The 57,510-nt window shown below is 59.4% G+C and carries 50 protein-coding genes and 1 pseudogene (1 of these 51 only partly in view); 28 read left to right on the plus strand and 23 right to left on the minus strand.

The features are described from left to right. Positions 1-233: 233 nt before the first annotated feature. A complete protein-coding gene (locus RAE09_RS06825; protein ID WP_316981284.1) occupies positions 234-1,628 on the plus strand; it encodes a GntP family permease in 1,395 nt (464 codons plus the stop codon). Here RAE09_RS06825 and RAE09_RS06830 read toward each other — a convergent pair. Then, positions 1,625-2,134 carry a gluconokinase gene (locus tag RAE09_RS06830; protein ID WP_316981285.1) on the minus strand — a complete coding sequence of 170 codons (510 nt, stop codon included), beginning with the start codon at positions 2,132-2,134 and terminating at the stop codon, positions 1,625-1,627. The two genes, RAE09_RS06825 and RAE09_RS06830, sit on opposite strands and share 4 nt — an antisense overlap. A gap of 204 nt (positions 2,135-2,338) precedes the next feature. On the opposite strand from RAE09_RS06830, the gene RAE09_RS06835 reads away from it, so the two are divergent. Continuing rightward, positions 2,339-3,622, plus strand: coding sequence for a hypothetical protein (locus tag RAE09_RS06835; protein WP_316981286.1), 1,284 nt, complete (start codon positions 2,339-2,341; stop codon positions 3,620-3,622). A 279-nt stretch (positions 3,623-3,901) separates the two neighbouring features. Here the strand turns inward: RAE09_RS06835 and uriH are convergent, their stop codons facing one another. Further along, complete coding sequence (gene uriH / locus RAE09_RS06840) at positions 3,902-4,843, minus strand: uridine-preferring nucleoside hydrolase UriH (RefSeq protein ID WP_316981287.1); 942 nt, start codon at positions 4,841-4,843, stop codon at positions 3,902-3,904. A 9-nt stretch (positions 4,844-4,852) separates the two neighbouring features. Next, on the minus strand, positions 4,853-6,277 hold the full coding sequence (gene uriT, locus RAE09_RS06845; protein WP_316981288.1) for a uridine transporter UriT: 1,425 nt from the start codon (positions 6,275-6,277) through the stop codon (positions 4,853-4,855). Between the two features lie 811 nt (positions 6,278-7,088). Between uriT and RAE09_RS06850 the strand changes: the two genes are divergently transcribed. Both RAE09_RS06850 and RAE09_RS06855 read left to right on the plus strand, forming a co-directional pair. After that, positions 7,089-8,639, plus strand: a complete 1,551-nt coding sequence (locus tag RAE09_RS06850) for an alkaline phosphatase D family protein (protein WP_316981289.1) — start codon at positions 7,089-7,091, stop codon at positions 8,637-8,639. Positions 8,640-8,660: 21 nt separating this feature from the next. Further along, positions 8,661-9,566, plus strand: a complete 906-nt coding sequence (locus tag RAE09_RS06855) for a polysaccharide lyase family protein (protein ID WP_316981290.1) — start codon at positions 8,661-8,663, stop codon at positions 9,564-9,566. 67 nt (positions 9,567-9,633) lie between these two features. On the opposite strand, the gene RAE09_RS06860 is transcribed toward RAE09_RS06855, so the two are convergent. Further along, on the minus strand, positions 9,634-14,826 hold the full coding sequence (locus RAE09_RS06860) for an AAA domain-containing protein (protein WP_316981291.1): 5,193 nt from the start codon (positions 14,824-14,826) through the stop codon (positions 9,634-9,636). A 273-nt stretch (positions 14,827-15,099) separates the two neighbouring features. Here RAE09_RS06860 and RAE09_RS06865 point away from each other — a divergent pair, with 273 nt between their 5' ends. Continuing rightward, complete coding sequence (locus tag RAE09_RS06865) at positions 15,100-16,293, plus strand: amidase (RefSeq protein WP_316981292.1); 1,194 nt, start codon at positions 15,100-15,102, stop codon at positions 16,291-16,293. Here RAE09_RS06865 and RAE09_RS06870 read toward each other — a convergent pair. Beyond that, complete coding sequence (locus RAE09_RS06870) at positions 16,290-16,799, minus strand: 2'-5' RNA ligase family protein (RefSeq protein WP_005322490.1); 510 nt, start codon at positions 16,797-16,799, stop codon at positions 16,290-16,292. The genes RAE09_RS06865 and RAE09_RS06870 overlap by 4 nt on opposite strands. A 125-nt stretch (positions 16,800-16,924) precedes the next feature. Here RAE09_RS06870 and RAE09_RS06875 point away from each other — a divergent pair, with 125 nt between their 5' ends. The 7 genes from RAE09_RS06875 to RAE09_RS06905 all read left to right on the plus strand — a co-directional run bounded on the left by RAE09_RS06875 (position 16,925) and on the right by RAE09_RS06905 (position 26,536). Further along, positions 16,925-18,454: an ATP-binding protein gene (locus tag RAE09_RS06875; protein WP_316981293.1), complete on the plus strand. Its 1,530-nt coding sequence runs from the start codon at positions 16,925-16,927 to the stop codon at positions 18,452-18,454. A gap of 40 nt (positions 18,455-18,494) precedes the next feature. After that, entirely contained in the window at positions 18,495-20,402 is a 1,908-nt protein-coding gene (locus RAE09_RS06880; protein WP_005322492.1) for a fructose-specific PTS transporter subunit EIIC, read from the plus strand. A gap of 562 nt (positions 20,403-20,964) precedes the next feature. Further along, a complete protein-coding gene (locus tag RAE09_RS06885) occupies positions 20,965-21,528 on the plus strand; it encodes a CAP domain-containing protein (RefSeq protein WP_179387481.1) in 564 nt (187 codons plus the stop codon). Between the two features lie 212 nt (positions 21,529-21,740). Beyond that, positions 21,741-22,502, plus strand: coding sequence for a LamB/YcsF family protein (locus tag RAE09_RS06890; RefSeq protein ID WP_316981294.1), 762 nt, complete (start codon positions 21,741-21,743; stop codon positions 22,500-22,502). Next, entirely contained in the window at positions 22,502-24,076 is a 1,575-nt protein-coding gene (locus RAE09_RS06895) for a 5-oxoprolinase subunit B/C family protein (RefSeq protein ID WP_316981295.1), read from the plus strand. Before RAE09_RS06890 ends, RAE09_RS06895 begins: the two co-directional genes overlap by 1 nt. Further along, a complete protein-coding gene (locus RAE09_RS06900) occupies positions 24,066-25,847 on the plus strand; it encodes an acetyl/propionyl/methylcrotonyl-CoA carboxylase subunit alpha (RefSeq protein WP_316981296.1) in 1,782 nt (593 codons plus the stop codon). The genes RAE09_RS06895 and RAE09_RS06900 overlap by 11 nt, the downstream gene beginning before the upstream one ends. Before the next feature lie 68 nt (positions 25,848-25,915). Further along, complete coding sequence (locus tag RAE09_RS06905; RefSeq protein WP_316981297.1) at positions 25,916-26,536, plus strand: GntR family transcriptional regulator; 621 nt, start codon at positions 25,916-25,918, stop codon at positions 26,534-26,536. Here RAE09_RS06905 and RAE09_RS06910 read toward each other — a convergent pair. The 3 genes from RAE09_RS06910 to RAE09_RS06920 form a co-directional block, all read right to left on the minus strand. Further along, a complete protein-coding gene (locus RAE09_RS06910; protein ID WP_179387476.1) occupies positions 26,533-27,303 on the minus strand; it encodes a putative hydro-lyase in 771 nt (256 codons plus the stop codon). The genes RAE09_RS06905 and RAE09_RS06910 overlap by 4 nt on opposite strands. Further along, complete coding sequence (locus RAE09_RS06915) at positions 27,303-28,466, minus strand: NRAMP family divalent metal transporter (RefSeq protein WP_302259716.1); 1,164 nt, start codon at positions 28,464-28,466, stop codon at positions 27,303-27,305. Before RAE09_RS06915 ends, RAE09_RS06910 begins: the two co-directional genes overlap by 1 nt. 187 nt (positions 28,467-28,653) lie before the next feature. Then, positions 28,654-29,556, minus strand: a complete 903-nt coding sequence (locus RAE09_RS06920) for an endonuclease domain-containing protein (protein WP_316981298.1) — start codon at positions 29,554-29,556, stop codon at positions 28,654-28,656. Between the two features lie 251 nt (positions 29,557-29,807). Between RAE09_RS06920 and RAE09_RS06925 the strand changes: the two genes are divergently transcribed. After that, on the plus strand, positions 29,808-30,851 hold the full coding sequence (locus RAE09_RS06925; RefSeq protein ID WP_316981299.1) for an RNase H family protein: 1,044 nt from the start codon (positions 29,808-29,810) through the stop codon (positions 30,849-30,851). A gap of 172 nt (positions 30,852-31,023) precedes the next feature. Here the strand turns inward: RAE09_RS06925 and galK are convergent, their stop codons facing one another. The 6 genes from galK to RAE09_RS06955 form a co-directional block, all read right to left on the minus strand. Further along, complete coding sequence (gene galK, locus RAE09_RS06930; protein ID WP_316981300.1) at positions 31,024-32,223, minus strand: galactokinase; 1,200 nt, start codon at positions 32,221-32,223, stop codon at positions 31,024-31,026. Next, the gene (galT, locus tag RAE09_RS06935) at positions 32,216-33,310 is read right to left on the minus strand and encodes a galactose-1-phosphate uridylyltransferase (RefSeq protein ID WP_316981301.1); all 1,095 of its coding nucleotides are present in this window, start codon (positions 33,308-33,310) and stop codon (positions 32,216-32,218) included. The genes galK and galT overlap by 8 nt, the downstream gene beginning before the upstream one ends. Further along, complete coding sequence (locus RAE09_RS06940) at positions 33,310-33,552, minus strand: hypothetical protein (RefSeq protein WP_005322508.1); 243 nt, start codon at positions 33,550-33,552, stop codon at positions 33,310-33,312. The genes galT and RAE09_RS06940 overlap by 1 nt, the downstream gene beginning before the upstream one ends. Before the next feature lie 10 nt (positions 33,553-33,562). Continuing rightward, on the minus strand, positions 33,563-35,212 hold the full coding sequence (locus RAE09_RS06945; RefSeq protein ID WP_250412683.1) for a sodium:solute symporter family protein: 1,650 nt from the start codon (positions 35,210-35,212) through the stop codon (positions 33,563-33,565). 11 nt (positions 35,213-35,223) lie between these two features. Continuing rightward, on the minus strand, positions 35,224-36,123 hold the full coding sequence (locus tag RAE09_RS06950; RefSeq protein WP_005322510.1) for an aldose epimerase family protein: 900 nt from the start codon (positions 36,121-36,123) through the stop codon (positions 35,224-35,226). Positions 36,124-36,319: 196 nt separating this feature from the next. Further along, on the minus strand, positions 36,320-36,763 hold the full coding sequence (locus RAE09_RS06955; protein ID WP_005322511.1) for a YdcF family protein: 444 nt from the start codon (positions 36,761-36,763) through the stop codon (positions 36,320-36,322). Positions 36,764-36,893: 130 nt separating this feature from the next. On the opposite strand from RAE09_RS06955, the gene RAE09_RS06960 reads away from it, so the two are divergent. The 6 genes from RAE09_RS06960 to rbsD are packed head-to-tail and all read left to right on the plus strand — an operon-like array spanning position 36,894 to position 42,561. Beyond that, the gene (locus tag RAE09_RS06960; protein ID WP_040424845.1) at positions 36,894-37,883 is read left to right on the plus strand and encodes a LacI family DNA-binding transcriptional regulator; all 990 of its coding nucleotides are present in this window, start codon (positions 36,894-36,896) and stop codon (positions 37,881-37,883) included. Continuing rightward, positions 37,880-39,424: a sugar ABC transporter ATP-binding protein gene (locus RAE09_RS06965; RefSeq protein ID WP_316981302.1), complete on the plus strand. Its 1,545-nt coding sequence runs from the start codon at positions 37,880-37,882 to the stop codon at positions 39,422-39,424. Before RAE09_RS06960 ends, RAE09_RS06965 begins: the two co-directional genes overlap by 4 nt. After that, the gene (locus RAE09_RS06970; RefSeq protein ID WP_005326694.1) at positions 39,421-40,362 is read left to right on the plus strand and encodes an ABC transporter permease; all 942 of its coding nucleotides are present in this window, start codon (positions 39,421-39,423) and stop codon (positions 40,360-40,362) included. The genes RAE09_RS06965 and RAE09_RS06970 overlap by 4 nt, the downstream gene beginning before the upstream one ends. A 12-nt stretch (positions 40,363-40,374) precedes the next feature. Next, positions 40,375-41,289, plus strand: coding sequence for a substrate-binding domain-containing protein (locus RAE09_RS06975; protein ID WP_200435804.1), 915 nt, complete (start codon positions 40,375-40,377; stop codon positions 41,287-41,289). After that, positions 41,286-42,194, plus strand: a complete 909-nt coding sequence (locus RAE09_RS06980) for a ribokinase (protein WP_005322518.1) — start codon at positions 41,286-41,288, stop codon at positions 42,192-42,194. Before RAE09_RS06975 ends, RAE09_RS06980 begins: the two co-directional genes overlap by 4 nt. After that, positions 42,187-42,561 carry a D-ribose pyranase gene (rbsD, locus tag RAE09_RS06985; RefSeq protein WP_005322519.1) on the plus strand — a complete coding sequence of 125 codons (375 nt, stop codon included), beginning with the start codon at positions 42,187-42,189 and terminating at the stop codon, positions 42,559-42,561. Before RAE09_RS06980 ends, rbsD begins: the two co-directional genes overlap by 8 nt. On the opposite strand, the gene RAE09_RS06990 is transcribed toward rbsD, so the two are convergent. Further along, positions 42,558-42,824, minus strand: a complete 267-nt coding sequence (locus RAE09_RS06990) for a type II toxin-antitoxin system RelE family toxin (protein ID WP_034667840.1) — start codon at positions 42,822-42,824, stop codon at positions 42,558-42,560. The two genes, rbsD and RAE09_RS06990, sit on opposite strands and share 4 nt — an antisense overlap. A gap of 69 nt (positions 42,825-42,893) precedes the next feature. On the opposite strand from RAE09_RS06990, the gene RAE09_RS06995 reads away from it, so the two are divergent. Next, the gene (locus tag RAE09_RS06995; RefSeq protein ID WP_316981303.1) at positions 42,894-43,145 is read left to right on the plus strand and encodes a type II toxin-antitoxin system Phd/YefM family antitoxin; all 252 of its coding nucleotides are present in this window, start codon (positions 42,894-42,896) and stop codon (positions 43,143-43,145) included. Here RAE09_RS06995 and RAE09_RS07000 read toward each other — a convergent pair. From RAE09_RS07000 to RAE09_RS07010, 3 genes are all read right to left on the minus strand, one after another. Then, entirely contained in the window at positions 43,142-43,423 is a 282-nt protein-coding gene (locus tag RAE09_RS07000) for a type IV toxin-antitoxin system AbiEi family antitoxin domain-containing protein (RefSeq protein WP_156794294.1), read from the minus strand. The genes RAE09_RS06995 and RAE09_RS07000 overlap by 4 nt on opposite strands. A 258-nt stretch (positions 43,424-43,681) precedes the next feature. Continuing rightward, complete coding sequence (gene purE, locus RAE09_RS07005) at positions 43,682-44,182, minus strand: 5-(carboxyamino)imidazole ribonucleotide mutase (protein WP_005322524.1); 501 nt, start codon at positions 44,180-44,182, stop codon at positions 43,682-43,684. A gap of 24 nt (positions 44,183-44,206) precedes the next feature. Beyond that, positions 44,207-45,322 carry a 5-(carboxyamino)imidazole ribonucleotide synthase gene (locus RAE09_RS07010; RefSeq protein WP_316981344.1) on the minus strand — a complete coding sequence of 372 codons (1,116 nt, stop codon included), beginning with the start codon at positions 45,320-45,322 and terminating at the stop codon, positions 44,207-44,209. A gap of 79 nt (positions 45,323-45,401) precedes the next feature. On the opposite strand from RAE09_RS07010, the gene budA reads away from it, so the two are divergent. Continuing rightward, on the plus strand, positions 45,402-46,133 hold the full coding sequence (gene budA, locus RAE09_RS07015; RefSeq protein ID WP_316981304.1) for an acetolactate decarboxylase: 732 nt from the start codon (positions 45,402-45,404) through the stop codon (positions 46,131-46,133). Here budA and RAE09_RS07020 read toward each other — a convergent pair. Next, positions 46,111-46,551, minus strand: coding sequence for a hypothetical protein (locus RAE09_RS07020; RefSeq protein WP_179387465.1), 441 nt, complete (start codon positions 46,549-46,551; stop codon positions 46,111-46,113). The genes budA and RAE09_RS07020 overlap by 23 nt on opposite strands. 37 nt (positions 46,552-46,588) lie before the next feature. Then, the gene (locus tag RAE09_RS07025; protein ID WP_200435810.1) at positions 46,589-47,443 is read right to left on the minus strand and encodes a biotin--[acetyl-CoA-carboxylase] ligase; all 855 of its coding nucleotides are present in this window, start codon (positions 47,441-47,443) and stop codon (positions 46,589-46,591) included. Positions 47,444-47,487: 44 nt separating this feature from the next. Between RAE09_RS07025 and RAE09_RS07030 the strand changes: the two genes are divergently transcribed. From RAE09_RS07030 to RAE09_RS07055, 6 genes and pseudogenes are all read left to right on the plus strand, one after another. After that, positions 47,488-48,480, plus strand: a complete 993-nt coding sequence (locus tag RAE09_RS07030) for an ABC transporter ATP-binding protein (protein ID WP_316981305.1) — start codon at positions 47,488-47,490, stop codon at positions 48,478-48,480. 175 nt (positions 48,481-48,655) lie between these two features. After that, positions 48,656-49,906 carry an ABC transporter substrate-binding protein gene (locus RAE09_RS07035; protein WP_316981306.1) on the plus strand — a complete coding sequence of 417 codons (1,251 nt, stop codon included), beginning with the start codon at positions 48,656-48,658 and terminating at the stop codon, positions 49,904-49,906. A 122-nt stretch (positions 49,907-50,028) separates the two neighbouring features. Continuing rightward, entirely contained in the window at positions 50,029-51,033 is a 1,005-nt protein-coding gene (locus tag RAE09_RS07040) for a carbohydrate ABC transporter permease (protein WP_394372001.1), read from the plus strand. Next, on the plus strand, positions 51,033-51,854 hold the full coding sequence (locus RAE09_RS07045; RefSeq protein WP_316981307.1) for a carbohydrate ABC transporter permease: 822 nt from the start codon (positions 51,033-51,035) through the stop codon (positions 51,852-51,854). Before RAE09_RS07040 ends, RAE09_RS07045 begins: the two co-directional genes overlap by 1 nt. Then, positions 51,854-52,039, plus strand: coding sequence for a hypothetical protein (locus RAE09_RS07050; RefSeq protein ID WP_005326716.1), 186 nt, complete (start codon positions 51,854-51,856; stop codon positions 52,037-52,039). The genes RAE09_RS07045 and RAE09_RS07050 overlap by 1 nt, the downstream gene beginning before the upstream one ends. Continuing rightward, positions 52,036-53,525 (plus strand): annotated as a pseudogene (locus tag RAE09_RS07055) (alpha-amylase family protein). Before RAE09_RS07050 ends, RAE09_RS07055 begins: the two are co-directional and overlap by 4 nt. A gap of 112 nt (positions 53,526-53,637) precedes the next feature. Here the strand turns inward: RAE09_RS07055 and RAE09_RS07060 are convergent. From RAE09_RS07060 to RAE09_RS07070, 3 genes are read right to left on the minus strand one after another with little or no spacing between them, the layout of a single operon-like run. Next, positions 53,638-54,216: a hypothetical protein gene (locus tag RAE09_RS07060; protein WP_005326721.1), complete on the minus strand. Its 579-nt coding sequence runs from the start codon at positions 54,214-54,216 to the stop codon at positions 53,638-53,640. 2 nt (positions 54,217-54,218) lie between these two features. Further along, positions 54,219-54,791, minus strand: a complete 573-nt coding sequence (locus tag RAE09_RS07065) for a hypothetical protein (protein ID WP_005322542.1) — start codon at positions 54,789-54,791, stop codon at positions 54,219-54,221. Positions 54,792-54,823: 32 nt separating this feature from the next. Continuing rightward, positions 54,824-56,092: a hypothetical protein gene (locus RAE09_RS07070; RefSeq protein ID WP_005326723.1), complete on the minus strand. Its 1,269-nt coding sequence runs from the start codon at positions 56,090-56,092 to the stop codon at positions 54,824-54,826. Between the two features lie 349 nt (positions 56,093-56,441). Here RAE09_RS07070 and RAE09_RS07075 point away from each other — a divergent pair, with 349 nt between their 5' ends. After that, positions 56,442-57,510: the 5' portion of an acyl-CoA carboxylase subunit beta gene (locus tag RAE09_RS07075; protein WP_316981308.1), read on the plus strand. 392 nt of this gene lie beyond the right edge of the window; 1,069 of the gene's 1,461 nt are visible here — the first part of the coding sequence; it begins with the start codon at positions 56,442-56,444; its stop codon lies off the right edge, out of view.

Genomic DNA, 57,510 nt, shown 5'->3' on the forward strand with positions numbered 1-57,510 from the left:
CAAACCACGCAAAGCACTCAACTGGCGCACCCCAGCCGAAGTCATGACCAACGCCCTCACACAAACCGGTAGCATCAAACCAAACTAACCATCATCGTTGCAACGACCCCTAGAATCCGCCCATCGGGGGTGTCGGCTGGGTCGCATTTGGAGGAAGGGGAGGCGTCGGCAAGCGGGGCGGCTGCTAACGTTTCCGTTATTCAAAGGTTTGCATTAGAAAAGGAGCCCGCTTTATGGATACGTGGGAACCCACCCTGTCGACCGGCCCGCTGCTAGGCATTGCGGTGGCCGCCATTGCCGTGATTTTGGTACTGGTCATCTATTTCAAGCTCCACGCTTTTCTCACCCTGCTGGTGGTTTCGGCGCTCACGGCGCTGGCCGCGGGCATTCCACTCGAGGGCATTGTGCCCACCATGACCGAAAGCTTTAGTTCCACTCTGGGCTCGGTGGCGTTGCTGGTGGGACTGGGCGCCATGATTGGTCGGTTGGTGGAAGCCTCCGGTGGCGCTAAATCGCTTGCCGACGCCATGGTTCACCGTTTCGGCGAGTCCAAAGCACCCCTTGCCCTCGGCCTGGCTTCGCTAATTATGGGCTTTCCCATCTTCTTCGACGCCGGCCTGATTGTGATGCTGCCGGTGATCTTCGCCGTTGCTCGCCGTTTGGACGGTCCCGTCCTTGCCTTTGGTCTGCCGGCCGCCGGTGCGTTTTCTGTCATGCACGTGTACCTGCCGCCGCACCCAGGCCCTGTGGCGGCGAGCGAGTTCTACGGCGCTGACCTTGGCCTCGTCCTCCTCGTTGGCCTGCTGCTTGCGCTGCCTACCTGGTATATTTCCGGCTACCGCTTCGGCCTGCTTTCCGGCAAGAAATTCCCGCTGAAGGTTACTGATGCCATCGCGGGTCCCCTCCTTGCCGAAGACGAGCAACCCCATAAACCCGCCTCTGCCCCAACGGTGATTTCCCTCCTGCTCATCCCGATGGTGCTCATCTTCTTCAACACCGGACTCAATGCTTTGGCCTCCTATGGCACCATTGACGCCGACTCCGCGTGGGTGCGGTTCTTTGTCATGCTGGGCCAGACCCCGATCGCGCTGCTCATCACCGTGCTCATTGCACTCGTGGTCCTGGGCCTGCGCCGCGGCGTGGACAAGACCGCGCTGGAAAAGCTCATCGATTCCTCGCTTGGCCCCATATGTTCCGTCGTGCTCATCACCGGTGCCGGCGGTATGTTCGGCGGCGTTCTGCGTACCTCCGGCATTGGCGACGCCCTGGCCGATTCGCTTTCCGGCCTCGGCATCCCCGTCATCCTTGCCTGCTACCTCATCGCCGTGGCGCTGCGCTTAGCCCAAGGTTCGGCCACCGTGGCGCTCACTACAGCCGCAGCTCTTATGGTCCCGGCCGTGGAAGCCGGCGGCTTCAACGAGCTCCAACTCGCCCTCATCGTCGTGGCCACCGCCGCCGGTTCCGTCTTCGGCTCTCACGTCAACGACTCCGGCTTCTGGCTCGTCGGCCGCCTGATGGGCATGGATACGGTCACCACCCTGAAGACCTGGACGGTCAACCAAATTCTGATTTCCATCATCGGCTTTGCCCTGGTCTTGGTGCTCTACGCAGTAGCAGCGCTCTTTTAGGCCCCAGCCTTTATCCAGGCAGCTGCCTCCTGGGCAATCTCCTCGACTGGCCGCGTCACATCAAAGACGCGGCCAGTTTCGTCTTCTTCCAGCGGCTCCAAGGTATCGAACTGCGACTGCAAGAGCGATGCTGGCATAAAGTGCCCCGGCCGGTGCTGCATCCGCTCATGCAGCACATCAAAGTCGCCGTGCACGTGAACGAACACCACGGCTGGACAGTACTCGCGAATCAAATCCCGGTACTTGCGCTTCAGCGCGCTGCAGCCCACCATCGCACCTTCTGGCCTATCCGCCAGCCACTGACCAATCTGCTTCAACCACGGCTCCCGGTCCGCATCATTGAGCGGTATTCCAGCAGCCATCTTGTCGATATTGGCCTGCGGATGCATATCATCGCCATCGCGGTACTCCAGACCTACCAACGGCGACAGCGCCTCCCCCACCGTTGTCTTTCCCGAGCCGGATACTCCCATGACGACGATGTGGCGGAAACAGTGCTGGTTCATGGGGGCTCCTTGGGTTGGGGTTCTTACAGTTAATTGTAGGCACGCACTACCGAGTTAAATGGCATTCGTTTCGCCGAACTCCTCAGCGCTTAACTGTTCTTCGTTCAACGCTCTGTGAAGTCTGAAGGCATCATTTACCATCATTCCTGCAGACCTTTGATGGTGAATACCCCATCTTATTCCCTACGATTTTGAGGACCCCCTATGACAGACAGTTCTACTAGCAACGGCTCTCCTATCAAGGAAGCAGCATCCAAAATTTACGAAGCCTGGGATAATAACCTGAAATTTCCAAAGGACCATTCCACCTATAAAGACCTTATCGAAAGGCTTGAAACGGATAACCCTACAAGTGAGGATGAACCTACAAGAAAAGAACTAGAACTAGCGCTCATTCACCATGGGGATTGGGCCAATTGGAGCGACAGCCAGAGAAAAACTGCCTCGGGGTACGTAAACGGATACTGGAAAAATTTCAACGAAAAGTCACCCCTATTCCCCAATGTTCCCCAGCCGTTCATGGGTGATCTGTACAATCCCAAAGTCGTTGTCGTTACTTTCAATCCAGGCTTTCATGAATTCGTCGACTGGGTACTAGGCGGTCCATACGAAGACGAAGAATCTATGTGGAGTGCCATTTCGAATAAATCCAAGGAAAAGCTCCAAGCTTTCTTCATACGCATGGGATACTTTATGGCCGATAAGCTTGACCTTGCAGCAGTTAATGCCCAATGCGAAAGGGCCAAGCACTCTTGGATTGCCGAACAAGACAAACTACTTTTTGCACTTAAAAGTGACGGAAAACGCGTCTTCACTCCTTGGAAGAAGGAACAATCTAAAAATGGTCTAGCTGGGAATTGCGATTTCCTACTTCCTTCCCCACTAAACCTACATGGAGACAAGGCGCTGCCATGGGGAGGAGGCAACTGGCATTGTGACTATTTTGCAAAAGTTAAGGGCAACGACAACCATGTGAGAAATTACGTTCACCCAGAACCATCTAGTAAATCCGACGGCATCACCCAAGTAGAATTGTTCGCCTATCAATCTCCGATGGGGGCAGACGTGGAAGAGCTTGCACCCGATTCTTTGAAGCAATGCGACCACGACCCGACACCTTGGGAAATCCCCGAAGATCACTTGATTCCTTCTCAAGTTCCAATATTCAACTATCTTGTAGCCGTACTTTCGCAAGTCCGATCCGAATTTGATTCAAGTGCTAGCAACCGCACGGTAGTTATTGCTCGCGAATCTGCCGCAAAGACCGCCATGTTCAGGCAAGCCGTACTGAAAGCGGGAGGAAATGACTCGGCTGCTTTAAAGGACCATGTTTACCAGTTCATTGGTGAAAGCTCGCATCTGACATTGAAGAAGCTTAAAACACTCAACGGGGAGAAATTAGTTTCAGTTTCTAAACCGACAAAGGTTCAATTCCAAGACGCGGCATTTCGTCTTCTCGGTAGTGATGCACAAAGGATAAATCATTAAGAACCAACGAGCGTTTCAGATGATCTCAAGGACTCTCTATCCGTCAGCGTTCGACTTTCAAGGTTCATTCCTCAGGTCGACCTCGACCCTCTGAAAATATTTAGCCAACAGGTTTGTCCAAACCATCTGGTTGGACAATTGGCTCAATAATGCATGGAGTTAGAGATGGTACTCCGAGGAGTACAAAGCAGCCACGTTGTGGCCCCAACCTGGTGGTTCAGGAGCCATAACGTGGCTGAAAGTTGGGTTCCCGCGCGGCGGAAGCGAGAAAAAGGCGGCCTAGGCGAGGTTCTCGAGGGCGTCGGTGACGAGGCGCCAGAAACCGGCGTGGTCGAGGGTGGTGGCGACTTGGGTGTGGCAGGAGGCGTCGGCAGGCTCGCGCAGATCAGTAACGGTCATGCCGGTGGTCAGTGCGCCGGCGAGCTCGACGTGAACGGGGGCTTTGCGGGTCTGAACGATGTCAGGATCGATGAGGTAGGCGATGGTGCACGGGTCGTGGACCGGCGGGTTATCAAAGCCCTGGTTGGCCTGGTAGGCCTTGCGGAAGAAACCGAAGAGGCCCACGACGAACTCGGAGCCAGGAGTATTTAGAGCCTGGATCTCGGCTTCGACCTCTGGGGTGGCAAGCGCCTGGTGAGTGAGATCGAGGCCCACCATGGTGACAGGCCAAGGCTCTTCGAAGACAATGTGGGCGGCCTCAGGATCGATCTTGATATTGAACTCGGCAACCGGAGACCAATTGCCCTCGTGATAGCCACCGCCCATGAGGACGACTTCCTTGACGCGCTCGACGATGCGCGGCTCCTTGCGCGCGGCCATCGCGATATTGGTAAGCGGGCCGGTGGGCACCAGGGTGATGGTGCCGGGCTCATGGGACATGACAGTGTCGATGATGAAGTCGATAGCGTGGGCGTCGGCAAGCGCCGTGCTTGGCTCTGGAAGCTGGACGCCCTCGACGTCCATGCCGGTGGAGCCATGGATGGCCTCGGCGACCTCGACGGGGCGCACGAGCGGGCGATCGCAGCCTGCGTACACCGGAACCTCTGGGTGGCCGGCGATTTCCTTGACCACCAGGGCATTGTGGGAGACTTTATCCAAGGTCTGGTTACCGCCTACGGTGGTAATGCCCAGTAAGTCAATGGTGGGGTTGCCCAAAGCTAGAAGCAAGGCCACCGCGTCATCGTGGCCGGGGTCGCAGTCCAGAATGATTTTTCGCGTCATGCCACGAGCCTACTTTCGGGCGTTGACGGCCGCCACGGTGTCATCGATGGACTCCGGGCGAGGAATGAGAAAGGACAGGGCAAGGGCCGCAAGCAGAATAATGACGCCGGCGATCATGCCCGCGCGGTAGCCGTGCTCGAAGGAACCGGAAACCGCAAAGAGCACGGCAAAGGACAGACCCGCGCCGAGGTTGAAGGCGCCGGCGTTCATGCCTGGCAGGTAGCCCTGGTTATCGGCCGGCGAGAGCACAATACCCAGGCCGTTGAGCATGATATTGGCAATGCCGGCGTAGGTTACGCCCAAGAAAATGGAAACGAAGAGCAGGGTCCATGCATTCGGGGCGCCGACCACGAAGATGGAAATAATCAGGCCAACGACGGTGCCGATGAGTCCGGTTTGCAGGACGTACTTATAGCCCAGCTTGGAGGCCATCCAGCCGGCAATCGGGCCGAAGACCAGGCCGGCGAGGGCGTACGGGGTAAGGGTGACCCAAGAAATGGTGCTGGCGGAAATGCCGGCGCCGGCGTCCGGGTCCTGGCCGAGGTTCGGAATGAGGCCGTTCATTACGGCGAAGACGCCGGTCATAGTAAGCAACGTGGTAGAAAGCAGTGCCCAGGTGCGGCGCTGCTTGAGGTAAGCCACCGGAACGAGCGGATCGGCGACCTTCTTCTCCACATTCCAGAAAGCCCAGAAGCCGGCGGCACCGATAAGCAGAAGGATAATGACGAGGAACCAATTGGCCTCGGCAAGTTTGCCGGCCTCGTTGAATGCGGTGAGAACGCAGCCCAGCGCCACGGCCAGGGGCAGCACGCCCGCCCAGTCCATGCGCGGGGTTTCGGTGGCCGTGGATTCCTTGGTAAATGCCTGGACTGCTACTACCGCGATGGCACAGAGTACTGCCATGGTCCAAAAGACCGAGCGGTAGCCGAAGTTGCCGGCCAACCAGCCGCCGGCCAGGGCGTCCACGCCCGCGATACCACCGTTTACCGAGGTCACAATGCCCAGCAGCAGCGCATACTGCTTCTCATTGAGCACCTGCTGGCGCAACATGATGAGGCAGAGCGGGACGGTCGGCCCGGCCACGCCCTGGATGATGCGGCCGATAAGCAGCACGGCGACGTTGGGCGCGACGGCGGAAGCCACGCAGCCCAGCGCAGCAACCGCCATCATGCCAACGAGGACCTTCCTGCGCCCGATGAGGTCGCCCCAGCGTGGCAGGAATAGTGAAAATAGTGCCGCGGCCGTAAAGAAGGCAGTCTGTGTTAGGCCAATCTGTGCGGTGGTGGCACTCAGCTCCTCCTCCATCGTCGCCAAGGCGGGCGAGAGCATCGACGCATTGAGCTGGAAAGCAAACACCGCCGTAAGCAGTGCGAACATCAACGGAATATAGGAGCTGGGCTGGAGCTTTGGGGGCTCGGAGGTGGTGGAAGTCATGGCTTTAAATGTAGTTGATGAATCTTTCGCTCCATAGTGGGGAGCGTGGCTCAATTGCTTGGCGTTGCGCAGGAAACCCCCACTTAGCGCCACCAGCTATTTTCTCATTGTCTACTATCCATAGATTATGAAGATTCTCTCCTACATCGTCGCTGTCGCAACGGTGATACTTTCTTTAGCTTCCTGTTCCTCTCCGGAGTCACAGACGGAAGAAACGACGACGCCTAGCACCTCCAGCACAGCCAATAGTTCAACTATCAGCTCTAGTTCCACAAGCTCTGTCCCGGAAACGTCTTCTTCAGAGCCACAGCCGGCAGCGGAAGCTGAGCCTTCGCTTGCCGACGCTCCCCTAACGAACACTGCCGAATCCACCGCAGAACCCACCCTTACCGAGTGTGTCTATGGTGGTGGTAGCTGGACCACCAACGGCTTGTACAGCGATGGAACTATCCGCTGGGCTCAAGAATGTCAGAACCTCCACGACGAGCAGATGGCAAAGTACCCCTACCGGTGCCCGCAAACGGATCACTACGTCTCCGATCCATCTCAGTGCTCCTCACCTGTGGACAGCGGGACCGGTGGTTCCGATTATGATCCCAGCATCCCCGCGTACATGACTCGATCAGCTGAAGTTGAGCAGATGCGCGCTGAAAACCAGAAGTGGTGGTTTGACTGTCAGGCAGAACATTCGGCGGAGTTCTGTCTTGCGAATGATCCATGGGCTCAGTAGATTTCACGCTGATTTAACCAGCGATTCACCGCGGCTACTTAGGCTGGAAAAGTTCCTTTTAAACCCTCTGTGGAGCTTTGTATGTCTGATTCAAATAGTCGTTCCTCTTTTAATCGTCGAAATTTCCTGCAGATTGCTGGTGTTTCTGCAGCAGCAGTGGCTGCGGGAATTAATGCACCGGCCAAGGCGGGTGCACAGTCGAGTCTGAGTTCATGGGGTTCCTCGCAAGCTGGGGATCATCCACAGGATTCGGAGCTTTTTGGCCTAGGCGTAGCGGCGGGAACGCCGCGGCATGATTCGATGATCCTGTGGACCCGCCTGGCCCCAGAACCGCTGGCCGAGGATGGCCACGGTGGAATGACCGGCGGCGATGTCCGCGTGGGTTGGGAAGTTGCGACGGATGAGGTTTTTGGGGACGTCGTCAAGCAAGGCGAAGCCCTAGCTCAACGCGAACTGGCACACTCGGTGCACCCGCAGGTAACTGGACTAGAGCCTGCAACTGAGTATTTTTATCGCTTCCGCGTGGATGGCAAGGTGAGCCCAGTAGGTCGGTTTAAGACTCTGCCGGCACCAGGTGCAAAGGTGGATGATTTCACCTTCACCGTGGCTTCGTGTCAGGCGTGGTACCACGGCTATTTCACCCCGTGGAAGCATATTGCGCAGGAACCGGACCTAGATATGACAATTTTCGTGGGTGACTATATCTACGAATACGGCATTGTGGAAGGCGATAATCTCTGGCGCCAAGGCGCAAGCGTGCCCGATGTTTTCAAGGCAAAGGTGGAAACTCTGGAGCAGTATCGCCTGCGCTACTCGCTCTTTAAGTCCGATGAGCACCTGCAGGCCGCGCACGCACGCGCCGCGATGGCGATTGTGTGGGATGACCACGAAGTAGAAAATAACTACGCCGGTAATTGGTCCGAGATTGGCACCAAGGCCGAGCACTTCCTCTACCAGCGTGCGGCTGCTTACCGTGCCTTTTACGAGAACCTGCCTGTTGCCCCGCCCGCGCTTCCCGATGGCCCTAATAACCGCATCTATGATTCTTTCGACGTGGGCACGCTTATGCGTTTCAATCTGGTCGATACCCGCCAATACCGCGAAGAGGCCGCAGAAGATGCCAGCATCTTGGGCGCAGAGCAGGAGCAGTGGCTCAACGAAAAGCTCGCCACTTCCCCGGCACAGTGGAACGTCGTGGTCAACAGCGTGGTCGTCGTACCGATCGCCGATAGCACCGACCAATGGGACGGGTTCCCCGCGGCGCGCCGCCGTCTAATCGAATCTCTATCCAACGTCAGCGACCCGATTGTTTTCACCGGCGATATTCATCAGCACTGTGCTGCCGAAATCCAATCCGAATCCGGCCAGCCCGTAGGCGTTGAATTGGTTGCTACTTCCATTGCTTCCGATGGCGATGGCTTCGCCGGCTCCAAGAGCACCGAGTGGCTGGAAAAGCCGTATGTGAAGGCCATGGATAAACGCCGCGGCTACATCAAGGTGCGCGCTACCCATGAGCACCTCGATTCCGAATTCGTCGTGGTGCCTTGGATTGAGCGCGATGATACTGCCCCGCGTGAGACTGCTTTCTCCTTCCGCACCAATGCCGGCGAGCACACGCTGCGCTCCCTCTAAACCCCGAAAGGACAATTCATCATGGGACTTTTTAGCTCGCTTTCCTCTTCTTCCTCTCGCCGCGGTTCTTCCCGCAAGAACTCTTCTGACCAGGATTCCTCTACCCCAGCTCCTGGTGCGGTTGCTGCTCCGCCAGCCGCAACCGGTGTTCAGGCAGAACCGCAGCTCATGGAAAATTACGTCACCTGGGAGCCTGCCTCCTGGGACGTCGTTTTGGATCACTACCGCGTCATCGGCACTGATCCCAATGGTGTAGACGTGCTGCTGGGCAAGACCATCTTTCCCTTCTTCCGCCACTCCCGGCGCGATGTTGCCGGTGAAAAGTGGACTTATTACGTCAAGATGGTGGATGCTGCCGGTGCTGAGTCCTCTCCTTCTGGCAAGGCGACGTCTACCTCCCTGCCTTCGGTCACTGCAGGCACAGCGCTAGCTACGATTGGTTCCTTTGACCGAAAGGGCACGGAGTTTCAGTATTCCCCAAAGGATTACAAGAAGATCGTCACCGCGCACCCAGACCAGACAATCACTGTTGGACCGGATGCTAAGCCTGCCGACGTCCCCTATCTCCTCCCCGGCCCCGGCGATAAGTGGGCTGGCAGCAAGGCCTATACGCTGAAATGGACCGTCAACCTGAACCAACCCACTGCGAAAACTGCACTTGCCTTGTGGCTCATTGATACCACTAAGCTCGGCGGCATTCTCGACGTCACGATCAATGACTTTCATAAGCAAGTGGAGCTCCCACAGGGCGCAACGAAGGGTTCGCGCCAGGGCGATGCCAGCGGGGAGCCGACCTCGCTTCGCCCCGCAGCTATCGAGTTTGATCTTCCCGAGAACACTTTGAAGCAAGGTGAAAATCAGCTGGTCTTCACTCTGCGCGAAGGCGGTTGGCTAGCTTGGGATGCGCTGGGGATTTTTGCTAAATAGGGATTCTCATAGCTAGAGAACCTTTCAGCTAAGGAGACTTTTGGCGAAGGCAGATACCAATCTTCGATCAAGAACCCAAATTTTCCATGACCCATCGATAGTGCGGAAGAAGGGTGTTTTCTGTCTTCGTCGTGAGCTTCTTTAATCCTAGAAGTTCAAGTGTTGACCGCATCACAGTTTCGCGGTCGCGAATACCCGCGCGAAGATACCCTCTAGCGGTATGCATCCGCAGCTCTTCGTAGGGAACATCATGGATCAAACGCGACCCTAGGGTTCGTACCTCTACCCGGGGATGATCAGGAAGAAAGAATGTACTCTGACCCAGATCTTCTATGTCTGGTCTTTTCACCATCGCTATCGAACCATCTCGGACTAAGCGATTCAAAACTGGTATAAGGATCGTACGGACAGGCTTAGTAACACGAACGCCGCCACTGGATTTTACGTAACGAGAGAATAGGAAGTCGCCCAACATTGGGCCTTCAGCTCTCAAGATCTCAAGAAGTCCTTGAGCGACTTCAGCATCAGTTGCGATATTTGTCGCTACAGTCGTTCCTTCGAAAGCAGTATATTCAGCTGGGGCTTTAGTAAGCTCCGTACCGTGAAAAGAGAAGTCGAGATGTGTTTCTTCTCGAAGATCGCTGTTCTCAAAACCCTGCGTTAAAATCTCCGAGCCTTGTTCTGCCATCTCTAGATCATGCTTATCATGGGCTTCTCCAGATTCCGAAAGAGCATCTTCAAGGTCCTCTTCGGTTGAGAGGAAGGCCTCTACTCCACTTTGTACTTCAATGGGATTGTCTTCTGCATAGACGTCCTCGACAATCTCGACGTTGTCGGAAGTCTCAAAGGTTGGTGCATCTGCCTCGAATGGTTTGATACCCAATTCATCTAGCGCCACCCACACCTTTTGCATCTGTTCGTCCGAGTCTAGATAGAAATCAGATTCAAAAATTCGGACGAATGTCCAGCCGAGACGCTCCAGTTCGCGTTGCCGATGCTGATCCTGCAAAGCATTGCGATCACTGTGCCAATAGTCACCGTCACATTCAACTGCAAGCCGTCCTTGCGCGCCTTCAACGACGAGGTCAATGCGGTATCCAAACTCTTCGAATTGCGGAATTACCTTGAATCCCTTTTCGATGATTCTGTTATAGACCCTTTGCTCAAATAGCGAATCAAAGGGCTCAACCCGTTCATCGTTCGGAACTACTACACATTCTGTTTTCTCTGGCTGCTTCTCCGCAACGCTGTAGGCATACTGCAACAACTTGGCACGAATATCGACTGGGTTCAATTCCTCGAAACCAATAGAATGGAACAACCAAACTTGGTCTTTCGCGCGACTAACTGCAACGTTATAACGCTGCAGGTATTCTTTCTTAGTCAACGTTGACGTGCGTTCACCCGGCGTATACGGCTGGACCATCGAGAGGAATATGACATCTCGTTCAGCACCTTGAAAGTCAGCAGGGCTTCCAACCTTTAGCTCGCGCTCCTCCCACACCTCGGGGGAAACTTTTTCCAAAAGTCGTGCCTGGATATATTTCGCCTGGCCGGAAGTACTAAGTAGCGAAATGACGCCAATAGTCTTTCCTACGTATTGCGAATCACCCAAGACGGAAAGAAGACGTTCCACCAGGACATCTGCCTCGGCTGTATTAGTTCTTTTTGTCTTCGCTCCGGTAAAGAAAGCATTGGGAGTCTGAGTAATCTTGAACGGTGCAAGCCGGTCAGATTCAACTTCCCTCACTGGTTTAAGGGATATGTTTTCGGGCTCATAGATAAACTGGTTCGAGAACCCGATGATTTCCGGAACACAGCGCCTATGCTCTTCTAGCGTGATCCGTCCTCCATAGCGCATATTAGCTTCATCAAAGAGTGAGCGAGCGGGATCCGACCAAGAATCTATCTTGTCGAAGTCCCACAAATACTGCTGAGCTAGCTTTCCTATTTCTTCCAAGTCGTGGAAACTGGTTGGTGAAACCTGCTTGTCATCACCGATAACTACCATTCTCGGAGCCAAATACTGCAAGAAAATGGCATCGACACCCGACTGTGATGCCTCATCTACGATAACGACATCAAACATGTTTTCTTCCAAGTCGAACTGCTCAACGACCTTGTAGATCGGCATGATCCACACTGGAACCGCGGAACGACAAGCATCTAAGTGCTTACGCACATCTCGCTTACGTCGATCAGCATATTTTCCAGTTCCCTTTCCCAGGCGAGTAACTGCTTGGCTATACGCTACAAGACTCGATTGAGTTGCTGGATCGATTCGGTCTTTTCCTACAGCCTTAGACCAAGCTCGGGCAGCGGCGAGCTCCGCGATAGTCTTTGAAATTCTTTCATCGATAAATCGAACTGAACGCGAGATTTCCTGAGGATCCGCCTTTGTTCGGGCAGCGATTTTTTCTCCTGCCAATGCCCAGTACCGAGCTTCTTCGATATTTTGAACACGGTGTCGCCACAACCCGAAGTCATTGGAGTCCTTTAGTGCTTGGACAAGTAACGCAGACCAACCTTTCGCTTTTTGGGAAAGCTCATTGCGACGGCGAATTGCACCAGAATACGAGGCAGCAGACTGTGCTGCCTCAAGAGCAAGTTCATATTCAGAGGCATTTTGCTGGTCCAGCGCTGCTTCTAATCTGTCTATCCATTCCACGGCATCCGAATTCTGCTTAAAGTCGCGAATGGTTGCCATTCCCATGGAAATGAGGTTAGAAAATCGTGCAGCAGTGGCTTGGACTCCTGAAGCTTTTCGAAGCTTTTCAATTCGATTGGATAGCGGATTTAGCTCTCCTAAATCGGCCCTGAATCCAAAGTTTTCGATTCTTCCCAAGGCATATCCGAGCTGCTCGACTTGGGAAATTGATTCCGAGAATTTCTGAAGTTCGCCTCTCCAGAAGCCTAGCTTCTCCATAGGAGACAAATGCTCAGCCGGCCGTGAATACCTCCACGACTGTTGTAGTGAGTAGAGCGCCCATTCAAACTCCACATACTCTAGGTAAAGGTTCACTTCGGCCAAGCCGGTGGGCGGCATTCCGTTTATTCGAACTCCTTCAAAAAACGGTGCTGCTTCTTTGATTATTGGCTTTGTAAGTAGACCAGTCTTTGGAAGACCGTCCGCCTTCGTCTTAATTTGACCCCCATTCTGAAGGAAAGTCTGCACTGACCTCGCCAACGGTACGAAGGAATTAATTTGGCCGGAAATCTCAATGTGCCGGAGAGCAGCCAGGTTTCCACCTGACTGCTGGGCTCCATGAAAATCATTGGCAAGAGAATCTAGTTTATGTTTCCACTGCGCAAGATTTCCGTTCATTGAATCACGGAGTAGGTCGTCCATCCACGGTGCGGAAATTTGCTGAATTTTCGCCAATTGATTTATGGCTTGTTCGACTGATTGTTCAAGATCGACTCGGGATGACTCATCAAGATCGGCCCAAGCCGCCCGTTCACTAACCGGTGTCTCATTTTCGATCCAGAGGTTCACGGCCTCTTCACCAGCTTTGGCTTCGATTGCCTGCGTGAGCTCATCTACGGTGGGAATTGCACCGAAGTCGAAGGAATCTCCGGTGGAGCTCACTCCACCTTGAGCGAGCTCTGGGGAAGCCAAAAGTGAGAACCATTCGTCAATTTCCTGTGCGTCCAAAGGAAATGGCTGCTCAAGATCAGGAACCTGTAAAGCTTCGATCCACCCATAATCCTCTTTGCTGTCCACCCATTTCGCGACAGCTCGAGACATTTGCGTGTCGTAGCCTAATACACCAAGCGAAGCCTTCTCAGAGTCCATTAGCGAAGTCCAACGTCTCAACTCTGCGGTTCGCTCTTCACGGAGCTGATTTAGCCTCAGCTCCAGATCTCGGATCTTTCGAGAAGATGTTACCTCGTCATAATCACTTGACCGTCGGTTTATTGTATCGACGGCTACTTTCAATTCCGCTAAGTCAGACTGTCCAGAGCTAATCACGGAAACAGCAAGCTCACGAATCTCCTCAGGTAGCTTTCCTCGTAACTCGTATAAAGCACGATCCGCTTCTGCTGTTACTAGGACACGCTTGCCTTGAGCCAACAGATGAGAAAGCAAGGCAGCTGCCATGTGTGTTTTTCCAGTTCCCGGAGGGCCTTGGACGATGGTTTGAGGGTGAGAATCTACTCGATTCAAAACCTGCATTTGCTTCTCATTGAGCGGTAGCGGTGTGAAGACCTCTTCGTTTGATTCAAAAGTCGCACCCGGCTCATTCGATTTTGGCAGCTCCGCTTGCGAGTTGGGATCGATCAACGGCGCCAGCCCAGTCGGAATTTCCTCGGATTGTTCAATAGCTACCGCAATATCTTTGAGCGCAGTTGCAAAGCCTGTACGTTGGCGTTTACGCAAAATGATGGTTGGCTGCCATGCCAACACAGCTTTCTCCGAGGGAACTTGGCGCTGCCATTCGGAAGTGTATATCGCATTGGTATCTAACCCATTTGCAGTTACCGCGCCTAAATCTGCGAAGGTTTCAGGATCCAGGATGTCGCCTTCTATCGCGGCAACTTCTCCTTTTACATCGGTCAAAAACGTACTGTCATCCAACTTTTGTGCAGGAACGGGTTCCATTTCAACTTTCAGTGCCCCCTCTCCAAGCTCAAGATGGATATCGCCGGTCCTTTTATCCAAATCCATTGCCAAGTCGACTGAGAATAGCTGCCGGTCTACCTTTTCCTCTTCACTCACTTGCCAGGCAAGGTTTCCCAATCCCAGAATGAGTTCGAACTCGTCCGCTTGTTGGTTTGCACTCGTCTGGATTTCGAAGGCCTTTTGATACGCCAGAGCATATTTCTCAGCAACAGCCCAACGGCGCCACTGTTCCAGCCATCGTTGAAATTGCCCAGCTTGCTCGTCCGATATCTGAGTAGCAGTAACTAGCTGTGGCTCTTTGAGAGGATCATCAGTTGTTCCATCGACCAGATTTTCTATCCCACTAGGAAGATCTGGAAGATTAACCGGCTCGGGCTTTTTGAATACTGCAATTAGATTTGGGTTGGATCCATCATCAGCCAAGAATTTCTCATCTAATTGGAGGGCTTCTTGAATGTACCCGCCAAATTGAATGCGTCCTGACTCTTCTGCAACTTCCTTTAGACGTTCTAGCCGGAGCACTTTCCCGCCTTGCTTATCGTATTTTGCAGTAGAAAGAACGACTTCAGATTTTTTCTTCTGCATAGCGGACAAGAACATAAAAAGGCGCGATGCCTTATCAGCGTTTAACGGCACAGGTCTTACTCCATACGTGAGGAAAGAAAGTAGAAACAACTAATTTCCCATAGGGAACACTGATACCTTACTACCCATCTGACCCCGTATTACACCCAATTTATTAGGCCCCGAACGGACAGCTTTCTGCCCTGCTGAAGGAAGGTCAGAGTTCAACTGCCTCAGAGCAAAAGCCCATTGACCAACCCCTGATGTACGGTAGTAACATCTGCATCCTTCTAATACATCGTTAGCATCAAAGGACGCCGAGGTTGAAAGGACTTAGCTCCCGTTATGTCTACTGTTTCTGATCGTCTGCACCACGCCCAGCAGGATTTCAATGCGGTGATTGCCGTCATCCCGTTTGATGAGCACGCGGTGGAGGAATCGCCCACGCTTAAGGGACAGCCGGTGGCGTTCAAGGACATCGTGGATGTGGCGGGCGTACCCACCACCTGCGGCACCAATGTGGATGTGGGCCGCACCCCAGTCGAGGATGCACCAGTGGTGCAGCGCTTGACGGCGAAGGGTGCGCTACCGGTGGCGAAGGCGAACCTGCAGGAGTTTTCCTATGGCATTTTGGGCGATGCCTCGGCTTATGGTCGCGTGATCAACCCGCGTGATCCGGAGGTGTGCGGCGGGGGTTCGAGCTCTGGTTCGGCGGCGCTGGTGGCTTGCGGAGCGCTGCAGCTTACGGTGGGCTCCGATAGCGCCGGCTCGGTGCGCGTGCCGGCCGCATGCCAAGGCGTGCTGGGGTTCAAGCCCACCTTTGGGGTGATTCCGGTCGAGGGCGTCTTCCCCTTTGCCCCGAGCTTTGATTGCATTGGTTTCTTCGCCAGCTCGATTGACCTGATTGAGCAGGCTTTTATTGCCACTGCGGAGGAGGAACCGGCCGCGGCGCAGGACGTTTCTGCTGTTGATGTCACGGCCCTTAAGGCCAAGGGCGAGCGCTTCGCTAATCTTCTGGCCGCGCTGGAGCGATCGGACTTTGAGCTCACCGAGGGCGCGGACTTGGAAGGCACCATCGCCGCCACGGCCGAGCTCTACGAGCCGATGCGCTTGAAGGAGGTCTACGACGTCCACCGGCCGCTGCTGGACCAGCGCGAGAAGTACCAGGACGTGATTCTGCAGCGCGTCCTGGGCGGGGAAAATATCAGCCAGGAAGATTACGACGCGGCCGCACGGGGCGTAGAAAAGCTGCGCGAAGACGCCCTTGCCCTGCTTGCCGACGCCCCCATTATCCTCACCCCCACCCTCGATTCCGGCCCCCTCAAGTGGTCCGATATCACCCCGGACAATACCGCGGAGTCGGCCGCGAGCCTGCGGCGGTGGACCGAGCCGTTCAATGTGCTCGGCTGGCCAGCCATTACGGTGCCGCTGCGCGGCGAAGAGGAAGAAGGCGTGGGTGATGCGGTGCAGGTCGTCGGCAAGCCGGGCGAGGACCTGACCGTCCTGCGCGTTGCCCGGGCCCTACGCGCTTTACTCTAAGCCCCTGCTAGAAGGGTCTTTTCCTGCGTGCGCGGCCGCCAATAGGCAGCCTCGACGGCGGTAAGTTCCTTAAAGTGCGCTGAGGTGAGCTCGTCCATCGCTTGGATATAGCCGGGGACCTCTTCGCGCGGCAGGCGCAACCCCATGGTCAGGTGCGGGGTCCAGCGCGGCCCGCGCCCGTCCGGGTTTGCGGCGCTGATTTTTCGCGCGGCGATTTCTAACTCGTCGGTAGTCTCCAGCAGCCAGGCCACCGTCTGTTTACGCTTGGTGCCAAAAATAACGTTTCCTACCCGCCGGAAATCCGCGGGGATAACGGCCGGCAGCAACTGGGCCGCCAAGTCCACCACTTCCGGCTGCATGTGCGGCGAAAAGGTGACCGTAATGTGCGGGCGTTGCTGCTGGACAGGAAAGCCGCGCTCAGCTAGGCCCGCAAAGATGTCGCGCACCTGATCTTCCTGCTTTTGCGGCAGGTAGAGCAAGATATTATCCGGCGATGCTTTACTCACGAGCGAGCGTTCCCTTTCTGTTGCGAAGTGCCTCCAGCGTACCGTTCATCACAATGAGCGAGAAGCCCCTTCCCCCTCATTAAAAAATCATTGCTACTTTGCAATGAGGGTTTTATAATGACGCCATGGGTTGGGATGCAATTAGCCTCCGTGAGGCACTTGAGCAGCTGCGGCTTTTTGGCGATGACCGCACGATGCTGGAATGTAAGCGCTCCTTCCTTCGCGCACCGCATGATTTGGCTCGCACCATATGTGCTTTTGCAAACATGCCAATGGGCGGTGACATCCTTTTGGGCGTCGATCAGAGCCTCAACTTTGCCGCCACCGGCGTCGCGCACCCTGCACAGGTAGAAAAGGCTGTGGCGGACCAAGCAAGAACGCTAATAGAACCTGCGCCCCAGCTCTCTTTTACCCACATCAGCATCGATGAAGCGGTAGTAATCGCAGTGACGGTAGCGCCCCTTTCACCCATGCTTAAACCAGCCCGCATCAAAGGAGAGGCCTACCTACGGCAAGCGGATGGCAATTATGTGATGGGCCCGAACGAGTTGCGCATCCTCGAGGTGGCGGCACTCCACGCATCTGAGCAAGAATTTTATGACCAGCAACCAGTGCCTGGCAGCGGCCTGCGGGACATGGATGAAAGCATTACAGCAGAGGCGCTACGCACAGCCCGCTCACGCAGTAGGCGTCTATCCACCATCGCGGAGGACAAGCGCCTCCTCGAGGTACTTGGCGCAACCGTAAACGGGCAACTGACCGTAGCCGGAAATTATGCCCTCGGCTTCTTGCCGCAGGGAAAAGTACCTGCCCTCGGGGTAACCGCGGCGGTGCAGCTTCCGCGGGAGCACGCCGCGCGCACGCGGAACCTCACCCATTTCGACGGCCCTCTACCCGCTCTCCTCGATGATGTGGTGGATTGGCTGCGTGCCAATCTGCAGGCCGACCTGCGCTATGCGGAAAGCGGCCATGTGGAAGAGATCCCGGAAATTCCGCCGGCCGCCCTTCGGGAGGCTGTAGCCAACGCGTTAGTGCACCGGGATTTAGGACCGCACACGCGAGGCGTGGGAAAAAGAATTGAGGTTCGCATCACCCGGCAGGCAGTGATCATTACTAGCCCTGGTGGGCTGCGAGGGGTCTCGGTCTCCCAATTGACCAGCACCACCTTATCCAAAGCTGCAGTAAATCAGCGCCTTTATGAGCTTGCCAAACTAGTTCGCACCAGCGAAGGACACCCGGTCATTGAAGGCGAGGGCGGAGGAATCCGAGAGATGATTCGTGCCTGTTTAGATGCAGGCCTAGCTGCACCGCGCCTTATAGATACTGGCACCGAGTTTCGTGTCATCTTCCCCCGCACCAGGCCGGATAGCCCGCATCGAGTTTCTGCCCGCCCCACGGTTAGAGCAGTGGAAGCCAACGTAGAGGACGAGCTTCGTCAGCTAGGCAAAAACGTTCCGCAAGTTTTTCACAGTATGCAGCTCGGCGCGGAGGCGGACTATGCTCCCGCCTTAAGCCTTCACGAGATCGCGGAACGCACCCAACTCAGTCCCGGGCAAGCGCGCTACGCGCTCAAGGCCTTGGAGAGGAAGGGCTGGATTGTCATGCGGGGCCAGCGTGGCTCGCAACGCACGACTTACCAGATCCGCAGAGAATAGACGCACCGGCTCTTGTGCCAACGCAAACGATTGCCGTTTAATGAGAACCATGAGCACTACAGAGTCATCGCCCCTCATCCTCGCCATCACGGCGTGTCCGACGGGCATCGCGCATACCTATATGGCGGCCGAGAACCTCGAGGCCGCAGCCCAAGAACTGGGCTACCGCATCAAGATTGAAACTCATGGTTCCATCGGCGTCGAGGGAGCCTTTAGCAAGCAAGACATCGAGGAAGCCGACGCCATTGTCATTGGTGCCGATACGGTCATTTCCAAGGACCGCTTCCACGGCAAGCGACTCGAGGCCACCGGCGTGGACGAGGCCATCAAGCACCCGAAGGAACTGCTCAGCAGGTCCTTGAGCGCCTCGCGCTGGGAGGGCTCTTCCGAGAAGACGGAGGAAGAGGCGCCTCGCAAAAATAGCGTGGGTCAAACCTTGTACAAGGCACTGATGAACGGCGTCTCGCACATGATCCCGTTCGTGGTGACCGGTGGTCTGCTCATTGCGGTCGCCCTCTCCATCGGCGGCACGCCCACGCCTGAGGGCATGGCGATTCCGGAAGATAGCTTCTGGAACACGGTCAATGAGCTCGGCGCCCTGGCGTTCTCACTGATGGTCCCGGTGCTCTCCGGCTACATTGCGGTGGGCATCGCGGATCGCCCAGGCCTTGCCCCTGGTCTTATTACCGGACTCATCGCTACCACCGGCTCCCTTTACGGTTCTGAGGCAGGTGCCGGATTCTTGGGCGGCATTGTCACCGGTATTTTGTCCGGTTATGTGGCTCTTGCCATTAAGAAGATTCCGGTGCACAAGTTCATCGCACCGATTTGGCCCATCATCGTCATCCCGATTTTCACCACGCTCATCGTGGGGCTCATCTTCATCTTGCTCATTGGCGCACCGGTCTCGGCCGCGTTTGAGGCAATGACCAATTATCTCGCTGGAATGCAGGGCTCCTCCGTCATCGTGCTAGGCCTTATCCTGGGCGCCATGATCGCCTTCGATATGGGTGGTCCCTTCAATAAAACGGCTTTCCTCTTCGGCGGCGGCATGATCGCGGCCGGCAATGCGGCGCCGATGGGCATGGCGGCATGTGCGATTGCCGTACCTCCCCTCGCCGTGGGCGTAGCTACGCTCCTGCGCCGCCGCTGGTTTACCAAGGCCGAAAAGGATGCGGGCATCGCCGCGTTGTTCATGGGATTCTTCGGCATTACCGAGGGCGCCATTCCGCTCGCGGCTGCACGCCCGCTACAGGTCATCCCCGCCAATGTTGCCGGTGGTGCCGTAGCCGGTGCGCTCGCCGGTCTTTTCGGTGCACAAGACCACGTCATGCACGGCGGCCCGATCGTCGCGGTGCTCGGCGCGGTAGATAACGTCGTTGGCTTCTTTATCGCCATGCTTGCCGGCATCGTTGTTTGCGCTGGCCTTATTCTCCTGCTGGTGGGATTGACGCAGCGCAAGGATAAGCCACTTGTTGCAGTCGATACGATTAGCCTCGATAAAGATCTGGGTTCTTCTAGCGAAGAGGTCATTCGCTCCATGGTGAAGCTCACCTCCGCGCGCATGTCTGATGCCGAGGCGGTCGCTAGCGCCGCATTGAAGCGCGAATCTACCCGTTCCACTGGTGTGGGCCACGGCGTGGCCATTCCGCACGCTCGGTCTGCCGGAGTGAAGGTACCAACGCTCGCCTTCGCCCGCCTGCCGCACGGCGTCACGTGGGCAGAGGGCGAAGACCCGACCACCTTGGCCTTCCTTATTGCTGTTCCGGATAACGCTGGAAAGCAGCACCTCAAGCTGCTGTCCAAGCTGGCGCGCAACATCATGAAGGAGGACTTCCGCGCACAACTCCACGGCGCGAAGACCCGCAAGGAAGCTGCCGACATCATTTCCCAGGTACTCTCCCCTGCACCAGCGACTGACAAGGCGGCCGCAACCACTCAGGCCTAAATAGTCTTGCAACTGCAAGCGCTCAGCGATTTCCCCGCTGGGCGCTTTTCTTATGCCAATATTGCGCAGGGATGGGGCGGAGGGACGGTTTCGAGGGAGTGGTAGCGGCAGCGCGGCAGGCTCAAGCAAGATCACGGATCACCCTGGTGCCCTCTTATGATCCTTAGACAGCCAGAGAACCACAAGGTTTCTCATAGGCTCTATCAAGAAACTGGCCAGTTTTGCCAGAAGGGGACTTAAAACTAGGCCCACATACCTTAAAACAATCTCATTTCCCTGGGAACCTGAGATATTGGTTGAAATCTACCCCCGTGGGGGCGGGGAGCTGAGCGCCATCACTGAGGGAATTTAGGGGTTTCCTAGCTCAAATCGAGAAATAACTAAGAGACAATTAGTTTTGCGCGAAATCAGCTTCAAGAATCCTAATATTTGCTGGTCAGCTGGATTTTACCCGGGCAGAATTGATTAACTTTTAAGTGAAGGGGAACGGAAGTTAGCCGTTAACACTCCAAGATCCCCGCCTTATAGATTCCCGCTAGGTTCCAGTAGAAAGGTACCGCTCATGTTCACCCCCAAAGTTCACTTCTCCGCCAAGAAGTTCGTCGCTCCTGCACTCGCAGCAGCCGTCGCACTCGGTGTTGGCGTAGCCCCTGCAGAGGCATCGAGCTCTTTGAGCAGCTTCGGTCGCGTGAACCTTCCGGTACCCTCCGTCAACCTGCCTGCCGCTCCGGCTGCCGCCGCAAAGCCAGTTGCTCCGGCCTCCAACCGCGTACAGAGCATCATCAATCACACCAACGCTTACCGCCAAGCACACGGCCTGCGCCCGGTTCGCGCCAACGCCGCACTCAATGGACTGGCTCAGGATTGGGCCAACCAGCTGGTTCGCGCCAATAAGCTCAGCCACCGCCCACAGCACTGGAACTACTACCCTTCCAATATCCCGGCCGGCGGCGAGAACGTACTGCAGGCATGGAGCGACTACTCCGATGCACAGCTGGTTAAGCTCTGGTACGAATCCCCGGGCCACCGCAAGATCATGCTCGACCCGCGTGCCAAGACCATCGGCGTTGGTGTTGCCGTCAACTCTGAGGGCAAGCTCTACGCTGTCCAGAACTACGGCCGCTAAAGATTTCACAAGCTAGGGCCTTCGGGCCCTTGGGCTCTAGCGGGCCACGCCGCCTCCTCCCGGACCTCTTACCCGGGGCGGGGCGGTTTTCTCGTACCTAGGTGGGGGTGCGCACGCGGGTAAATGAAACGTAACCGCCTTCACAAATGGCAGTGGCGAGGGTTACACTTAATGACATTCGAATTGTTCAACAATCTTAAGGACGGTGTTGAATGTCCTCGCTCCATATCGATCTCAATGCGGATTTGGGAGAGACTACTGCAGGCAACCCGGTCGCAGATGACGCGGCAATGCTGGAGATGGTGTCCTCCGCAAACGTGGCCACCGGCTTCCATGCGGGCGACCCGCACTCGATTGCCTGCACCCTCAAGGCGGCAGCAGAAGCAGGCGTGACCGTAGGCGCGCACGTGGGTTATAACGACGCCGCGGGTTTCGGCCGCCGTTTTATCGATTACAACCCGGACGAGCTTGCAGACGAGGTGACCTACCAAATTGGCGCGCTCGACGCTTTGGCCCGCGCCAATGGCACCAAGGTTTCCTATGTGAAGCCACACGGTGCGATGTATAACGCAATCGTGAAAGATGAGGCGCAAGCAGAAGCCGTCATCAAGGGCATTAAGGCCTTCGGAGACTTGCCGGTGATGTTACTGCCAGGGGGTGTAGCGGTGGACGTCGCCAAGCGCAGCGGGCTTAACGTCATCCGTGAGGCTTTTGCGGACCGCAACTACAACCCCGATGGCACGCTGGTCTCGCGCAAAGAAGCCAATGCGGTGCTTGGCAGTGCCGATGAGGTGGTGCAGCGAGTTCTTGAGGTGGCGCAGACCGGGTCGATTACGGCCGTGGATGGCACGAAGTTAGAGGTGGATGCGCAATCCGTATGCACCCACGGCGATTCGCCCGGCGCGGTGAAGCTGCTGCGCGGCGTGGTGGAGCGCCTGCGGGAAGAAGGCATCGAGATTCGGAGCTCTATCTAATGCACATTAATTTTGTGGGCACGCGCGCGCTGCTCATTGACCTGGATGGATTGAACCAGGTGATGGATTGGCACGCGGCGCTTTCTGCCAAGCCGTTGAAGAATCAGGTGGACTGCATCGCGGCCGCCACCACCCTGCTGCTGACGTTTGAAGCGCCGGATTCGGCGCGTGATGCGGCCGAATTCCTGCAGGACTTCTCCCCCGCCGCCGCGACGGCTACGGAGGCCCGCACGGTAGAAATCGATGTGCTCTATGACGGCGAGGATGTGGACGAGGCCGCAGACCTGCTGGGTCTTTCGCGCGAAGCGCTCATTAACTGGCATACCTCTACCGAGTGGACCGCAGCATTCGGTGGCTTTGCCCCGGGTTTTACCTACTGTGCACCTTCAGATCCATCCCAGGCCCGTGCGGTGCCGCGCCGCTCCAGTCCCCGTACCGCGGTGCCGGCCGGTGCTGTGGGTATCGCGGGTGAGTTTTCTGCGGTCTACCCACGCGTCTCCCCAGGCGGCTGGCAGCTGCTGGGCACCACCAATACACCGATGTGGGATTCCAATGCGAACCCACCAGCCTTGGTACAGCCGGGTGACCGCGTGCGCTACCGCAGCGTGGATAAGCTGCCGGAGCTTGTTGATCACTCTGCCCGCTCGAAACGCGCCCCTGCCCGCTTGCCGCGCATGGAGGTTATCGATGCCGGCCTACTCACCCTCTACCAGGACTTGGGCCGCCCCGGCGTGGGCGACCTTGGTGTGACCCCATCGGGCGCCGCAGACCGCGCCGCCGCCGCAACCGCCAATGTGGCCGTGGGCAACCCGCGTGGAGCAACGGTGCTGGAGAATATCGGCGGCATTAAGCTCCACGCGCTCACCGATACCGTCATTTGCGTCACCGGCGCTACCGCGCGTGTGCGCCTCGGCGAGATGCCGGTTCACCTCGCCCGCCCAGTGCTGGTCACGGCCGGGCACACCGTCTCGGTGGATCCTGCAACGGTAGGCATGCGCAATTACGTGGCCATCCGCGGCGGCATCATCGCCGAATCCGAGCTTGGCTCCGCGGCCACCGACGTCCTTTCTGGCCTTGGCCCGGACCCGGTCACCACCGGCGATGTCATCGGCGTGCTACCGCGCTCTACCGGCATGACCGATGCCCAGCTTTCTAATCCATTGCGCGTGCGCGAAAGCTCCGACGGAAAAACCCGCGCTACCTTGCGCTGCGTGCTCGGTCCCCGCGATGACTGGTTTGGCGATAATGTCTCCGCTTTCCTGGATACCGAGTGGACCGTCACCTCAGATTCCAACCGCGTGGGCCTGCGCCTCGATGGCGAAGAGCCGATTGAACGCGTTAAAGACGGTGAGCTTCCGTCTGAGGGCATGGTCGCCGGCTCGATCCAAATCCCACCCAATGGCAAGCCCGTGGTCTTCCTGCGCGATCACGCTGTGACCGGCGGTTACCCCGTCATCGCCACTGTGTTGGAAGAAGATATTGATATTGCCGCGCAGCTGCCACCCGGCGCACGCGTGAACTTTGAACTCGTAGCACCCCAAGCCTTGAACACTGGAGATAAAAATGCAGATTAAAACCGTCCTCATTGCTAACCGCGGCGAGATTGCCGTGCGTATCGCTCGCGTCGCCCGCGACCTGGGAATTAAGTCCATCGCCATTTACTCCGAGGCAGACGCTGGTGCCTTGCACACCCAGGTAGCGGATGAAGCTTATGCGCTGCCGGGCAATACGGCCGCCGATACCTACATGAACGTGCCCGCGCTGCTCGATATCGCGGTGCGTGCCGGTGCTGATGCTATTCACCCAGGCTATGGCTTTTTGTCTGAGAACGCCGACTTTGCCCGCACCGTCACTGAGGCCGGCATGATCTGGATTGGCCCTTCGCCCGAGCATATTGAGTTACTCGGTGACAAGATCGCTGCCCGCCGCGTAGCCGAAGAGGTCGGCGCACCACTGGCACCTGGTACTTCTGATCCCATCGATGATTGGCAAGAAGCCCGCACCTTTGCCGAAGAGCACGGCCTGCCCATTGCCATCAAGGCCGCTTATGGTGGCGGCGGACGCGGCTTGAAGGTCGTGGACAATATGGAAGAAATCGAGGGCGCGTTCAACTCCGCCGGCCGCGAGGCCATGGAGGCTTTTGGCCGCGCCGAGTGCTATGTGGAGAAGTTCCTCACCCACCCGCGCCACGTCGAAGCCCAGGTATTGGCCGATACGCACGGCAATGTGCGCGTGCTCGGCACCCGCGATTGCTCCACCCAACGCCGCTTCCAAAAGCTCATTGAGGAGGCTCCGGCGCCCGCGCTTTCCGACGCCCAACGCAACGGCATCATCGAAGGCGCCCGCTCCATTTGCTCCAAGGTGGGCTACACCGGCGCCGGCACTGTGGAATACATCGTTTCCGAGGACGGCACCATTTCCTTCCTGGAGGTCAATACCCGCGTCCAGGTCGAGCACCCCGTTACTGAGGTAGTCACCGGTACCGATATCATCGCCGAGCAGTTCCGCATCGCGGCCGGGGAGCCGCTGTCCTTCGATGAGGATCCGCAGTCCCACGGCCATGCTTTTGAGTTCCGTATCAATGCTGAGGATATCCTCAATGGCTTTGCGCCGTGCCCCGGCACCATCGTCTCCTTCGAGCCGCCCACCGGCCCGGGCATCCGCGTGGATTCCGCGGTGCGCTCTGGCTCTATCATCCCGCCGTACTATGACTCCCTGATTGCCAAGCTGGTGGTGTGGGGACCGACCCGCGAGATCGCCCTGGCCCGCGCCCGCTTTGCCCTACGCGAGTTCACCGTCACCGGCGTGCGCACCGTACTGCCGTTCCACCGCGACATGATGGATGAGCCTGCACTCATCGGCACCGCCGCCCCAGCAGACGATGCCGCTGCCGCCGGCGCCTCCGAGATCGGCGTGTTTACGGACTGGGTGGATCACAACTACCGCCCGTCTGCCGCCAACCAGGTGGAAAAGGTCGAGGCTATCTACACCCAGCGCCGCAATGTGGCCGTAGAAATCGACGGCAAGCTGGTCAACGTCGGCGTGCCCGTGGACTTCCTCGCCGCGCCAGGCGCCGCCTCGGCCGGCGGTTCTGCCTCCACCGCACCATCTTCGGCCGGCGCACAGTCTACCGATGACAACGCGGTCACCTCCCCGTTCGAAGCAAACCTCGTGGCCTGGAACGTTGCGGACGGCGATACCGTGGCCGAGGGCGATGCCATCGCCACCGTCGAGGCCATGAAGATGGAATCGGCCATCAAGGCTCCGCGCGGCGGCACCATCAAGCTCCTGGCCGCCGAGGGTGACCGTCTGGATTCCTCCAAGGTCATCGCGACCATCGATTAGCGCTCACGCCACCCTTTTGCACCTCATCTCCAATGTGAGGTGCATAACTTTTTAGTACAGTTGTGGTCATGCTTTCCCAGTCTGTCGCCTCCGAGCTGCGCGAGGCCATCTCCGCCGGCGAGTTCCAGCCGGGCGAGCAGCTCAGCGAGGTCAAGGCGGCCGAGCGCTTTCACTGCTCGCGCAATACCCTCCGCGAGTCTTTCACTAGGCTCGCCGCGGAGCGCATTGTCGAGCGCATCCCCAACCGCGGCGTCTTCCTCGCCACGCCGGACGCAGACTATATCCGTGACCTCTTTGCCGCCCGCGCGGCCATCGAGCCCGCGGCGGTGCGGTGGGGCGCTTTTGCCGACGCCCCCTCGCTCGTCACCCTCACTTCCTCCGCCTTCGACTACGCAGCACGCGGCGAGCACCAGGAAGTCTCCGCCATCAACCAACGCTTCCACCGCACGCTGGTGGCCGCGCTGGGCTCGCCTACGCTTAATGAGCAGATGGATAACCTGCTCGCCCGCATGCGGCTCACCTTCCTGCTAGCCATTCCTCGCTATCCGCAGCTGCATGCGGACCACATTCAAGGAAACATCACCTTGGCCACGCTCATCGCGGATGGAAATCGCCGCGAGGCCGCCACGCTTGCGCATGACAGCCTCATGAATACCTGCGAGAAGATCCTCGCCGTGCTGGACGATTAAGGAATGAGGAAATCTTGATCGCGGGCGTTGGTCACGAGCATCTGACCCGGCGCGTGCGTAATGGCTAGGCGCGGCTTCGATTCCATCACGATGGCCTGCGGAGTCACCCCACAGGCCCAAAAGACCGGCAGGCAGCCCTCTGGCACTTCGCCCGGATCACCAAAATCGGGGCGGGACAGATCCTCAATACCAATGGCCGCCGGGTCACCCACGTGAACCGGGGCGCCGTGAACAGATGGGTAACGGGAGGTAATCCGCACGGCATCGGAGACCTGCGCGGCCGGAATCGGGCGCATGGAGACCACCATGGGACCGGAAAAGACACCGGCCGGGGTGGTGGGAATCGTGGTTTTAAACATCGGCACATTGCGCTGCTGAGCAATGTGCGCGACCTCAATGCCGTTATCCTGCAGCGCAGTCTCGAAGGTAAAAGAGCAACCGATAAGGAAGCTGACCATGTCTGGGGTGTAGTAGGAGGTGGCGTCGGCAAGCGTGGCTGTATGCTCGCCGTTTTCAAAGACGCGGTAGGCCGGAATATCGGTGCGGATGTCCCCACCCGGCAGTAGCTCGGAGGTGTACTGACCGGCTTCCAGCACGCCCACAATCGGGCATGGCTTGGGATTTCGCTGGGCAAAGAGCAAGAAATCGAAGGCATATTCCTGCGGCACGGCCAGCAGGTTAGCCTGCATGAAGCCGCGGGCATGCCCGGCGGTGGTGGCCATGTCATGGCTGCGCGCATACTCGCGCACCTGCTCCGGAGTCTGCATTATGCCCACAGCTCGGTAATGCCGGAGAAAGCCTTGAAGCCGATGAAGATGGTGAGCACCCACGCCAGGGTGCCGATAATCAGCAACCACTTGGGATACTTGTATCCCTGCAGGAGATCGCGGCGGCGCCAGGCTACCCACATCACGAGGGCGAAACCGATGGGCAGGATCAGGCCGTTGATGGCGCCGGCGAAGATGAGCAACTTCTGCGGCGCGGAGTTGATGGCCACAAAGACTACCGTGCACACCGCAATAAAGATGATGGTGAGGATATTGCGGGTGCGCGTCGAGGTGTCCTGGGAGGTCACGAAGGATACCGAGGTATAGGCGGCGCCGATAACCGAGGACAAACCGGCCGCGAAGAGGACCACACCGAAGGCACGCAGGCCAAACTCGCCGGCGGCATTGTAGAAAGCATCGGCCGCGGTGTTGTCGTCCGAGAGCGCCACGCCGGTGGCCACCACACCGAGGACCGCCAAGAAGAGGAGCATGCGCATGATGCCAGTGACCACAATGCCACTTACCGAGGTATAGGTAATGTTCTTGACGTTTTCCACGCCGGTGTGGCCGGAATCGATGAGGCGGTGCGCGCCGGCAAAGGTGATATAGCCGCCCACGGTGCCGCCGATGATGGTGGTGATAACGAAGAAGTCGATCTCGCCCGGAGCGACGGTATTCTTGAGAGCCTCCCCCACCGGTGGCTGGCTGACCACCGCAACGTAGAGCATGAGCAAGATCATGACCGCGCCCAGGACCGCGACGAGACGGTCAAGCGCCATGCCCGCCTTCTTGGAGAGGAAGATGAAGATCGCAATGGCCGCGGCAATGACGCCGCCGATGCGCGAATCGATGCCCAGCATCGCATTAATGCCCAGGCCAGAACCGGCGATATTGCCGATATTAAAGACCGCGCCACCGATAAACACGAATACGGCAAGCACCCAGCCCAGACCAGGAAGCACGGTATTGCCCAAGGTATTGGCGCGCATGCCGGTCACGCAGAGAACTCGCCACACATTGAGCTGGATGGCAATATCAACGAGGATGGACAGCATAATCGCAAACGCGAAGGATGCGCCCATCTGCACGGTAAAGACCGAGGTCTGGGTCAAAAATCCCGGACCGATGGCGGAGGTGGCCATGAGGAACATGGCACCGGCCATGGCGCCGAGGCCTTTGGGCGGGGTCTTGTCCCCCGCCTGCGCCGGAGCGGCGTGTGATGTCTCAGCACTCACTAGATTTCACCTTTCGTGATGCAGGTCGCATTAGTTTGTGATGCGCATCATCTTAAAGGTTGCTATGCCTTTTGTTCAACAACTTTTATGCGTTGTGGGGTGGCTCGGGGGTGATCTAGGCTACTTTTCTCGTTCGTTTTCCCAGGTGGCTAGCGATTATCCGCAATGCTTCGTCCGGCGCTTTCATATCGCTAGGGCCAAAGCGCAGCACCACGTATCCACGGTTTTCTAGCGCTCGCTGCCTCTTTATCTGCTGCTTGACCACGTGGGCGGGTGTCTCGCCATAGGTACCGTCATATTTGGCATCGCCATCGACCTCGACAACCAGCCAGCCATCGAGACAAAGATCCGCCCGATATTTCCCGAGCAGCGATTTCTGGGGCTCAATTTTCACCTGCGGGAAGCGCTCAATAATGAGGGCTCGCAGATAGGACTCATAGGGCGATTCCGATCCGCCGTACGCGTGCTCGATAACCTTACGCATGGCTGCTTGTCCCCTCGTGCGCTGCATTTTTGCCAGTTCTTCGCGCAGGTCGTATGTAGTGACGTCGTGTCGGCCGAGGGCAGAATCAGTAGCTACCAGGCCATCTGGGAAGCCGTGTAGCCGGGCGATTTCGAGGCAGGTGCGGGCGGGATGCGTGGCGCGCACACCCGCTACCGTCACCGTGGATTCCTGGAGGGACTTTACCCGGCGGTACCGATAGCCCTTCGCGGTGAGCCTGCGTGGGGGAACGCTTCCCGAAGGCACCGCTAGCTCCACCTCCTCCCCTTTCCTGGAAATTACCCACATTCCCCACAGCCGCGCTGCCGATTTACTGATAAGGACGGCGCGATGGGTGCTCCATCCGGCAGCGACTACTTTGGCGAATTGTTGTTTATGGCGCACCCATTGCCTCCAGGTGGCCGTGGGAACGGCGACCCAGGGCGCTATCTGGGTGAGCTCACCGCGCTGGAGGGCTAAATGGTGCGGACTTTCGGCTCCGGCGTAACGAAGGTTGATGAAGTGATCTGTAATCATGGTTTCATCTTCGCGGCTGGCGGGGCGGGGCACGCGTCATGAGGCTCAGGAAGGTGAATTTCCGAGGACCTTGAGTGAGGGTCGGAATATTAGGTCCAAGGTGATCGGGCCGAATTGAGGGCGTTGAGGCTGAATTGAGGGTGGGTTGTACTCAGATCGGCTCGATCACATTCGACCTAAGGAGAAGCAGTTCACAGCGGCGGTGTGGGGGATAATTCAGCAGCACGGTTAACCGTGCTTTACTAGAGATAATGGAACCCATCGAGCTCTCAGAACTAACCGGTACGCAATCGCGCACCTACGGCACCCGCAAGATCACCTCGGATATGGTCTCGGCACCAATCCACGTTGCGGTCGCGCTCTGGGACGAGCGTTGGGATTCCGCCCCCAACGGCACCATCGAAGGCTGGGTCATCGCGGTCAATACCAAGCAGACGCGTTTTGTGCGCCGCGGCCAAACGAAGAAGGGCGATATCGTCGATATCGCCGTGCGCGAGGTCAACAGCGCGCTCAAGGGACTCGACGGACGAGTGTGGATTGTCACTGGTCGCAGGCAGAACGCGTTGCGAGCGGCACTCACGGCTGACGGTTTCACGGTGACGGGAAGCTTTGCGGGAGAAAATAGGGCGTCGAAAAGCGCGAGCTCTGTGCGCAGAAAACAAGCCGGCCTGACCGCTCGCAAGGCGCGCAAGATGGGTGAGGCGCCGAAAAAGAAGCAAGCGGCACAGGTAGAGACGCCGAAAGCGCACTGGTGGCCGAACTTCTCGCGCGCCTCCTCGTGGGCCGAGGGCGAGGTGGTGCGCATAGCCACCGATGCTTCCTCGGATACTGTATTCAAGGGGTCGATGTGCTTCGTTGCGGGAAACGGCGACTACCGGTTACGGACTCGAGAAACCAAGGCGAGCACCGATGAGCTCGAGCTCGAAGCACTGACGCTTGCGCTGAAATACCTGCTCAAGGTGGGTGCTCGCAAGGCGGTTATTGAGTCAGATTCCGTAGCCGCTTTGGAGGCGGTCGAGCAGATTGTGCATAAGCGCGGCTCTAAAGCATCACGGCCGGGGCGCACGTGGCGAGGGGTGTCTTCGGGTGCGCGGTCCCGATTCCAGCAAGCTTGGGGCGATATCCAAGGCCAATGCGAGGTCGACATTCGCCGTGTGCTCGGGCATGCGGGCGATCCGCTGAATCGGGCGGCCGACCAGATTGCGTACATGGGGTTGCGCGCGATTGCGCATCCGATGAAGCAGTCTCGCGAGACGCTGCGCGAGGGGATTCAGAAAGCTCTCTCGGCGTTGTGATTCGAACGCTTAAGGCTTTGGGACAGGCTTAGGGCTGATCTGATCAGGCCGAATTGAGGGAGTTAGGGCCGATCTGAGGCGGCCCAGGCTTCAGATCAGCCTGATCAATATGGACCTAACGACAATAGGCGCGCTGGGAGGGGCGCGACTGAGCCGAGCCGGCCTGCGGAGCTTAAGCCAGGCGGCGGGCGCCGTCTCCCGGGCGGGCCACCAAGAAGGTGGGTCCTGGGAAGCCGCGGGATGCCGCGGCGTCGTGGATGGCTTCGGCGGTGGACTCGACGGCGGAGCGCGGGATGAGCGCGATGACGGCGCCGCCGAAGCCGCCACCAGTCATGCGGGCACCGAGTTCACCGGCCGCGGTGAAGGCGGAGTCGAGTTCCGGAGTGGTGACTTCGTACAGGTCGCGCAGGGAAAGGTGGCTTTCGCGCATGAGGCGGCGGAACTTTGCCAGGTCGGAAGAGGTGAGCGCGGTGGCGGCGTCGAGGGTGCGAGCGGTTTCGTCCACCACGTGGCGCACGCGGCAGCGGTAGAGTTCCGCGTCGGCGGGGTTGACGGTGGCGGCAAAGGCGACGGCATCCGGGATGTCGCGGATGGAGCGGCCGGCGGCGGACTGGACGGCGTCGATGATTCCGCGGCGGGAGGCGTATTGGCCGTCGGAAAGCGTGTGCGGGGCATTGGTGTCCGCGATGAGCAGCACCATGTCCTGGGCCTCGATATTGAACGGCACGCGCTCGACGGCGCCGGTGGCAAAATCCAGGAAGAGGGCCTTGCCGCGCTGGCCGAAGAGGCTGGCGTTTTGATCCAAGCCGCCGGTAGAGGCGCCGACCACTTCGTTCTCGGCGCGGATGCAGGCCTGGGCCAGCTGCGCGCGGGCGGCGTCATCGGGAGCGTTGCCGTGGCAGAGCTCGTAGGCGGCCACGGCAACGGAGCACTCGAGGGCGGCGGAGCTGGACAGGCCAGAGCCGACGGGGACATCGGAGACGATGGCAATATCGAGGCCGGTGCAGGTCAAGACACCCGCGGCAGTGGCGGCCCAGACGGTGCCGGCAACGTAGCCGGACCAGTCGGAAGGGTGGCCGGGGCGGACTTCGGAGAGTGGGAGGCTGGCCTGGGCAACACTGCCGTCGTATTCGGAGGCTATCCGGAGAAGGCCATCGGTGCGGGGTGCGACGGCGACGGCGGTGTTTTGTTCCAGCGCAAAGGGAATGGAGGCGCCGCCGGCGTAATCGATGTGCTCGCCGATGAGGTTAACGCGGCCGGGAGCGGCCCACACGCCGGCGGGCTCGGGCGCATCCGGGAAGGCAGCGGCGAAGAGGCCGCGGGCTGCGGCTGCTAGCTCCGCATCGCTGCGGGTGTCAATCCAGTTAAGCATCCCAGATCTCCTTAAAGCGGGCGGCGATGCGCTCCGGGGTGGTGTCATTGATCCACACGGCCTGCGAGGACTCGGAACCAGCGAGGTACTTCATGCGGCCGGGCGAGCGCATCAGCGAAAAGAGCTGCAGGTGCATGCGGATACCAGGGCGCAGGTCCGGGTCCACCGGTGCCTGGGTCCAGCCGGCGATATACGGGGTCTTCTCCACACCATCGAAGAAGCGGTCCACCGCGGAGTACAGCTTTTTGAGCAGGGGCGCGAGGTCGGCACGTTGGGCGCTGGAAAGCGCGGCGAAATCGGGGACCTCCTCATTGGGCATGACCATGGCTTCCAGCGGCCATTTGGCGGCGGCGGGAACAAAGACGGTGAAGTGCTCGGTTTCGGCGATAATGCGGGTACCGGCGGCGCGCTCGCGGTCGAGGAGATCCTGAAAGAGGTCGCCGTCGTAGGCGCGGGCGGAATCCACGATGGAGCGCAGGCGGGGCGAGAGGAACGGATAGGAGTAGATCTGGCCGTGCGGGTGCTGGAGGGTCACGCCGATTTCCTCACCGCGGTTTTCAAAGGGAAATACCTGCTCCACGCCGTCGATCTGGGATAGCGCGGCGGTGCGGTGCGCCCAGGCCTCAATGACGGTGCGGATGCGAGATTCCGGCAGGTCCCTGAAGGACAAAGCTGGGTCCTCGGTAAAGCAGACTACCTCGCAGCGGGCGCGGGCGGGAAGGCGCGGCACCATGCCGAGCAGGTTGTCTTCCTCCGGATGCTCGATGTCCGCGGTGGTGGCAAAGGACGGGAAGCGGTTTTCAAAGACCACCACGTCATAGCTGGGGCTAGGGATCTCCGTGGGCAGCTGGCCTTCGCGCGTGGGCGCCAGCGGGTTCTCGTTGGCCGGTGGCAAGAAGGTGCGATTCATGCGGTGGGCGGCAAAGGCCACCCAATCCCCCGTTAGGGGATCCCGGCGCATTTCGGAAGCGGGGGCGACGGTGGGGATGTCGCGGGCGTCGGCAAGCACGCGGTCGGGGTGGGGCTGGTCGTCGAAGTAGAGGATCTCGCGGCCGTCGGCAAGTGTGGCAGAGGTAATCTCAACCATTAGTTTTCTCCTGGGATGGTGATGGGCTTCAGGCGCGCCCACAGCACAAAGGCGGCGGCCACGGCCAGCAAAGCAAGGCTTGCCCATAGGTTATCGCTGGCGTTCTTGGCTTGCCCGGTATCGGGGTTGATGCCTGGGTCGAGGAAGAAATAGCAACCGAGCAAAATCAGGCCGTAGAGGCCGAGGAGTGCGGCGATGACGTTGCGCAGGTCGAATGCGCCCGCGCGCTTTTTCTCAGACATGGTGGGCTCCTTAGGCAAAGATAACGTTGAGGGCTACGGCCATCACCAGGCAAATGATGCCCAGCGGGACGGTCTGCTGGTACCACGGCAAGGACTTTTCGGTGTAGTCCTCAAAGTGGTCCTTGGGGGTCACGGAAGAGACGAAGCCAACCAGCTCGCTATCCGGCTTGGGCTGGGTGAACAGGGTGACCACGATGGAGACTAGGATATCCACCACGAAGGCCACACCGGCCGCCACAAAGGCCGTGCCTTGGCCGGGCAAGTTGATCATGTCCGTGAAGGATGCGACGTACCAGAAAGCGATGGCGGAAGCGGTACCGGCCACAAGACCGGACCAACCGGCGTGCGGGGTCATGCGCTTCCAGAACATGCCCAGAATGAAGGTGGCAAACAGCGGCGCATTGAAGAACCCAAACAGGGTTTGCAGGTAGTCCATGATATTGCCAAAGTTTTGCGCGAGCAGCGCGGTAAAGATGGCAATAGCGGTGGCGATAATCGTGGCGATGCGGCCAAACTTCAGGTAGTAGTCATCCTCACGATCCTTGACCACGTAGGTCTGCCAGATGTCATAGGAGATGACGGTATTAAAGGCCGAGATATTCGCGGCCATGCCGGCCATGAAGGAAGCGAGCAGGCCGGCGATCGCCACGCCCAGCAGGCCATTGGGCAGAAGGTCGCGCATGAGCAGCAGGATGGCGTCATTCGGCTCCGCGCGCTCCTCCATCAAGTCGGCCACGGATACAGAGGCAACCATGCCCGGAATGACCACGAGGAAGGGCACGAACATCTTAGGGAAGGCGCCGATGATCGGCGTCTTGCGGGCGGCGGAAATGGAATCGGAGGCCATGGCGCGCTGAACTTCCACGAAGTTGGTGGTCCAGTAACCAAAGGAAAGCACGAAGCCGAGGCCCAGCACGATGCCGATGACGGACCATACGGGATTCTCAAAACCGGAGATGTCCGTGCCCGGCCAAGTGTGGAAGTGCGACTCTTGGGCCACCGCGTCCTTCAGCCCGCTCCAACCACCAACGCGGTTCAAACCAATGATGGTCAGCGGGGCGAGTGCGGCGATGATGACGAAGAACTGCAGCACCTCGTTATAGATGGCGGCCGAAAGGCCGCCCAGGGTGATATAGGACAGCACGATGATGCCGGCCACGAGGAGCGATACCCACATCTGCCAGCCCAGCAGGGCCTCTACGATGGTGGCCAACAAGTACAGGTTCACGCCGGCAATAAGCAGCTGGGCCACGGCGAAAGAAATCGCATTGACCAGGTGCGCGGCATTGCCAAAGCGCTTGCGCATAAACTCCGGCACCGAACGCACCTTGGAGCCGTAGTAGAACGGCATCATCACAATGCCCAAAAAGACCATGGCCGGGATGGCACCGATCCAGAAGTAGTGCATGGTTTGGAAGCCATACTCCACGCCATTGGCGGACATACCGATGATTTCCACCGCACCCAGGTTGGCCGAGACGAAGGCCAGGCCGGTCACCCAGGCGGGCAATCCCCGGCCGGAGAGGAAGAAGTCGATGGAGCTAGACACTCGGGCCTTGGCGGCCCAGCCGATGCCTAGTACGAAGAGGAAGTAGATGGCTACCAAGAAGTAGTCCACCCAGGAGGCATCGAGCCTCAATACGGATTCAGCAGTCTCCATGGCTGACCTTTCTAGTTATTGTTCTCTGCTGCAAGGCGCAGCGTGAATCTCTGCGGGTTCTGAGCGCTCAGGCGCGCGAGGTCTTCCCCGCTGCGCAGCGCATTCGGCGGCGCGCTCATGGGCTCCACGGCTAATGCCTTGCCGGGGCCACCTGCCCGCGGGAAATCGGCCGGGGTAAACATCTGCACCCAGTTCAGGCCTTCGCCCATCTCCAGGCGCACACCCTTTCCGCCGGCCGAATACACGGCCGTCAGTGGGCCTTCGCCGTGGAAGCAATCGTCCCAGTCCACCTCGGCGATGGGCTGATTAACAATGCGCACCTGCTCCGTCTTTCCCGTAGGCAGGTTGCGGGCGCCTAGCAGGTAGCGCTTGCCGACGTCCACACTGAGCACCGCTTCCTCTGCCCCTGCCCCTTGTGGGGAGAGGTAGAGGTGCAGCCCATAGGCGAAGGGAACCTCGCCGGGTTCCGCGGTGCGGGCGGTGAGCTGGTGGTGCAATCCCCGCTCATCGAGGGCGTAGGTGGCCTCTAGTTGAATCGCCCACGGCCAGCCCTGGCGCGGCTCAATATCAAAGGCAAGAGCCACCCGGTTGTCCGAGCGTTCCGTGACGCGCCACCAATCCACCGCGAATCCATGGATGGCGTTATTGCGCTCCGGCTCCGTGATCTCTAGCTGGTGGGCGGTCCCCTGCCATTCAAACCAGCCATCTTCGGTGCGATTGGGCCACGGCGCCAGCACCACTCCGGCCATCAGCGGCGGCTTGCCTTCGTAGCTTTCTACTAAGGGCGCGCCGCGATAGGTCAGCGCTTTGAGTGTACCGCCGAATAGACCAATCTCTGCCGCATAATCGCCATGGGCAAGTGCGACGCTGGGGTAGTCAGCGTCAGGGCCAGCTGCTCCTCCACTGGTCATAACAAAGACCTTTCTGGCTATAACTTTCGTTGGATTTAGCCTAGGAGTACGGCAAAGCGCCGGTCAATCGTTTGCATAACTACCCGCGAATACCTTCTATTTCAGCTGCTCACCGCAGTGGAGTTAACCGCTTGTTAACCTCTTTCGGGGTTGGAGGCGCCTGTGGGCAGCGGGACGCTACACCGAGGCAGGAGCGCTATCCCCGCATCCGTCGCCACACTATTCGCGCCGCTGAGTGAGGAGTGGCGAGGACTTCGCGCAGGTAATTGCGCGGCATCAACCGCCACGGGGTGCGCGCGGGATGCAGTTGCACGGCAATGCCGAGGTGCCAGGCCCACAGCGCCGTGCGCAGGATATGAAAATCATTGGTCACCACGTGCAATACGGCATCCGGGGCCAAGCGGTGGGCATTTTCTAGATTTTCATTAGTACTCGTGGCTTCCGGCTCCACCACTACCCGCTCGGCCGGCACGCCGCGTTCAATGAGGTATGTAGCCATGGGACCCGCCTCACCGCGGCCGGAGACAATAATCTGCTGACCGCTATAGAGCGCCAACGCCTTGTCTAGGCGCGAGCGCAGCATGGCGCCGGGATAGCCGTGGGTTACGCGGGAGCCCAAAACAAGGAGCGGGTCAGACATGGATACCAGCATAGACTTGCCGGCTCTTGACAGGAAGATGGAAATAGCCGTACCTTTAACTCAAATGTGCAATCGATTGCACTCAGGAGGGCCGGAAGCCGGCTCACACGCCCAAACCAAGGAGGACAGCATGGCCGGAACCACCCTCAAGGACGTGGCCGCTGCTGCTGGAGTATCCATTTCCACCGCGTCCCGTTCGCTCTCGGGGAACCCAGCCATCTCGGAGTCCACGCGCCAACGCGTCAAGGACACGGCCATCAAGCTCAACTATAGGCCCAATGCCCAGGCCCGAGCATTGCGCAGCTCCCGATCTAACGCCATCGGCTTGGTCATCCCCAGCCTAGATAATGCCTACTTCGCCGCAATGGCCGCAGCCATTGAAGAAGCCGCCGATAAGCAGGGACTCGCCACGATGATTACCAGTTGCGGCGAGGATCCGCAGCGTCTAGTCAAGTCCCTCGATGCCCTGATGGAACGCCAGGTAGACGGCATTATCGCAGTGCCTCTCGAAGGCGCCGAAGAAGCGCTGGAGCAGGCGCGCGCCTACCGCCCGCTCGTGCTCATTGACCGCACCCTGGGCCAGATTCCCGCAGTGCTATCAGACCCCCACTCGGGCATGAAACAAGCCGTGGAACAGCTCAAAGAGAAGGGGCACACGCACATCGGCTACCTTTCCGGGCCGCAGGAAACCTCCACCGGCCGCCAGCGCCTCCAAGCCTTCAAGGCCGCCACCCGCGGCATGCCTACCCATATCCACCACGGCAGCTACCGCCACCGCGAGGGCTATAAAGGAGCCCTCGCACTCCTACAAGAAGGCGTCACCGCGCTCATTGCCGGCGATTCCATGATGACGGCCGGCGCGCTGGAGGCCTGCCATAATGCGGGCAAGCGCATCGGAGAAGAAATCGCGCTCGTCGGCTTCGATGACTTCATCTACCTGCGCTTCCAACCCTCCCCTATCTCAGTGGTGGACCAGGATGTTGCCAGAATGGGCGAGACCGCCACGGCCAAGCTCATCGCGGCCATCAATGAAAAGCACCAACCGGAAGGCGAGGTGCTAGAAACCCGCTACATCCCGCGCATGTCCACCGCCCACCAACTCGATGGAGCCACGCCATGAGTGACTGCGTGTTGCGCCTGGACAATGTCACCAAATCCTTCGGCCCGGTGGAGGTCATTAAGGGGGTAGACCTCACCGTCCGCCGCGGCCAGGTGCAGGCCTTGTTGGGTGAAAATGGCGCCGGCAAATCCACCCTCATCAAGATGATTGCCGGAGTGCACGAACCAGATTCCGGCCGCATCCTGGTAGATGGCACAGAGGTGAAGATCCCAGATACCAAGGCCTCTGAGGCGCTGGGAATCGCCACCATCCACCAAGAGCTCAACCTTGTGCCCACCATGTCCGTGGCCGAGAACATCATGCTTGGGCGCACCCCACGCCGCTTTGGATTGGTCAATCGCAAGCACCTCAAGGCACAAGCCCAAGCGGCACTGCACCTTATTGGCTTGGACGTGGACCTAGACATGCCGGTGGGTGAGCTGGGTGTGGCCAAACAGCAGCTCGTAGAAATCGCCAAGGCGCTGTCCATGAACGCGCGCATCCTCATCTTGGATGAGCCCACGGCCGCGCTCACCGGCAAGGAGGTTGATGCACTCTTTGCCGTGCTCGAGGAACTCAAGGCCAAGGGCGTGGCCATGGTCTTTATCAGCCACCACCTGGAGGAGCTGGCGCGCATTGCAGAAACCATTAGCGTGCTGCGCGATGGCTCTTTCATCGCCGAGGTCCCAGCCGATACGGACGAAGACGAGCTGGTGCGCCTCATGGTCGGCCGCGAGATTGAAAACCAATACCCGCGCGAGGTTCCTCCCGAGCGCGGCGAGGCCCTGTTGGAGGTCTCCGAGCTGACTGCCGACGGCGCCTTTCACGACGTCACCTTCACCGTCCATGCCGGCGAAGTCGTTGGCCTCGCCGGGCTCGTGGGCGCCGGCCGCACCGAAATCATTCGCGCCATCGCGGGCGCTGACCCATACGATTCCGGCACCATTCGCGTTGGCGGCACCCAGCTGCGCAGCGGCGATATTCGCGCCGCCATCCGTGCCGGCGTGGGCCATATCCCCGAAGACCGCAAATCCCAAGCACTAGTTCTGGACGCCTCGGTGGGCGATAACCTCGGATTCGCCACCCTCTACTCCACCGCTAAGGCGGGGCTGGCAGACCGCAGCGGCCAACGCCGTCGCGCCAGCGACGTAGCGGAGAAGCTGCGCATCCGCATGGCCGATCTCTCCCAACCCATCCGGAACCTATCCGGCGGCAACCAACAAAAGGCGGTCTTTGGCCGCTGGGTACTGGCCGGTTCCAAGGTCCTCCTCCTCGATGAGCCCACCCGCGGCGTCGACGTCGGCGCCAAGGTGGAGATTTACAACATCATCAATGAGGTCACCGCTGCCGGGGGCGCCGTTCTCATGGCCTCCTCCGATCTGCCCGAGGTGCTCGGCATGTCCGACCGCATCCTCGTCATGTCCGGCGGCCAACTCGCCGGCCAGCTCCCTAAGGACTCCACCCAAGACGAGGTCATGGCCTTTGCCGTATCCAATGTGACCTCTTCTACCTCTGCCTCTGCTGCCGCGCCTGCCGGCACTAACCCCAAGGATGAAGCATGACCAAGAATCGAGTAGTTAACTGGGCGATGAATAATGGCGCACTCGTCGGCCTCATTGCCCTGTGCATCGCGCTGTTTATCGCTACGCCGTATTTCCTTACCGTGGCGAACCTGCTCAATATCGGCATCCAGGCCGCCACGGTGGCCATCTTGGCCTTCGGCATGACCTTTGTCATCGTCACCGCCGGTATCGACCTCTCGGTGGGCTCGGTCGCCGCGCTCGGCGCCATGGTCTCTGCCTATATGTTCTCCACCGCGGGGCTGCCTGGCTGGCTCACCCTGCTCCTCGGCCTGGTCGTCGGTGCGCTGGCCGGCGCCATCTGCGGCATGGCCACCGCGTGGGGCAAGATCCCCTCTTTCATCGCGACGCTGGCCATGATGTCCATCGCCCGCGGCCTCACCCTGGTCATCTCCCAGGGCTCGCCGATTGAAACCGCTCCGTCCGTCAACGCCTTTGGCGGCGATATCGCAGGCTTCCCAGTGCCGATCATCATGATGGTTATCGCCGGGCTCATCTGCTGGTTCATCCTAGAGCGCACGGTACTCGGCCGCTCCATGTATGCCATCGGCGGCAACCTGGAGGCCGCCCGCCTCTCGGGCCTGCCGGTCAAGCGCATCCAGATCGCCGTCTTCGCGCTCTCCGGTTTCTTCGCCGCCTGGGCCGGCATGGTCATGGCCGGCCGCCTCGAATCCGCACAGCCGCAGGCCGGCACCGGCTATGAGCTCGATGCCATCGCGGCCGTCGTCATCGGCGGCGCCTCGCTCTCCGGTGGTCAGGGCAAGGCCACCGGCACACTGGTCGGCGCGATCTTGCTAGCGGTCATCCGCAATGGCTTGAACCTGCTCAACGTCTCCTCTTTTTGGCAGCAGATCGTCATCGGCCTGGTCATCGCGCTGGCCGTCGGCTTCGACGTCATCCGCAATAAGACGGCCAACTAAGGAGCACCCGCCATGAAAAAGCTCATCGCCACCCTCCTTGTCCCCGCCCTCGCGCTGGGCCTTGCCTCCTGCAATCGCTCGGAAGAAGACCGCAACCGCATCACGCTAGCGCTCTCGACGCAGACCAACCCCTTCTTCGTCGAGCTGCGCCACGGCGCACAAGATAAGGCCAAGGAACTCGGCGTTCCGCTAGACATCCAAGACGCTTCCGATGACCCCGCCCAACAGGTCAATCAGTTGGGCAATGCCACCTCCATGGGCGCCAAGGTCGTCGTGGTCAACCCCACCGATTCCGATGCCGTTGCCCCAGCGGTTCGCGGCATCAAAAATGACGGCGTGCCCGTCATCGGCGTGGATCGCGATGTCAACGGCGTAGAGCTGGATTCCATGGTGGCCTCCGATAACGTCGCCGGCGGCGCGCAGGCAGCGGATAAGCTCGCTGAAGCCATCGGGGAAAAGGGCGATATCCTCATCCTGCAGGGCACCGCTGGTACCTCCGCCTCGCGCGAGCGCGGCAAGGGCTTCGAGGAGCAGATTGCGAAGTATGGGGACATTCGGGTCGTCGGCAAGCAATCGGCGAATTTCGACCGCACCGAAGGTCTCAACGTCGCGACCAATTTGCTGCAGGCCAACCCGGATATCAAGGCCATCTTTGCAGAGAACGATGAAATGGCGCTCGGCGCGGTCGAGGCCCTAGGGTCGCGCGCCGGATCTGAGGTCAAGGTGGTGGCATTTGATGGCACCTTCGATGGCCTCAAAGCGGTCAAAGATGGCAAGCTGGAAGCTACCATCGCCCAGCAGCCCGCAGAGCTCGGCGCCCGCGCCATCGAACAAGCCGCAGCGCTCCTGCACGGTGGCGCGGCGGAGAAAAACGTCCCCGTCGAGGTCATCACCGTCACCCGCGACAATGTGGAGGATTTCCAATGAGCAAGCTAACCGTCGTCGGTTCCATCAATGCCGATCTCATCGTGCACGCCGAGCGCCACCCACAGCCCGGAGAGACCCTGCTGGGCTCTGGCGGCGACATTTTGGCCGGGGGCAAGGGCGCTAACCAGGCTGTCGCGGCCGCGCAGCTGGGCGCCACCGTGGCCTTCGTGGGCGCGGTCGGCTCCGATCCCTATGCCGAGCCCGCCATGCACTACATGCGCACCTCCGGCATCGATCTGGGCGCCGTGGAGCAGGCCGATACCAATACCGGCCTCGCTGTCATCACCGTCTCGGCCGATGGCGAGAACACCATCGTCATCTCCCCCGGCGCCAACGCGCTTGTCGACGCCCCCTTTGTCTCTTCCCGTGCATCCACCATCGCCGATGCCGACGTGGTGCTCCTCCAAGGCGAGATCCCTGCTTCCGGTTTCCAGGCCGCCGTGGAAGCGGCCCAGGGCCGCGTGGTGGTTAACCTCGCGCCCGTGGTCAAGGTCGACCGCGACTCGCTCCTGCAAGCCAATCCTTTGCTGGCCAATGAACACGAGGCCGGGCTCATCTTGGACCAGCTCGGTCTACCGTCTGAAGGCGCCCCGCGCGAGCTCGCCCACCGCCTAGTAGAGGCCGGCTTCCGGTCCGTCGTGCTGACCCTCGGCGCCCACGGCGCCTACGTGGCCACCCCGGAAGGCGGCACGGACATCCCCACCCCGCGCGTGACCGCCGTGGATACCACCGGCGCCGGCGATGCCTTCGCGGGTGCCTTCTGCGCCCAGCTGCTCACCGGTGCCTCGCTTGTCGATGCCGCCACTTTCGCCGCCCGCGTCGGCGCCTTCGCCGCCACCGGCAACGGCGCACAGCCGTCCTACCCCACCACCGAATCCGCCCTGCCGGAGGTCACCGATGCGTAGGTCCGGCCTGCTCAATCCCGCGCTCACCAGCGCCGTCGCCCGCTTGGGCCACACCGATACCTTCGTTATCGCCGATTGCGGCCTGCCCATCCCCCACGCTGTGCCCGTCATCGACCTCACGCTGACCTTCGGCATCCCCACCTTTGCCGATACCCTGGCGGCCCTCCTCGATGAGGTCGTGGTCGAAGCCGCCACCATCGCCGATACCACCCCGCCCGAGGTGCGCTGCCTGCTTCCCGCAGTACCGCTTACCGAGGTCTCCCATGACGACCTCAAGCGTGAGGTCGCCCGCGCTTCCTTCGTCGTGCGCACCGGTTCCACCACGCCGTTTGCCAATGTCATCCTGCGCTCCGGCGTCCCCTTCTAGCGCTTATAAACGCTTCCGCGTGCCCCTACGGTAAACACTTCCACCAGCACTTCTTGCTCCTCTACGGAGTACAGCACACGGTAATTTCCCACCCTTATTCTTCGGCCACTCCTGCCGGACAAAGCGATAGATCCCGGTGGATATGGGTCTTTAGCCAGTCCACCGATCGCGCGCTTAATCCGTTGATATTGCTTTCGGTTTCCCTGATGGATTTTCTGTAACTCCCGCTTAGCCTGCCGCGTCAACGCGATGTTGTAGTCCATGACCTCTTAAAAAGTTGTACTCTTTGCTAACTTAGTACTAGTAGTACTTTGATGTATTAGGAGCTTTCATTGTCTTTGCCACTTTCCGAACTCCGCACCCGCTTAGGCCAGGTCATTGACCAAGCCCACTACGCAGGCACCCGCACCGTTGTCACCCGCAACGGTAAGGAAGCCGCAGTTATCATTTCGCCTCAGGAACTAGCTTTCCTTGACCGCCTCGAAGCCGCCGCAGATGCTGAAGCCCTCCGCCAAGCCCGCGCCGCCGATACCGGCGAACGCTTCTCTTTTGAGCAGATCACGGAAGAAATTGAAGGGCGCTAGCCGTAAATTGGCTCGGCTTCAAACCACTGCGAACCACTCACGACATGCTTGTAGGCAAATTTCAGAGGAAAGGTCATCGCCTTCTTGGAGTACAGCTGCACCGCAGAGCTTCCTGCAAGCATGATTCCAGGCCACCGCTTGTGCAGGATGCGAGCTACCTCCATGGGAGTCGGTTCCCGCCACGTATAAATCCCGCGGCCGATTCGGATTATCTTTCCATTCGCTACATGAGTATTAAGCTCTCCCCTGCTTAGGCCTGAAACCAGTACTTCTTCCATGCTTCCCCCTTTGAGCATTATTCCCCTGCCCGAAAGCTTAAAGCACGCTTCCTCACGCCGCAGGCTACAACGATGCAAAGCAAGCACGTTTTATCCTTTTCCTCCGCAAATTTTGCCCGATCGTGCTTGTTTTGCATGTTGGCGAAGAGCGACGAGAACTTCGCTAGAGAATAGGAGACAAAAACAAACACGTTCTGCCGAAAAACTACGTAGTTTTGGCTAAAACGTGCTTGTTTTGTTTGGCCTTAGACCGGAGAGCTACTCTCCTAGCAGCTTGTCGCGCAGGTTCTTATCCTTCTGCTCGACTTCCTCGGCCATCTGCTTTTGGTAGTCCACCATCTTGTCTTGGATGGCGGGGTCGCCAGCGCCGAGGATGCGGGCGGCGAGCAGGCCGGCGTTCTTCGCACCGCCGATGGAGACGGTGGCTACCGGCACGCCGCTGGGCATCTGCACGATGGACAGGAGGGAGTCGAGGCCATCGAGATCCTTTAGTGCGCGGGGGATACCGATGACCGGCAGCGGCGTGGCCGCGGCGACCATGCCGGGAAGGTGCGCGGCACCGCCGGCGCAAGCGATAATCGCCTTCAACCCGCGGGTATGGGCTTCCTTGGCATAGGCCAGCATCTTTTCCGGGGTGCGGTGGGCGCTGACCACGCCGACCTCGAAGGGGATGCCAAAGTCCGCGAGGACCTGAGCGGCGGGTTCAACGGTGGGCCAATCGGAATCGGAGCCCATGATGATGCCTACGTGCGGTTGCATAGTGTCCTTTCTACAGGAAGGAATTTAAGCCCATTCGGCGTGCACGAGGAAGTGCGCGGCCTGGCGGGCGATGGTCAGGGTCTCGTCGGTATCTTCACCGGTGACGTTGACGTGGCCAATCTTGCGGCCAGGGCGGTGATCCTTGCCGTAGAGGTGAATCTTGGCCTGCGGGTAGCGCTGCATTACTTCACGGACACGCTCCGGCATGGGCATGGCGGGATCTTTGTCGGCGCCCAAGACATTGGCCATCACGGTGACGGGTGCAAGCGCGTCGACTGCGCCCAAGGGGAGGTCGAGCACGGCGCGCAGGTGCTGCTCAAACTGGGAGGTGACGCAGCCATCCTGGGTCCAGTGGCCGGTGTTATGCGGGCGCATGGCCAGTTCGTTGACGGAGATATCCTCGCCTTCGGGGCCGTCGAAAGCAAAGAGTTCGACGGCCAGCACGCCGGTCACGCCGAGGGACTCGGCGATGGACAGGCCCAGCTCGGAGGCGCGCTGGGAAAGTTCCGGTGTAAGGCCAGGGGCGGGAGCGATGGCCTCGGCGCAGATGCCGTTTTCCTGGCGGGATTGGGTAATCGGCCACACCTTGGCCTCGCCGGAAGGACGGCGGGCGACCAAGATGGAAAGCTCGCGGGTAAGTTCCACCTTTTCCTCTGCCATCAGCGGGGTTCCGGCCTCGAGCAGCTCGGAGACCAGCTCAAAGCAATTATCGGCGGTGGGGAACCATACGCCCTTGCCGTCATAACCACCGCGGCGGGCCTTGAGGCACACGCGGCCATCGACGGCGTCGAAAAAGGCGCGGGCATCGGCCACCGAGTCGATGGCGGCAAAGCGCGGCACGGGAGCGCCCAGCGCGGCGAGCTTTTCGCGCATCTTGAGCTTATCTTGCGCATAAATGAGGGCGGTGGGCTGGGGCTGGACGTTAAATCCGGCGTCGATAAGCGCGGCGGAGTGCTCGTTGGGCACATGCTCATGCTCGAAGGTAATGGCATCCGCGCCCTCTGCCACACCGCGCAGCTCCTCCAAGGAGGTGTAATCCCCCAGCACCACGTCCGGGGTGACCTGCGCGGCGGAGGAATCCGGCTTGCTGGCCAGAATCCGCAGGTGAACATCGAGTTCCGCGGCGGCCGGCTGCATCATGCGAGCCAGCTGGCCGTCGCCACAAACAGTTACAATAGGCTTTAAGTCACTCACGTCCCCCAATACTAGCCTGGATACTATGTTCACTCGTCATACCATCTTCCAAAATTCCCTCATGTCCGCTTTGCTGGACGGCATTTATGACGGCGAAATGACCATTTCGGAACTGCTTGGTAAGGGCAATTTTGGCCTCGGCACCTTTGATGGCCTCGACGGAGAGATGATCATTTTGGACGGCACCTGCTACCAGCTGCGCGGCGATGGCTCCGCGCAGATTGCAGACCTAGACCAGCGCACCCCTTACGCGGTGGCCACGAACTTTGTCCCGCGCATTACTGCCGACGCCCCCGCGGGCCTGCGCCGCGATCAGCTCTCCGCGTTCATCGATAAGCTCGAGCCTTCCGCTAACTACATGTACGCGGTGCGCATCGTGGGCACGTTCAAGGAGGTGACCACCCGCACGGTGGTCAAGCAAGAAAAGCCCTACCCGCCAATGTCAGAAGCCGTGGGCGGCGATAAGGAGCTGCATTTTAAGGACGTCGAGGGCGTCATCGGCGGCTTCCGCACCCCCGTTTATGAAAAGGGAATCTCGGTACCGGGCTGCCACGTGCACTTTATCGACGCCGCCCGCACCTCCGGTGGCCACGTGCTGGACTACGTAGTGGATGAGGCAACGGTTGAGCTCTGCCCCGCCTCCGACCTAGAACTGCGCCTGCCGCTGACGCAAGAATTCAGCCGGGCCAACCTCTCTCCCGAGGATCTGGATAGCCAGCTGCACACCACGGAGGTTAAAACCAAGGGCGATCGTTAATAATCTCAGCCACGCGCTTGGGCCTGGCCACGTTGGGAAAATACATGGCTCGGTCCCAGCCGTGAATCGCTAGGGATACCCCGCCCCGGCGCTTGCGGGCGCCGCGGATATCCTGCAGCGGAATCGAATCAATATTGCGGCCCTCGCGCGCGATGACGCGCCTATTAGTCACGATGAAGCGCTTCCGGCGGGCCTTATAAAGAGGAATGAGAAAGCGCCAGATTCCCAGCAGCGCCCATACCGCGACGAGGCCATTGCGCAGCATCGGGTCTACTGCTTGGACATCGCACCAGCCGATAGCAATCCACAGCAGGCCGGTGATGAGGATGAGCTCGAGGAAGGGGAAAATCAGCGCGCGAAACGGCGCGGAGACATCCGCGCGCTTGACCTCACCTTGGCCCATCTTCATTAGTCCCATAGCTATGGATGCTACCTCGCGTGTCTACTGTGGTGATTTACTGCTGTGGGCGCAGGTGCGTGACATCACCTGCGGAATAGTACTCGCCGGCGACCATGATGCGGCCGTCTTCGCCGATTTCATCAACGTGCCCGGTGACATCGCCGGACGGGGTCTCTAAGCGTACCTCCTGGCCGAGCGAGGAGCAGACCGCACGGTAGTCACGAAGAAGCTGCGGATCTTGGTTCTCCCACTGCACGATGCGACGGCGCAGGTTCTTCAGCACGGTAATGGCCAGCTCGGTGCGGTCCGTATCGCGGCCCTCGAGTGCGAGCGAGGTGGCCTTTTCAATCGGTAGTTCCTCACGAGTCAGGGTGACGTTGATGCCCATGCCCACGACGACGCGCGCGGATGGTGCGGCGCCACCTACTGCCTTATTTACTTCGGCCTTATTAACCTCCGCCTTGTTGACTTCGGCCTTGCCTACCTCCACCTTGGTGAGCTCGGTCTTTGGCGCGGCCTTGAAGGCTTGGCCCACGGGACCGGCCTCGGCGAGGATGCCGCACAGCTTATTGCCGTCGATATGCACGTCGTTCGGCCACTTCAGCACGGTGCCCTCGATCGAATCGGTCACCGCGAGGCCCGCGGCCAGCGGCAGGGTGCCCAGGTGCTCGAGGGATTCCGGCAGCAAGAGCACGGAGAAGATGACCTGGGAGCCGGCCGGCGCGGTCCAAGTGCGGCCGAGGCGGCCCTTGCCGGAAAGTTGTTCGTCGGCAAGCAGCACGGTGCCATCCGCAACGTTGGTGGCCTGCATCAAATCGGTATTGGTGGAGCCGGTCTTTTCCACGAAATCGATGGTGGTGAAATCGTCCGCCAGCGCGGTGCGAATGCGTTCCAAATCAAGTGCAGTCATAAGCTTCAAGGATACCGGCCGCCAATGGTGCTAGTGTGTTGCGCATGGCAAAGGTCACTTTTGAAAAGGTCAACATCACCTACCCCGGCGCGAGCGCGCCCACGGTAAAAGAATTGGACCTCGATATCGCAGACGGCGAATTCCTAGTCCTCGTTGGCCCATCGGGCTGCGGCAAATCCACAACGCTACGCGCCTTAGCGGGTCTGGAACCTACATCCAGCGGCCGCATCACCATCGATGGCAAGGACGTGACCAACCTGGAACCAGGTGATCGCGATATCGCCATGGTCTTCCAGAACTATGCCCTCTACCCGCACCTGACGGTGGAGGAAAACATGGGCTTTGCCTTGAAGTTGGCGAAGCTACCAAAGGCCGAAATCAAGGCCAAGGTGCACGAGGCGGCGGAAACGCTCGGCCTGAACGAGTACCTCAAGCGCAAGCCTAAGGATCTATCCGGCGGCCAGCGCCAGCGCGTGGCTATGGGCCGAGCTATTGTGCGCGAGCCGAAGGCCTTCCTTATGGACGAGCCGCTATCTAACTTGGATGCCAAGTTGCGCGTGCAGACCCGCGCGGAGTTGGCCAGCCTCCAGCAGCGCCTGGGCACGACGACCGTGTATGTCACCCACGACCAGGTGGAGGCTATGACCATGGGCGACCGCGTGGCGGTACTCAAGGCCGGCGAGCTGCAGCAGGTAGCCCCGCCGCGCGAGCTTTACGACGCCCCCGCGAACGAATTCGTTGCCGGTTTCATCGGCTCACCAGCCATGAATATCTTTGACTACAACGGTTCCCGCGTGGGCGTGCGCCCGGAAAAGATGTTTATCAACAAAGGCCCGGTGGGCTTCCAAGGCGTGGTGGATATTGTGGAAGAGCTGGGCGCCGAGTCCTATGTCTACGTCACCGTTGGCGACAATCGCCTAGTCGCCCGAGCCGAAGGCACCCCACCGCAGCGCGGCGAGGAGGTCGTGCTGACCTTCAACCCACGCGAGGCCCACCGCTTCGATCCGGAAACGGGCCGGCGCATCGCGCAGGACTAGTTCTAGCGGAGGCTAAGCCGCGGAGAACGCTGGGCTCGGGGACACAGGTACGCGTCCCCGCCACCCACAGCCCCTTTTCTACCCCCGTTTAGAGTTAAATAGGCCAAAATTATCCACCTTTTGGTTTCCGTATTTTAGGTTTAAAGAACCGAAAGTTTTCCGAAAGGTGAATTCCATGAAGAAATTCCTGCTTCGCACCACCGTTGCGACTACCGCAGTTTTGGCACTGGCCGGCTGCTCTTCTTCCTCCTCCGATTCCGCTGCGGGCGGTTCCTCCGAGGGCGGCGCGGATGCGCGCGGCCCCATCACCTTTGCCATGGGCAAAAATGACACGGACAAGGTGACCCCCATCATCGAGAAGTGGAACGAGCAGCACCCGGACGAGAAGGTCACCCTCAAGGAGCTGGCCGGTGAGGCCGACGCCCAGCGCGAAACCCTGGTGCAGTCCCTGCAGGCAGGCAGCGATGACTACGATGTCATGGCCCTCGACGTGGTGTGGACCGCGGAGTTCGCCGCCAACCAGTGGCTGCAGCCGCTCAATGGTGACTTTGAGACCGATACGGATGAGCTTTTGCCGGCCACCGTGGAGTCCGCCACCTATAACGACGTGCTCTACGCCCTGCCGCAAAACACCAACGGACAGCTGCTTTTCCGCAATACCGAGCTCGCGGATAAGGCGCCGGAGAAGTTTGCGGACCTTAAGTCCGCGTGCAAGGCACTGGACAAGGGCAAGGACTGCCTGACCACCCAGCTCAAGCAGTACGAGGGTTTGGCACTCAACACCGCCGGCTTTATGGAAGGTTGGGGCGGCTCCGTCCTGGATAAGGACGGCAACGTCACCGTGGACTCCAAGGAGGCCAAGGACGGCCTGCAGGCCATGGTGGATGCCTACGAGGAGGAGACCATTTCCAAGGACTCCACCGCCGCCACCGAGGAAGAAACCAATATGGCCTTTACTGAGGGCAAGACCGCCTTCGCCATGAACTGGCCATATATGTACTCCAACGCGGTGGATGCCGGCGTCGACGTCGAGGTTCAGGCCCCGCTGGGCAAGGACGGTGTAGGCGTGTCCACGCTGGGCGGCTATAACAACGGCATCAATATCAACTCCAAGAATAAGGGCACCGCGCTCGACTTCATGAAGTTCATCATCAACGAGGACAACCAGAAGTCCTTTGCGGAGCAGTCCTTCCCGCCGGTCTTGGCTTCCATCTACGATGACCCGCAGCTGCAGCAGGAATTCCCGTACCTGCCGGCACTCAAGGAGTCTCTAGAGAACGCGGCACCGCGCCCGGTTTCCCCGTTCTACTCGGCGATTTCTAAGGCCATCCAAGACAATGCCTACGCTGCCTTGACGGATGGCAAGTCGGTGGATGATGCCACCGCCGATATGAAGGCGGCCATCGAATCGGCTTCCCAGGGCTAAGCGCCCAATCCGGGTGAGGTAGGCGGACACCCCGCCGCCTCACCCTTTGTGGTTTTCACTCCCCTAATGGGGATAGAATCTAGCCAATACTTAGCATTTCTTGAACAGAAAGGCGGTCCAGCGTGGCTATTGCTTCGCCGACTGCGTCCAAGGGGGCGCCGAAGGGGGCGTCGGCAAGCGTGCCGAAGCCCCAGCGCAAGAATTATGGGCGCGTGGCCGGGCTGATTGCTCCGGCGCTCATCGTGCTCGCCGTCATCATCGGCTACCCCATCATCCGCGCCATTTTTCTGTCCTTCCAAGGCAATAGGCACCTCAACCCGCAAACGGGGCTTTTTGAGGAAGGCGGCTTTGCCGGGCTGGAAAATTATCTGTACTGGATTAATAACCGGTGCGTTTCCGGCACTGGTCAGATTTCTACCTGCCCGCCGGGCGTTATCGCCACGGACTTTTGGCCGGCGGTAAAGATTACGCTCTTTTTCACCATCGTTACCGTGCTGCTGGAGACCATCCTGGGCATGCTGATGGCGCTGATTATGAATGGTGAGTACCGCGGCCGCGGCCTGGTGCGCGCTGCGGTGCTTATCCCCTGGGCTATTCCTACGGCCGTCACGGCCAAGCTGTGGCAGTTCATGTTCGCCCCGGAGGGCATCATCAACTCGCTTCTTGGTGCGGACATTGCTTGGACCACGGACCCGTTTTACGCTCGCCTGGCTGTCATCATCGCGGACGTATGGAAGACAGCACCATTCATGGCGCTGCTCATCCTGGCCGGCCTGCAGATGATTCCCAAGGACGTTTACGATGCCGCCCGCGTGGACGGCGCCAACCGTATTCAGACCTTCTTCCGCATCACGCTCCCGCTGGTGCGCCCGGCTCTCATGGTGGCCGTACTCTTCCGTACCCTGGATGCGCTGCGCATGTATGACCTACCGGTCATCATGATTTCTAGTTCCTCCAACTCCCCCACCGCGACCATCTCCCAGCTAGTGGTAGAGGATATGCGCCAAGGCAATTTCAACTCCGCCTCCGCGCTCTCCACCCTTATCTTCCTTCTCATCTTCGTCGTCGCCTTTATCCTCATCCGCTTCCTTGGCGCGGATGTCTCCGGCAGGAAGGCAGCTAAATAATGCGTAAATTCGGACACTACGCCGGCATCATTTTCATCATGTTCTGGGGCCTAGCTCCCTTTTACTGGATGCTGGTAACGGCGCTGCGGGATCAGCGATTCACCTTCGATACCACCCCGTGGCCCACCCACGTCACGCTGGATAATTTCCGCGATGCCCTGGCTACCGATAAGGGAAATGACTTCCTAGCCGCACTTGGAAACTCGCTGCTTATCTCCCTGGTTACTACCGCTGTGGCCGTGCTCATCGGCGTCTTTACCGCCTATGCACTTTCCCGTTATGACTTCCCGGGGAAGGGAATCGTCACCGGCATTATCCTGGCCGCCTCCATGTTTCCAGCCATTGCTTTGGTCACTCCGCTCTTCCAGCTCTTTGGCACCCTGGAATGGATTGGTACCTACCGCGCGATGATCATCCCCAATATTTCCTTCGCGCTTCCGCTGACGGTTTATACGCTGCTGAGCTTCTTCCGCCAGCTGCCCTGGGAACTAGAAGAAGCAGCCCGGGTGGATGGCGCCTCGCGCTCCCAGGCCTTCCGCCTAGTGCTTCTGCCGCTTGCGGCGCCGGCGCTATTTACCACCGCGATCATCGCCTTTATCACCACGTGGAATGAGTTCATGCTGGCCAAGCAGCTGTCCACCACCGATACCGAGCCGGTGACCGTAGCCATTGCACGCTTTTCCGGCCCGTCCGCTTTCGAGTACCCGTATGCTGCAACCATGGCCGCCGGCGCATTGGTGACCATCCCATTGGTCATCATGGTGCTCATCTTCCAGCACCGCATCGTCGCCGGTCTCACCGCAGGTGGTGTCAAGGCCTAATGCGCCGGGCCATGCTGTGGGATACCGCCTTAGGTTTCCTCGGTTTCTTTAGCCTCCTCGCGGTTATCCAAGCTGTACTCAATCTCTTCCACGACTCCCCCGCCTTATGGCCCGGCCTCCTCGCCGGCGTCTTGTGCCTCCTTACCTACCTGACCTGGCGGGCGAAAAGAAAGGACCTTTCATGAGCTGGTACCACAATGCCGTCTTCTACCAGGCCCTCGTCGGCTCCTTCAAGGCCGATGGGGATAAGGAGGTAGGCACGCTGCGCGGGGTCATCGATAAGCTGGATTACCTGCAGTGGCTCGGCGTGGACTGCCTGTGGCTCTCGCCGTTTTATGCCAGCCCCTTGCGCGATGATGGCTACGATATCGCGGACTACTACTCCATCCATCCGGATTACGGCACGATGGAGGACTTTGAAGAGCTCATTGCGCAGCTGCACCGCCGCGGCATGCGCATTATGACGGATCTGGCGCTCAATCACACCAGCTCCGACCACCCGTGGTTCCAGGCCTCCCGCACGGCTCCCACCGGCCCCTATGGCGATTTCTATGTTTGGGGCGATGACCCAGAGCGCTACCCCGAAATCCGTGTCATTTTCACCGACGTGGAAACCTCCAATTGGACATGGGATGACCAGCGCGCCAGTACTACTTCCACCGCTTCTACTCCCACCAGCCGGATTTGAACTACGATAACCCGGCCGTGCAGGAGGAAGTGTTCAAGATCTTGTCCTTCTGGATGGACAAGGGGTTGGACGGCCTGCGCCTTGATGCTATTGCTTACCTCTTTGAACGCGATGGTCTGGGTGGCGAGTCCCTGCCGGAGACCATCGAGTTTGTGGAGAAGATTCGCTCCTTCATGGACACCCACTACCCGGACGCGGTGCTCATCGCGGAGGCCAACCAGCCTCCGGCCGAGACCATGCAGTTCTATGGCAAGGGCGAGCGCTTCCACATGGTCTTCAACTTCCCGGTTATGCCGCGGTTGTACCAAGCATTGGCGCTTGCCGACGCCACCCCGGTCTACTCCATCCTCGACGAACTACCCGCCCTGCCGGATGGCTGCCAATGGGGTACCTTCCTGCGCAACCACGATGAGCTCACCCTGGAGATGGTGGACGATGACGTGCGCGAGCTAATGTATGAGGCTTTCCTCCCCGATGATGAAATGCGCGCCCATGTGGGCATTGCCCGCCGGCTGATGCCGCTGATGAACGGTGATCGCCGCAAGGTGGAGCTCATGTTCTCGCTGCTGATGACCCTGCCGGGCGCACCGTTTATCTACTACGGCGATGAGATTGGCATGCTCGATGACACCACGCTCCCAGACCGCTATGCGGTGCGCACCCCAATGCAGTGGGACGATTCCGAGCACTCTGGTTTCAGCACCAAAGCACCTTCCCGCCTTCCGGTTGTGGGAGGTACCTCCGTGGCCGCCCAGCTTGATGACGCCACCTCGTTGCTCAACACCGTTCGCTCCATGATTGCCGAGCGCCATGCCCATCCGGATCTCGGCACCGCTCCGTGCGAACCAGTAGAGACGGGCGAGGAAGCCGTCCTTGGCTACCAGCGCGGCGATCTGCTGTGCCTGCACAACTTCAGCGATCGCTCCATCGACTTGGGCCCAGTAGAGCTCGGGCCGTACGGCTACGCCTGGCTGCCAGCCTAAGCCTGAGCGCGCAGCTGCAGCCTCCTCTCCTACTGGCGCACTGCGCAACCCACAGAGAAAAGCGCCCTGTCGGTCCTTATGGGCCGACAGGGCGCTTAATAGTTGTGGTGGCCTAGTTCCACTCAGGCGCGTCTTCGAGGCGCAGCTCGGAGTAGCGCGCTTCTGGCACAGAAGCCGAATACGGCTTGCCCTGGGCTTCCCACTGCTGGTCGGAGTTGCAGCGCACGTCCTGACCGTCAGTGTCGAGCATGGTAAAGCCCCATACCAGCTTGCCCTGCGAGTTCGCAGGCAAGGTGTACGGGCCAACCACCTGGTTTAGCTTCCAGTGCTGCTCGCTGACGTAGTTGAAGCCATAGGTCTTGGTCAGCACCTTGGCCAGCTCGCCGGTGCCCTCAACGGATCCGGAGACCTCGATGGTCTGCGTGCGAGCCTGGGTAACAGTGTGCTTGACCGGTACTTCCTCGGCGTTGCGGTTTGCCACGCTAGTAGCGTCGGTCTGCTTGAACCAGCGGCGCTTTGCGGTGACGTAGGTGCCGTTTTCACCTGGCGTCGAGCAATGCGTGCCTGGCTTGTAGTCGTCGTTCCAGCGCTGGGGCAGCTCAAAGTCCCCACCGAAATCAGCGGCGTGGGCAACAGGAGCGGCCACCAGGCTCAGCGCCGCGAGGGCGCTAGCGATGGACGTCTTGCTCACGTTTAGCCCCAATCGTTGTTATCGCGGGTGGAGACCTCGATGTGGCGCTCCTTCGGCAGGGTGGCGGTGAAGGTGCCGCCGTTGGCCTGCCACTTGTGGTCGGAGCCGCACACGGTCTTCTGGCCTTCGAAGTCAGAGACAACCCAGCCGGCGCGCAGGACGGCGGTCTTGCCCGGAGCAATGTTGTACGGACCAACCTGCTCGCCTACCTCGTAGGACTGGCTATCGGTGTAGCTGGAGGAGAAGGTGAAGTTGATGAGGTCCATCAGCTTGAAGTCAACGCCGGCGGAAACATTCCAGGTCTTGGTTTTGGTTTCCTTGATAGAACGGGTAACGGGCAGCGGCTCATCGTTGTAGTTGGACACGGTCCAGGAACCGGCGGAGCCATCGAAGTAGGTGCGCTTGATGTCAACGGTCTGGCCGGTATCACCCGGGTTGGAGCAACGCTCACCGATGGTGGTCGGGTTGGCCGGGCCGAGGTCGCGCTGCGGCAGGGCGTTAGCGGCCGGAGCGAAGATGAGGCCGGAAGCAACGGCAAGAGCCGCGGTGGTAGAAGCAATCTTGGACTTGAACATGGAACTTTCTCCTTGTGTAGGTGTGGTGGGGTTTAGTAGATGGTTTGGGTGGAAACCGGCAGGTCACGGAAGTCGTCCGGAGTGACGTCCTCGGTGCGGGTATTGCCGGCCTTATCGGTGATCTTGGCCTCTGCCCAGAAGCCGCTCGGGGCGGAGGTCTGCTTGTAGTTAGAGGTGAGGTCGTAGTCTCCGCTCTTGCCGCAGTGAATCTCGCGGTAGTTAATGCGGGTCATGGTGGTGCCATACTCCACACGCACGCGCTCGCCTGGCTTGAGGTCGACGTGCTTGAGCTCGGTGCCGACCGGCATGTAGGCGCGCTTTACGGCACCGACGGACTCCAGCCAGCCCTTCGGAATATCGCCGCGGTTGCCCTGCCAGTTGGTGTATGGGGCGTGCTCGGCGCCAACGACGAAGTCAGTTACCGGTGCAAACTCGTAGTCACCCTTGGACCAGTTGAGGAAGTCCGTGGAGTAACCAGCCTTGCGGTAGGTCGGCTTTACAGCGGTGATGTCCAGCGGGTACCAGGAGCTATCGCCGGCTTCACACTTATCGCCTTCCTTAGGCCAGGAGGGATCGCGCTGCAGATCCGCAGAAGGCTGCATGATCTCATCCTTCTTCGGATCGGCGATCTTCTCTAGGCTCGGGCCGGATACGGAGGTGTAGTTGCCCTCGATGGGCTTGGAGTTTGCACCCGGGGAACGGGATGGAATTTCCATGGCCAGATCAGACACGGAGCCGTCCGCCTTGATGATGTAGGCAAAGGCGTAGCGCTCGGCCGGGCCCTTACCGCGGATGACGTTAGAGCCTGGGATATTTTCCAAGCGGTCATCGTTGCAGCCTACGAACATGGAGATGAAGTCCTTTTCAATCACGCCGTACTCGACGCGGAAGGACTCACCCGGCTTCAGCTTCACTGGGCCGAAGGTTTCTTTATCGCGCCAGCCGTTGGTCATCTTCAGACCAATATCGGACTTAGCGGTGGTGTCCCAACCGGAAGGCAGCTTGGCCTTGGAATTGGCTTCAATCTCGTGATTGGTACCAGTTTCTACCTCGGCGGTGTAGGGCACTTCTTGGTTGGTGGTGTTTTTAAACTGCAGGGTGCCGTCGCTCATGTAGCGGCGGCCGGTTTCTGCAAAGCGCCATTCGCGCTCTGCATTATCGCCGGCGGCACTGCAGCTCTTGTAGAGGTTGGAAATGGGATATGCCTGCGGCATCGGGGGAACATCTCCCGCGTGTGCCACTGGCGTGAAGAGAGCCGCTACGGCGAGCGGTGCGAGCAAACGCAGTCCCTTTTTAATCACCAGAAGACCGTCCTTAATAGATCGTTAAAATCAGGGGAAACATTCATGAAGACTCAGGCAATCATAAGGGCTTACGGGGCACACATCAATAGTTGAATGAAAATCTTTCTAATGCTTTTATCCACCTTGAGGTGCAATAATGGGCACTCACCTGCCCAGCACCGTTAAATGTTTACAGTGGGAACCACCCCCAGATTAGGGCCCTTTGGCCTAGTGCCACCCAAGGAATTCCCAGGTTTTATGCACCGCCCACACTGTGGTGGCATTTGCCACCCAATCATTTTCCGCACCGCGTCCCCGCAGCGTTCCATTCCGCATTGACCGGGGTGCGCTAGTAATGTGGGGGCCTATGACTGACCTGAAAACCACCGCCGGCAAGATCGAGGACCTGGACGCCAAGCTCGCCGAGTCCCGCGCGCCGCTGGGAGAAGGCGAGCCGGCCGCCCGCACCCGCGTGACGCAGCTGCTCGATGAGGGCTCCTTCGTGGAAACGGACGCGCTAGCCCGCCACCGCTCTACCGACTTCGGTCGCGAGCATGACCGCCCTTATACCGATGGCGTGGTCACCGGCTACGGCACTATCGACGGCCGCCGCGTGTGCGTCTTTAGCCAGGACGGCGAAATCTTCGATGGCACGATGGGTGAGGTTTATGCCGAAAAGCTCACCAAGATATATGACCTCGCCATCAAGACCGGCGTGCCCATCATCGGCATCTATGAATCCACCGGCCCGCGTGTACAAGAAGGCATCGTCACCATGGCCGGATACGCCCGCCTCATGGCGCGTGTCTCCCAGGCTTCGGGCCTCATCCCGCAGATTTCCGTTGTCGCAGGCAATACCAGCGGCATTGCGGCGTTCGCGCCAACGTTTGCCGATGTCCTCGTAGTCACCCAGGGCACCGCCCTCCACCAGGCCGCCAGCCACGTGGCCGGCGCGGAGCCGGAAACCTTCGGCGGCGCCGCAGCCCACGCGGAATCCGGCACTGCCCACTTGGTGGCCAGCGATGACAAGCAGGCTCTGTCCCTCGTGCGCGACGTTGTGGCTTACCTACCCGCCAATAACCGCGCTGAAGCGCCGCGCGTGGAGGCCGGTAGCGTCGCGGACTTCGATCTCAATAGCGTCATCCCGGATACCGCCGCGCAGGCCTATGACATGAGCGATGTCATCAAGGCTGTCGTCGATGAAGGCTCCTTCTTCGAGCTTTCTGCCGAGGCAGCACAAAACATCCTTACCGGCTTTGCCTACATCGATGGCCGCGCCGTCGGCATCGTTGCCAACCAGCCGCTGGCGCTGGCCGGCGCTCTAGACTCCGCCGCGGCAGAAAAGGCCGCACGCTTCGTGCGTACCTGTGATGCCTTCAATACCCCCATCGTGGAATTCGTGGACTCCCCAGGCTTTGTGCCTACCCCGGAAGAGG

The organism is Corynebacterium tuberculostearicum, from assembly GCF_032821615.1.
In the GTDB taxonomy this organism is placed as follows: Bacteria; Actinomycetota; Actinomycetes; order Mycobacteriales; family Mycobacteriaceae; genus Corynebacterium; species Corynebacterium tuberculostearicum_H.

Coding starts and splice junctions, on each gene's coding strand:
- RAE09_RS06825 (WP_316981284.1), top strand. CDS start 234: ATGGATACGTGGGAACCCACCCTGTCGACCGGCCCGCTGCTAGGCATT.
- RAE09_RS06830 (WP_316981285.1), bottom strand. CDS start 2,134: ATGAACCAGCACTGTTTCCGCCACATCGTCGTCATGGGAGTATCCGGC.
- RAE09_RS06835 (WP_316981286.1), top strand. CDS start 2,339: ATGACAGACAGTTCTACTAGCAACGGCTCTCCTATCAAGGAAGCAGCA.
- uriH (WP_316981287.1), bottom strand. CDS start 4,843: ATGACGCGAAAAATCATTCTGGACTGCGACCCCGGCCACGATGACGCG.
- uriT (WP_316981288.1), bottom strand. CDS start 6,277: ATGACTTCCACCACCTCCGAGCCCCCAAAGCTCCAGCCCAGCTCCTAT.
- RAE09_RS06850 (WP_316981289.1), top strand. CDS start 7,089: ATGTCTGATTCAAATAGTCGTTCCTCTTTTAATCGTCGAAATTTCCTG.
- RAE09_RS06855 (WP_316981290.1), top strand. CDS start 8,661: ATGGGACTTTTTAGCTCGCTTTCCTCTTCTTCCTCTCGCCGCGGTTCT.
- RAE09_RS06865 (WP_316981292.1), top strand. CDS start 15,100: ATGTCTACTGTTTCTGATCGTCTGCACCACGCCCAGCAGGATTTCAAT.
- RAE09_RS06875 (WP_316981293.1), top strand. CDS start 16,925: ATGGGTTGGGATGCAATTAGCCTCCGTGAGGCACTTGAGCAGCTGCGG.
- RAE09_RS06880 (WP_005322492.1), top strand. CDS start 18,495: ATGAGAACCATGAGCACTACAGAGTCATCGCCCCTCATCCTCGCCATC.
- RAE09_RS06885 (WP_179387481.1), top strand. CDS start 20,965: ATGTTCACCCCCAAAGTTCACTTCTCCGCCAAGAAGTTCGTCGCTCCT.
- RAE09_RS06890 (WP_316981294.1), top strand. CDS start 21,741: ATGTCCTCGCTCCATATCGATCTCAATGCGGATTTGGGAGAGACTACT.
- RAE09_RS06895 (WP_316981295.1), top strand. CDS start 22,502: ATGCACATTAATTTTGTGGGCACGCGCGCGCTGCTCATTGACCTGGAT.
- RAE09_RS06900 (WP_316981296.1), top strand. CDS start 24,066: ATGCAGATTAAAACCGTCCTCATTGCTAACCGCGGCGAGATTGCCGTG.
- RAE09_RS06905 (WP_316981297.1), top strand. CDS start 25,916: ATGCTTTCCCAGTCTGTCGCCTCCGAGCTGCGCGAGGCCATCTCCGCC.
- RAE09_RS06910 (WP_179387476.1), bottom strand. CDS start 27,303: ATGCAGACTCCGGAGCAGGTGCGCGAGTATGCGCGCAGCCATGACATG.
- RAE09_RS06915 (WP_302259716.1), bottom strand. CDS start 28,466: ATGGCCGGTGCCATGTTCCTCATGGCCACCTCCGCCATCGGTCCGGGA.
- RAE09_RS06920 (WP_316981298.1), bottom strand. CDS start 29,556: ATGATTACAGATCACTTCATCAACCTTCGTTACGCCGGAGCCGAAAGT.
- RAE09_RS06925 (WP_316981299.1), top strand. CDS start 29,808: ATGGAACCCATCGAGCTCTCAGAACTAACCGGTACGCAATCGCGCACC.
- galK (WP_316981300.1), bottom strand. CDS start 32,223: ATGCTTAACTGGATTGACACCCGCAGCGATGCGGAGCTAGCAGCCGCA.
- galT (WP_316981301.1), bottom strand. CDS start 33,310: ATGGTTGAGATTACCTCTGCCACACTTGCCGACGGCCGCGAGATCCTC.
- RAE09_RS06940 (WP_005322508.1), bottom strand. CDS start 33,552: ATGTCTGAGAAAAAGCGCGCGGGCGCATTCGACCTGCGCAACGTCATC.
- RAE09_RS06945 (WP_250412683.1), bottom strand. CDS start 35,212: ATGGAGACTGCTGAATCCGTATTGAGGCTCGATGCCTCCTGGGTGGAC.
- RAE09_RS06950 (WP_005322510.1), bottom strand. CDS start 36,123: ATGACCAGTGGAGGAGCAGCTGGCCCTGACGCTGACTACCCCAGCGTC.
- RAE09_RS06955 (WP_005322511.1), bottom strand. CDS start 36,763: ATGTCTGACCCGCTCCTTGTTTTGGGCTCCCGCGTAACCCACGGCTAT.
- RAE09_RS06960 (WP_040424845.1), top strand. CDS start 36,894: ATGGCCGGAACCACCCTCAAGGACGTGGCCGCTGCTGCTGGAGTATCC.
- RAE09_RS06965 (WP_316981302.1), top strand. CDS start 37,880: ATGAGTGACTGCGTGTTGCGCCTGGACAATGTCACCAAATCCTTCGGC.
- RAE09_RS06970 (WP_005326694.1), top strand. CDS start 39,421: ATGACCAAGAATCGAGTAGTTAACTGGGCGATGAATAATGGCGCACTC.
- RAE09_RS06975 (WP_200435804.1), top strand. CDS start 40,375: ATGAAAAAGCTCATCGCCACCCTCCTTGTCCCCGCCCTCGCGCTGGGC.
- RAE09_RS06980 (WP_005322518.1), top strand. CDS start 41,286: ATGAGCAAGCTAACCGTCGTCGGTTCCATCAATGCCGATCTCATCGTG.
- rbsD (WP_005322519.1), top strand. CDS start 42,187: ATGCGTAGGTCCGGCCTGCTCAATCCCGCGCTCACCAGCGCCGTCGCC.
- RAE09_RS06990 (WP_034667840.1), bottom strand. CDS start 42,824: ATGGACTACAACATCGCGTTGACGCGGCAGGCTAAGCGGGAGTTACAG.
- RAE09_RS07000 (WP_156794294.1), bottom strand. CDS start 43,423: ATGGAAGAAGTACTGGTTTCAGGCCTAAGCAGGGGAGAGCTTAATACT.
- purE (WP_005322524.1), bottom strand. CDS start 44,182: ATGCAACCGCACGTAGGCATCATCATGGGCTCCGATTCCGATTGGCCC.
- RAE09_RS07010 (WP_316981344.1), bottom strand. CDS start 45,322: ATGATGCAGCCGGCCGCCGCGGAACTCGATGTTCACCTGCGGATTCTG.
- budA (WP_316981304.1), top strand. CDS start 45,402: ATGTTCACTCGTCATACCATCTTCCAAAATTCCCTCATGTCCGCTTTG.
- RAE09_RS07020 (WP_179387465.1), bottom strand. CDS start 46,551: ATGGGACTAATGAAGATGGGCCAAGGTGAGGTCAAGCGCGCGGATGTC.
- RAE09_RS07025 (WP_200435810.1), bottom strand. CDS start 47,443: ATGACTGCACTTGATTTGGAACGCATTCGCACCGCGCTGGCGGACGAT.
- RAE09_RS07030 (WP_316981305.1), top strand. CDS start 47,488: ATGGCAAAGGTCACTTTTGAAAAGGTCAACATCACCTACCCCGGCGCG.
- RAE09_RS07035 (WP_316981306.1), top strand. CDS start 48,656: ATGAAGAAATTCCTGCTTCGCACCACCGTTGCGACTACCGCAGTTTTG.
- RAE09_RS07045 (WP_316981307.1), top strand. CDS start 51,033: ATGCGTAAATTCGGACACTACGCCGGCATCATTTTCATCATGTTCTGG.
- RAE09_RS07050 (WP_005326716.1), top strand. CDS start 51,854: ATGCGCCGGGCCATGCTGTGGGATACCGCCTTAGGTTTCCTCGGTTTC.
- RAE09_RS07065 (WP_005322542.1), bottom strand. CDS start 54,791: ATGTTCAAGTCCAAGATTGCTTCTACCACCGCGGCTCTTGCCGTTGCT.